This is a genomic window from uncultured Odoribacter sp., assembly GCF_937966165.1.
Lineage (GTDB): Bacteria > Bacteroidota > Bacteroidia > Bacteroidales > Marinifilaceae > Culturomica.
Genome location: NZ_CALCLB010000012.1, coordinates 461373 through 518025, shown reverse-complemented (window position 1 = coordinate 518025; position 56653 = coordinate 461373). Strand labels below are relative to the sequence as shown.

48 protein-coding genes and 1 pseudogene (1 of these 49 running past the window's edge) are annotated in these 56653 nt (G+C 40.3%); 23 read left to right on the top strand and 26 right to left on the bottom strand.

Annotated elements, in window-relative coordinates; all coding sequences use genetic code 11:
* The 7 genes from Q0465_RS05840 to Q0465_RS05810 form a co-directional block, all read left to right on the top strand.
* Positions 1-231, top strand: a 231-nt coding sequence (locus Q0465_RS05840; protein ID WP_298613960.1) for a hypothetical protein, incomplete at its 5' end; no start/stop codon positions are given.
* 221 nt (positions 232-452) lie between these two features.
* Positions 453-1130, top strand: a complete 678-nt coding sequence (locus Q0465_RS05835) for an HD domain-containing protein (protein ID WP_298613958.1) — start codon at positions 453-455, stop codon at positions 1128-1130.
* Between the two features lie 296 nt (positions 1131-1426).
* Positions 1427-1726 carry a helix-turn-helix transcriptional regulator gene (locus Q0465_RS05830; protein WP_298613956.1) on the top strand — a complete coding sequence of 100 codons (300 nt, stop codon included), beginning with the start codon at positions 1427-1429 and terminating at the stop codon, positions 1724-1726.
* 73 nt (positions 1727-1799) lie between these two features.
* On the top strand, positions 1800-2015 hold the full coding sequence (locus Q0465_RS05825) for a hypothetical protein (protein WP_298613954.1): 216 nt from the start codon (positions 1800-1802) through the stop codon (positions 2013-2015).
* Positions 2016-2021: 6 nt separating this feature from the next.
* Positions 2022-2333 carry a thioredoxin gene (gene trxA / locus Q0465_RS05820; RefSeq protein ID WP_298613952.1) on the top strand — a complete coding sequence of 104 codons (312 nt, stop codon included), beginning with the start codon at positions 2022-2024 and terminating at the stop codon, positions 2331-2333.
* 41 nt (positions 2334-2374) lie between these two features.
* The gene (locus Q0465_RS05815; protein ID WP_298613950.1) at positions 2375-4801 is read left to right on the top strand and encodes an FAD-dependent oxidoreductase; all 2427 of its coding nucleotides are present in this window, start codon (positions 2375-2377) and stop codon (positions 4799-4801) included.
* Positions 4802-5107: 306 nt separating this feature from the next.
* Positions 5108-6334, top strand: a complete 1227-nt coding sequence (locus tag Q0465_RS05810; protein ID WP_298613948.1) for a hypothetical protein — start codon at positions 5108-5110, stop codon at positions 6332-6334.
* A 105-nt stretch (positions 6335-6439) separates the two neighbouring features.
* Here the strand turns inward: Q0465_RS05810 and Q0465_RS05805 are convergent, their stop codons facing one another.
* A complete protein-coding gene (locus Q0465_RS05805) occupies positions 6440-7201 on the bottom strand; it encodes a YaaA family protein (protein ID WP_298613946.1) in 762 nt (253 codons plus the stop codon).
* Between the two features lie 538 nt (positions 7202-7739).
* On the opposite strand from Q0465_RS05805, the gene Q0465_RS05800 reads away from it, so the two are divergent.
* The 5 genes from Q0465_RS05800 (at position 7740) to Q0465_RS05780 (ending at position 11969) form a co-directional block, all read left to right on the top strand.
* On the top strand, positions 7740-8732 hold the full coding sequence (locus tag Q0465_RS05800; protein WP_298613944.1) for a FimB/Mfa2 family fimbrial subunit: 993 nt from the start codon (positions 7740-7742) through the stop codon (positions 8730-8732).
* Between the two features lie 29 nt (positions 8733-8761).
* Complete coding sequence (locus Q0465_RS05795) at positions 8762-9610, top strand: hypothetical protein (protein ID WP_298613942.1); 849 nt, start codon at positions 8762-8764, stop codon at positions 9608-9610.
* 73 nt (positions 9611-9683) lie between these two features.
* Complete coding sequence (locus tag Q0465_RS05790) at positions 9684-10613, top strand: FimB/Mfa2 family fimbrial subunit (protein WP_298613940.1); 930 nt, start codon at positions 9684-9686, stop codon at positions 10611-10613.
* Between the two features lie 2 nt (positions 10614-10615).
* Complete coding sequence (locus Q0465_RS05785) at positions 10616-11530, top strand: FimB/Mfa2 family fimbrial subunit (RefSeq protein WP_298613938.1); 915 nt, start codon at positions 10616-10618, stop codon at positions 11528-11530.
* A gap of 127 nt (positions 11531-11657) precedes the next feature.
* Positions 11658-11969 carry a co-chaperone YbbN gene (locus Q0465_RS05780; RefSeq protein ID WP_298613936.1) on the top strand — a complete coding sequence of 104 codons (312 nt, stop codon included), beginning with the start codon at positions 11658-11660 and terminating at the stop codon, positions 11967-11969.
* A gap of 87 nt (positions 11970-12056) precedes the next feature.
* Here Q0465_RS05780 and Q0465_RS05775 read toward each other — a convergent pair whose 3' ends face one another.
* The 3 genes from Q0465_RS05775 to Q0465_RS05765 all read right to left on the bottom strand — a co-directional run bounded on the left by Q0465_RS05775 (position 12057) and on the right by Q0465_RS05765 (position 16145).
* Positions 12057-13325: a cell wall metabolism sensor histidine kinase WalK gene (locus Q0465_RS05775; protein ID WP_298613935.1), complete on the bottom strand. Its 1269-nt coding sequence runs from the start codon at positions 13323-13325 to the stop codon at positions 12057-12059.
* Positions 13326-13405: 80 nt separating this feature from the next.
* On the bottom strand, positions 13406-14101 hold the full coding sequence (locus tag Q0465_RS05770; RefSeq protein ID WP_298613933.1) for a response regulator transcription factor: 696 nt from the start codon (positions 14099-14101) through the stop codon (positions 13406-13408).
* 112 nt (positions 14102-14213) lie between these two features.
* Complete coding sequence (locus Q0465_RS05765; RefSeq protein WP_298613931.1) at positions 14214-16145, bottom strand: AAA domain-containing protein; 1932 nt, start codon at positions 16143-16145, stop codon at positions 14214-14216.
* Between the two features lie 173 nt (positions 16146-16318).
* On the opposite strand from Q0465_RS05765, the gene Q0465_RS05760 reads away from it, so the two are divergent.
* The 4 genes from Q0465_RS05760 to trxA (Q0465_RS05745) all read left to right on the top strand — a co-directional run bounded on the left by Q0465_RS05760 (position 16319) and on the right by trxA (Q0465_RS05745) (position 18904).
* Positions 16319-16969, top strand: a complete 651-nt coding sequence (locus Q0465_RS05760) for an HAD family hydrolase (protein ID WP_298613929.1) — start codon at positions 16319-16321, stop codon at positions 16967-16969.
* A 220-nt stretch (positions 16970-17189) separates the two neighbouring features.
* Entirely contained in the window at positions 17190-17633 is a 444-nt protein-coding gene (locus Q0465_RS05755; RefSeq protein ID WP_298613927.1) for a PepSY-like domain-containing protein, read from the top strand.
* Between the two features lie 59 nt (positions 17634-17692).
* Entirely contained in the window at positions 17693-18529 is an 837-nt protein-coding gene (locus tag Q0465_RS05750) for a PepSY-like domain-containing protein (protein ID WP_298613925.1), read from the top strand.
* A 72-nt stretch (positions 18530-18601) separates the two neighbouring features.
* Positions 18602-18904: a thioredoxin gene (gene trxA, locus Q0465_RS05745; protein ID WP_298613923.1), complete on the top strand. Its 303-nt coding sequence runs from the start codon at positions 18602-18604 to the stop codon at positions 18902-18904.
* Positions 18905-19039: 135 nt separating this feature from the next.
* On the opposite strand, the gene Q0465_RS05740 is transcribed toward trxA (Q0465_RS05745), so the two are convergent.
* From Q0465_RS05740 to Q0465_RS05695, 10 genes are all read right to left on the bottom strand, one after another.
* A complete protein-coding gene (locus Q0465_RS05740) occupies positions 19040-20470 on the bottom strand; it encodes a BACON domain-containing protein (RefSeq protein WP_298613920.1) in 1431 nt (476 codons plus the stop codon).
* 93 nt (positions 20471-20563) lie between these two features.
* Positions 20564-22915 carry a BACON domain-containing carbohydrate-binding protein gene (locus Q0465_RS05735; protein ID WP_298613918.1) on the bottom strand — a complete coding sequence of 784 codons (2352 nt, stop codon included), beginning with the start codon at positions 22913-22915 and terminating at the stop codon, positions 20564-20566.
* A gap of 30 nt (positions 22916-22945) precedes the next feature.
* Positions 22946-24391: a BACON domain-containing protein gene (locus tag Q0465_RS05730; RefSeq protein WP_298613916.1), complete on the bottom strand. Its 1446-nt coding sequence runs from the start codon at positions 24389-24391 to the stop codon at positions 22946-22948.
* 21 nt (positions 24392-24412) lie between these two features.
* Entirely contained in the window at positions 24413-25708 is a 1296-nt protein-coding gene (locus Q0465_RS05725) for a DUF4302 domain-containing protein (RefSeq protein ID WP_298613914.1), read from the bottom strand.
* Positions 25709-25798: 90 nt separating this feature from the next.
* Positions 25799-26674: a putative zinc-binding metallopeptidase gene (locus tag Q0465_RS05720; protein ID WP_298613912.1), complete on the bottom strand. Its 876-nt coding sequence runs from the start codon at positions 26672-26674 to the stop codon at positions 25799-25801.
* Positions 26675-26701: 27 nt separating this feature from the next.
* The gene (locus tag Q0465_RS05715; RefSeq protein ID WP_298613910.1) at positions 26702-28204 is read right to left on the bottom strand and encodes a RagB/SusD family nutrient uptake outer membrane protein; all 1503 of its coding nucleotides are present in this window, start codon (positions 28202-28204) and stop codon (positions 26702-26704) included.
* A gap of 11 nt (positions 28205-28215) precedes the next feature.
* Positions 28216-31797 carry a SusC/RagA family TonB-linked outer membrane protein gene (locus tag Q0465_RS05710; RefSeq protein ID WP_298613990.1) on the bottom strand — a complete coding sequence of 1194 codons (3582 nt, stop codon included), beginning with the start codon at positions 31795-31797 and terminating at the stop codon, positions 28216-28218.
* Between the two features lie 146 nt (positions 31798-31943).
* Positions 31944-33146 carry a FecR family protein gene (locus tag Q0465_RS05705; RefSeq protein WP_298613908.1) on the bottom strand — a complete coding sequence of 401 codons (1203 nt, stop codon included), beginning with the start codon at positions 33144-33146 and terminating at the stop codon, positions 31944-31946.
* A gap of 62 nt (positions 33147-33208) precedes the next feature.
* Positions 33209-33775, bottom strand: a complete 567-nt coding sequence (locus tag Q0465_RS05700) for an RNA polymerase sigma factor (RefSeq protein WP_298613906.1) — start codon at positions 33773-33775, stop codon at positions 33209-33211.
* A 224-nt stretch (positions 33776-33999) separates the two neighbouring features.
* A complete protein-coding gene (locus tag Q0465_RS05695) occupies positions 34000-34518 on the bottom strand; it encodes an NlpC/P60 family protein (RefSeq protein ID WP_298613904.1) in 519 nt (172 codons plus the stop codon).
* A gap of 364 nt (positions 34519-34882) precedes the next feature.
* Here Q0465_RS05695 and Q0465_RS05690 point away from each other — a divergent pair, with 364 nt between their 5' ends.
* Entirely contained in the window at positions 34883-35287 is a 405-nt protein-coding gene (locus Q0465_RS05690) for a hypothetical protein (RefSeq protein WP_298613902.1), read from the top strand.
* On the opposite strand, the gene Q0465_RS05685 is transcribed toward Q0465_RS05690, so the two are convergent.
* On the bottom strand, positions 35279-36199 hold the full coding sequence (locus Q0465_RS05685; RefSeq protein WP_298613900.1) for an RluA family pseudouridine synthase: 921 nt from the start codon (positions 36197-36199) through the stop codon (positions 35279-35281). The two genes, Q0465_RS05690 and Q0465_RS05685, sit on opposite strands and share 9 nt — an antisense overlap.
* Before the next feature lie 198 nt (positions 36200-36397).
* On the bottom strand, positions 36398-38245 hold the full coding sequence (locus Q0465_RS05680; protein ID WP_298613898.1) for a biotin/lipoyl-containing protein: 1848 nt from the start codon (positions 38243-38245) through the stop codon (positions 36398-36400).
* A 351-nt stretch (positions 38246-38596) separates the two neighbouring features.
* Here Q0465_RS05680 and coaD point away from each other — a divergent pair, with 351 nt between their 5' ends.
* Together coaD and Q0465_RS05670 are read left to right on the top strand one after the other, a co-directional pair.
* A complete protein-coding gene (coaD, locus tag Q0465_RS05675) occupies positions 38597-39088 on the top strand; it encodes a pantetheine-phosphate adenylyltransferase (RefSeq protein WP_298613896.1) in 492 nt (163 codons plus the stop codon).
* A gap of 5 nt (positions 39089-39093) precedes the next feature.
* The gene (locus tag Q0465_RS05670; RefSeq protein ID WP_298613894.1) at positions 39094-40251 is read left to right on the top strand and encodes a serine hydrolase; all 1158 of its coding nucleotides are present in this window, start codon (positions 39094-39096) and stop codon (positions 40249-40251) included.
* Between the two features lie 284 nt (positions 40252-40535).
* Here Q0465_RS05670 and glyA read toward each other — a convergent pair whose 3' ends face one another.
* The gene (glyA, locus tag Q0465_RS05665; protein ID WP_298613893.1) at positions 40536-41816 is read right to left on the bottom strand and encodes a serine hydroxymethyltransferase; all 1281 of its coding nucleotides are present in this window, start codon (positions 41814-41816) and stop codon (positions 40536-40538) included.
* A gap of 341 nt (positions 41817-42157) precedes the next feature.
* Here glyA and Q0465_RS05660 point away from each other — a divergent pair, with 341 nt between their 5' ends.
* A complete protein-coding gene (locus tag Q0465_RS05660; protein WP_298613891.1) occupies positions 42158-42661 on the top strand; it encodes a hypothetical protein in 504 nt (167 codons plus the stop codon).
* A 79-nt stretch (positions 42662-42740) separates the two neighbouring features.
* Here the strand turns inward: Q0465_RS05660 and Q0465_RS05655 are convergent, their stop codons facing one another.
* From Q0465_RS05655 to Q0465_RS05615, 9 genes and pseudogenes are all read right to left on the bottom strand, one after another.
* Positions 42741-43865, bottom strand: a complete 1125-nt coding sequence (locus tag Q0465_RS05655; protein ID WP_298613889.1) for a DUF4468 domain-containing protein — start codon at positions 43863-43865, stop codon at positions 42741-42743.
* 173 nt (positions 43866-44038) lie between these two features.
* On the bottom strand, positions 44039-44866 hold the full coding sequence (locus Q0465_RS05650; RefSeq protein ID WP_298613887.1) for a DUF4249 family protein: 828 nt from the start codon (positions 44864-44866) through the stop codon (positions 44039-44041).
* Positions 44867-44879: 13 nt separating this feature from the next.
* The gene (locus Q0465_RS05645) at positions 44880-47114 is read right to left on the bottom strand and encodes a carboxypeptidase-like regulatory domain-containing protein (RefSeq protein WP_298613886.1); all 2235 of its coding nucleotides are present in this window, start codon (positions 47112-47114) and stop codon (positions 44880-44882) included.
* A 107-nt stretch (positions 47115-47221) separates the two neighbouring features.
* Positions 47222-48490, bottom strand: coding sequence for an NADH:ubiquinone reductase (Na(+)-transporting) subunit F (gene nqrF, locus Q0465_RS05640; protein WP_298613884.1), 1269 nt, complete (start codon positions 48488-48490; stop codon positions 47222-47224).
* A 196-nt stretch (positions 48491-48686) separates the two neighbouring features.
* A pseudogene (gene nqrE, locus Q0465_RS05635) lies at positions 48687-49304 on the bottom strand (NADH:ubiquinone reductase (Na(+)-transporting) subunit E); the annotation flags it as partial.
* A 19-nt stretch (positions 49305-49323) separates the two neighbouring features.
* Positions 49324-49965 carry an NADH:ubiquinone reductase (Na(+)-transporting) subunit D gene (locus Q0465_RS05630; RefSeq protein WP_298613882.1) on the bottom strand — a complete coding sequence of 214 codons (642 nt, stop codon included), beginning with the start codon at positions 49963-49965 and terminating at the stop codon, positions 49324-49326.
* A 1-nt stretch (position 49966) separates the two neighbouring features.
* Positions 49967-50653 (bottom strand): NADH:ubiquinone reductase (Na(+)-transporting) subunit C, encoded by a 687-nt coding sequence (gene nqrC / locus Q0465_RS05625; RefSeq protein ID WP_298613880.1) that lies wholly within the window; start codon positions 50651-50653, stop codon positions 49967-49969.
* A 12-nt stretch (positions 50654-50665) separates the two neighbouring features.
* A complete protein-coding gene (locus Q0465_RS05620) occupies positions 50666-51805 on the bottom strand; it encodes an NADH:ubiquinone reductase (Na(+)-transporting) subunit B (RefSeq protein WP_298613878.1) in 1140 nt (379 codons plus the stop codon).
* Between the two features lie 54 nt (positions 51806-51859).
* On the bottom strand, positions 51860-53215 hold the full coding sequence (locus tag Q0465_RS05615) for a Na(+)-translocating NADH-quinone reductase subunit A (protein WP_298613876.1): 1356 nt from the start codon (positions 53213-53215) through the stop codon (positions 51860-51862).
* A gap of 439 nt (positions 53216-53654) precedes the next feature.
* Between Q0465_RS05615 and Q0465_RS05610 the strand changes: the two genes are divergently transcribed.
* The 3 genes from Q0465_RS05610 to Q0465_RS05600 all read left to right on the top strand — a co-directional run.
* Positions 53655-54074: an META domain-containing protein gene (locus Q0465_RS05610; RefSeq protein WP_298613874.1), complete on the top strand. Its 420-nt coding sequence runs from the start codon at positions 53655-53657 to the stop codon at positions 54072-54074.
* A 548-nt stretch (positions 54075-54622) separates the two neighbouring features.
* The gene (locus tag Q0465_RS05605) at positions 54623-56086 is read left to right on the top strand and encodes a Do family serine endopeptidase (RefSeq protein ID WP_298613872.1); all 1464 of its coding nucleotides are present in this window, start codon (positions 54623-54625) and stop codon (positions 56084-56086) included.
* Between the two features lie 96 nt (positions 56087-56182).
* Positions 56183-56653 carry the 5' portion of a sigma-70 family RNA polymerase sigma factor gene (locus tag Q0465_RS05600; protein ID WP_009135349.1) on the top strand. It continues 390 nt past the right edge of the window, so the window shows 471 of its 861 coding nt (coding positions 1-471); the start codon lies at positions 56183-56185; its stop codon lies beyond the right edge, outside the window.

Below are 56653 nucleotides of genomic sequence, written 5' to 3'. Positions count from 1 at the left end.
ATGGCTAATGTGTGGGGAGGAGATCCCGATTTCAAAACAAGATTGGATTGTCCTCAGCCTTTTTCTCAAGAGCCTAGGTGTTATACATTGGATGTGGCTGATTGTCCGGCTACAGCATGGAATACATGTGAGGATTGTCTGATAAAGAATACATTGACATGTGAGGAATCTACAGGTAAATGTATGTTGCAGAGTGAGGAATGTGCAGCTAAGACAATAATTTGCCTGTAAAGGATGGTGTTTGGCTGTGATCTGTTTCAATTCGTAAAAGCAGGGTTTTCTTCAGGAGAAGGAGTAAAGTAAAAGCAGAATATTTATCTTTGCATGAGGATGGGGTTAAAAACTGAAAGAAAAGACGGGAGAGAACGGGAAGTGAAACTTTCAGGGAGGGGAAAAGTATAAGTGAGGGTGTAAAGGCAGGACTTTATACCGGGTTGAATAAAAAGATAAATATGGAAGAAGTGAATAAAAAGGTGACTTTTGAAGAAATACGTGCGAATGAAGAGATAAAATGTTATATATCACAAGCGGACAAAGCCTTGTGTGCAATGGGATATACGGAACATTCCTTTGCTCACGTAGTGAAAGCAGCAGAAGCGGCAGAAAAAATACTGCTGACGCTGGGATATCCGGAACGGGAAGCGGAGTTGGCGAAAATTGCAGGCTATATGCACGATATCGGAAATATTGTCAACCGGATCGATCATGCACAAAGCGGGGCTATTCTGGCTTTCCAGCTATTGGAGAAAAGGGGAATGGAACCCAATGAAATTGCACAGGTGGTCAGTGCCATCGGAAATCACGACGAAAGTACTGCAGCCGCTGTAAATCCTATTGCAGCGGCTCTTATCCTGGCCGATAAGACCGATGTTCGGCGCAGCAGAGTCAGGAACCGGGATTTTGCTAATTTCGATATACACGACCGGGTAAATTATGCCGTGGAAGAATCGAAAATTTATTTTAATGACGATAAAACAGCTATTGTACTGGAACTTAAAATCGATACGACCATTTCAGCCGTTATGGATTATTTTGAAATATTCCTCGGACGAATGATGCTGAGCCGTAAAGCCGCGGAATATTTAAAAATACGTTTTGAACTGATAATTAACGGACAACGGCTCCTCTGATAAGAGTAGTTCCGGGCTCGGCCATCGGAATGCTGGAAGTGTTATTTTTTTAGTTTCAATATAAAGCGTTCGTAACGTTAGAACAATAAGGAGAAAACTAATCTTTAATGATAAAGAAAACATCCGGGAAGTTTGGAAGGAAATAATTCACCTTCAGTATAACAGACAAACTTTTCGGATGTTTTTATTTTAAATACTTGTATGTATAAATATATATTTATATATTTGTATCGTCTTTTGGAGAACATCCATTGAAGGACAAATAGGGAAATAAAAATAGAATTTATTTATATGTTATGGGGACGGAATGTTTTACCAGGGAAGAATTAGAACAGATAGCCTATATGCTGAAGGCTGTAGCCCATCCGAATCGTTTGAGGATTATTTGTCTTCTTTCCAGAAATGAAGAATTGAATGTTTCAGAGATATGCGAAGCAACAGATTGCAGTCAGGCTTTGATTTCCCATCATCTTACAGATATGCTGGCGAAGGGCATACTGAAAATCCGGAGAGACGGACGGAATGCCTATTACCGTCTGACAGACGAAAGAGTGACAAATGTTATGCGGTGTATGATGAATTGCGGTTCTGAATAATAGGGTGGAGTGAAATCAAAAAATCTTTTTTTTGGATACTAAAATATAAATGTATATTTGAATATTTGAATTTATGAAAAAGTTTGTACAATCGAATTGGGGAAGTATTTTGTTGGGAATAACGGGAGCCCTGGGCGGATTTTTCTATTGGCGGTATATCGGGTGTCTTACGGGGACTTGTGTCATTCAGTCGACCTGGTATTTATCCACGCTTTGGGGAGCGGTATTGGGAGTGTGGATCGGTTCTTTTTTCAATTGGGAAAAAATTTGTAAATCAGAAAATAAGTAGAAAATTATGGAAAAATTTGAAGAAATGATTCAGGGAGATGTGCCTGTATTAGTCGATTATTTTGCTACATGGTGCGGGCCTTGTAAGATGATGCATCCGGTATTGGAAGAATTAAAACAGCGTATGGGCGATAAAGTAAAAATTGTAAAAATAGATGTGGATGTACCGGCCAATCGCCAAAGTGTATATTTCTACCAGATACAGTCTGTACCGACCTTATTGTTATTTCGGGAGGGAAAATTATTGTGGAGGCAGAGCGGAGTAGTCAGGACTGCTCAATTACAGGAAATTATCGGAAAATACATTCCGGAAAAGTGAGTCTTTGAGAAAGGCAGAGAAAATGAATAAAGTTTAAAGAAATGAAATATATCATTATCGGGGGAGTTGCCGGAGGAGCATCTGCGGCGGCCCGTTTAAGACGGTTAGATGAAAGGGCGGAAATTCTTTTATTTGAAAAAGGAGAATATATCTCTTATGCGAATTGCGGTTTGCCGTATTATATAGGAGGAGTTATTTCAGACCGGGAGCGGTTATTTGTGCAAACCCCGGAAAGTTTTGCTGGTCGGTTTGGCATAGACGTAAGAGTGCTTTCTGAAGTGAAAAAGATTGATACGGAGCAGAAAAAAGTATGGGTGGAAGATTTGAGGAAGGGAAAAATGTATGAAGAAAGTTTTGATAAATTGGTATTATCTCCCGGAGCAGAACCTGTCCGTCCTCCTTTAGAAGGTATTTCTGCAGAGGGTATTTTTTCTATTAGGAATGTTGCAGATACAGATCGTATACATACTTATATTAATCGGCACGAAGTCCGGCAGGCGGTAGTAATCGGGGGCGGTTTTATCGGTTTGGAAATGGCGGAAAATTTAGCTGTCAAGGGAATAGAGGTTACGATAGTGGAGATGGCGGATCAGGTAATGACTCCTGTCGATTATGAAATAGCGGCTGTAATACACCGGCATTTGAGGGAAAAAGGTATCAGGTTGAGGTTAAAGGAAGCTGTTACGGCATTTCGGAAGTCAGAGAAGGGCTTAGTCGTGGAGTTGAGGGGAGGTGATTTACTGGAGACAGAACTGGTAGTTCTTTCGATCGGGGTACGGCCGGATATCCGTCTGGCCCGGGAAAGCGGTTTAGAAATCGGAAAGGTTGGCGGAATCCGGGTAAATTCATATTTACAGACTTCTTGTCCGGATATATATGCAATAGGGGATGCGATCGAATTCCCTCATCCCGTAAGCGGGAAACCGGCTCTGACTTTTCTTGCCGGTCCTGCTAACAAAGAGGGACGCATTTGTGCCGATAATATGGTGAGGGGAAATCACCGGGTTTATAAAGGATCTGTAGGTACTGCTATTGCCAAAGTTTTCGAATTGACTGTCGGATCGACGGGCTTGTCTGCGCGTTTATTGAAGCAGTTGGAAATACCTTATCAGGAGGCCATCGTACATGCAGTTTCTCATGCCGGTTATTATCCGGGGGCACTTCCATTGACAGTAAAAATTAATTTTTCTCCCCTGGATGGACGTTTATTGGGAGGGCAGGTTGTCGGTTATGAAGGTGCGGATAAGCGTTTAGAGATGTTATCGGCAGTAATGAGGGCCGGGGGAGATATTTATGCTTTGGCAGAAATGGAACAGGCGTATGCTCCGCCCTATTCTGCGGCAAAAGATCCGGTGAATATGGCCGGTTTTATTGCTGATAATATTTTAAATGGGGTGGTACGCCCGATTGGCTGGAGGGAAGTGAAAGAGGATGGAGGACAAAAATATACGTTCGTAAATGTTTGTACCCCTCAGGAATGTGAACTCGGTCAGATCCCTGGTTCTTTCAATATTCCTTTGGATAAAATCCGGGAGCATTTGGACGGGATCCCCAGGGAAAAGCCTGTTGTGGTATATTGTGCAGTGGGTTTAAGGGGATATATAGCTAGCCGGATTCTGATGCAGAATGGTTTTGATGTGTATAATCTGACCGGTGGTTGGAGAACGTATGAGATTGCCACGGAAGATGAATTTTCGTCCGGAGAAAAAGAGAAGATAAACATAGAACAGAAATCAGAAAGGAGATTCGTCCCTTTGGAAGTAGATGCCTGCGGGCTGCAATGTCCGGGTCCGGTTATGAAATTGAAAGAAAACATAGACCGTTTAGTTCCCGGGGATGAAATGCTCATTCGGGCCACAGATCCTGCTTTCCGGAGAGATGTGGTTTCCTGGGCGGAGATAACCGGGAATTTGCTGAAAGACATTCAGGAAGAAAGGGGAGTAATTACGGCGGTTATCGAGAAAGGAAAGCGTGTGGCGGAGGAAGGCAGGGAAAAAGGAAATGCCAAGACACTTATTGTTTTCAGCGATGACTTGGATAAAGCTTTGGCCTCTTTTGTGATTGCTAACGGAGCTATGGCTATGGGGAGAAAAGTGACGATGTTCTTTACTTTCTGGGGACTGAATGTAATTAAGAAAGCCAATTCAGCCCAAATAAAAAAAGATAGGATTGGAAAAATGTTTGGCTGGATGTTGCCCCGGAATAGCCGGCATTTAGCTTTGTCAAAAATGAATATGTGGGGAATCGGTTCCAGAATGATGCGGGGGATAATGAGACGTAAAGGAATAGAGTCGTTGGAAAATTTAATGGTACAAGCTCAGGAGAAAGGGGTTGAATTTATTGCTTGCCAGATGTCTATGGATGTTATGGGAATAGATAAAGCCGAATTGATAGAAGGAGTAAAGATCGGAGGTGTCGCTAATTATTTGGAAAAGGCAGAAGGAGCGGATATGAATTTATTCATTTGATAGTTTTATATCCGTTCAATATGTGGATGTTTAAAAATTCGAATGTTCAAATGTTTAAGTGTGTAAAGGTAGAAATGGCCGGAGGGAGGATTATAGTTTTCAAATAAAAGGAGAGGGAAGGAATGAATGTTCTGATCCCTCTTTTTATCGCAGCGGGCGTTAATAAATAAAGGGTCTTGAGGCGGGAAATGTCTTTCTTCATTGGGGGATTTAAATTTTGGACAAATAGAATCCTTTGTTTAATAGGCTTGTAAATCTTAAATAATCTGTATTTTTGTTATATTTGCCAATATAAAGAAATGCATTATGAAAGTGAATGTTTTAGTGGGCTTGTTGTTTATATTCAATCTCTCTGCTTTTTCTGTACGGGCTTGTACATCGGCTATTATTACCGGAAAGATGACAAAAGACGGGCGTCCTCTGATGTGGAAGCACCGGGATACGGGTACGGATTGGAATCATATAGCGCATTTCAGGGGAGAGCGGTTTTGTTACACCGGTTTGGTAAACAGTGACAATCCTTCGGAAGAGATTTGGACAGGTGTCAATGAAGCGGGATTTGCCATAATGAATACGGCTTCCTATAATCTCAAGGATGACGATGTGAAAGAAATGGATAAAGAGGGACGTTTAATGAAAAGGGCTTTGGAGATTTGTAAGGCTTTGGAAGATTTTGAATATTTTCTGGATACATTGAGCCGGCCTATGGGAGTCGAAGCAAACTTCGGAGTAATAGACGCTTTTGGGGGAGCGGCATATTACGAAACCAATAATCATACCTATATAAAGAGGGATGTGAATGATGCCCGGTTAGCACCCCGGGGGTATTTGATTTATACAAATTTCTCTTTTCATGGGAGGGAAGGCGAAGGAAAGGGATATATCCGTTACAAAACAACGGAAGAACTATTTCAGGATTTTGAAAAAAAGGATTTTACACCGGCTCTCATTATTGCCGGATGTTCGCGTTCTTTCCGTCACTCTTTATTGGCGGTTGATTTGAAGGATAAACGGTTTAGTCCTAACCGGGCAAGCGGTTTTTGTGTTGAGCAGGACTTTATTCCCCGGCGTGAGAGTGCTGCTTCCATTGTAATCCAGGGAGTAAGACCGGGGATGGATCCGGAATTGGTGAGCATGTGGACCGTATTGGGATATCCTCCGGTATCGGTTGCCTTACCGGTTTGGGTAAAGATGGGACAAGAAATTCCGGTTTTGTTGGCGGCTTCTGCGGAGACGGGAAAAGCTCCATTGTGCGAAATAGCTGTTCAGTTAAAAGATTCTGTTTTTTCTGTAAAACCGGGAAACGGACTGAAATATATGAACTGGAGTAAGCTTTATAATGAAGGGGGAACCGGCATCATGCAGGTGCTGCAAGCTGTTGAGGAGGCTGTATCTTCTCTCTTCGTTTCTCATCAGGCGGAATGGGAACAGCAAGGTTTAAATCCGGAAGCAATCCGGGAACTTTATGCCCAGGCAACTGAAATGATTAAAACAGTTTACCAGCAAAAATTAGGTATACCCTTTAAAAATTAAAATCCAATATTTTATCCCCTTTCTCTTTTAAATAGTGGAATAATTATACATTTTCACACCTGAATATCTAAACATTCCCCCTTTCCGAATTTTATCCGGGATTACTTACCGGATCCAGATATAATTATCTTTTTCTGAAAGTTCTGCGCAGTACCGGAAGCCGTCCCATTCAAATGCCTGTATTTTTTCAGGATCTTCAATACGGTTTTGTAAAATATAGCGTGTCATTTCTCCGCGGGCCATTTTGGCGTAGGTACGGATCGTTTCATATTTCCCTTTTCTGAATTCTTTAAATTCCGGCGTGATCATTCTTACTTCTGTCTGTAACTTATTCAATTGCAGAGCACCTAAAATGTCGAGACTTGCCAGGTTTACGATTATTTTGTCGTCCTGAGAAGCTTCTTTTATCAGGGGATCTGTAAGCTTAGGACGCCAGTATTCGTATAGATTGTCCTCCTGCATTCCCCGGATTTTGATTTTAAAAGCAATACGGTAAGCTTTGATAAGATCCAGAGGACGGAGTAAACCGTATAAAGTAGAAATAATGCGGAGATGTTTCTGGGCATATTGAAAATCGTCATTTGAAAAAGTTTCCGGGCGTATATGCTGGAATACATTTCCGGTATAGGCCAGAATTGCTGGTTTGGCTGGTGAACTTTTATTGTCGAATTCCTGATACCTTTCGTAATTTATATCTGTCAATTTGTTACTGATTTGCAATAGTGTTTGCAATTGATCACGAGAATAATCCTGTATTCTGGACACGAGGTATTCGGCATCTTTTTTAAACAGAGGTGTAGTACCTTGCGGAGTAGGAGGGACTATATTCATATCCATGGATTTTGCAGGGGAAAGAATGATAATCATAGGCTTGGGTGTGGATTTAAATGTTCAAGTAGGAAAATGTATAATTGTACAAATGTATAAATGTTTAAGAATTTAAATGTTTGAATATTCAGGAGTTTTGTGTAAAAGAGAATTTATCAGAAATTTCAGTTCCGGCAATTGAAAATATTTTATTTAAAAAAACATAGGTTCTGAATTAAAAATATAATCGTTTAAACAAATTTATTTTAAAGCTGCATTTCACCTTTTCTTCTGGTTTTACGGACGTTTTTTATTTTGCAAATATAAGAGTATTTACGGGTTTGATGCGGAAAAGTTTTTAGATAAATATTTTGTGGAGAAGTAAGGGATTGACTCAGTGAACAGCAGGAAGAGAAAAAGAGTAGATAGGGATATTGTTTTGGAGAAGGTGGGATATTAAAAGATTGGCAGAGAAAACTGTTTGGAGCAGAAAATAGAAAATAAGATTTGCAATCTGTTTTTGTCTTTTTGCTTTTTCTGATGTAACAAAGTGAAGAAAAGGAAAGTATAACCAATCAGTAATTATAAAATGTGGGATATGAAAAAATTTTTTTTCCTTTTATCGATTGTTATTTTGGCTTTTTTCACGGCTTGTAGTGATGATGACAATGACGGGACAACCGGCAAACCTGGGGAAGGTCCCGGAGTAATAAATCTGGCAGTTACAGGCAGGGTTGGAACACATGTAGGGGATGAACTAACGGAATATGTAAAGTCATTGGATCTATTGTTATTCCGTGAGAATACAAATGGGATTTATCTGTTGAGGGAAAGTGTTTCCTTTACAAAGGCTCAATTGGATGAGCTGGATAATGGATCGACGGAGGCTGCTGCCGGTTTTACTGAACCTAAAAATGTAAATTTCGAAAATTTGCCGATTGGGAATTATGTTATAGTGGGTGTCGGAAATATGAGGGATTCCGTGGGAAATGCATTAAGTAATGCGACGCTGTCGGCTATAAGTGTGGGCAGTACGATGCAGGAGGTCATTGCTTCGGTTACGGAGGGAAGTACTTCTCCCCGGATTTTTTTCGGGATGACCGACCGGATTGTGCTGGGATCTGCAATGCCTGTTGCTCCTTCTCTGACACTTTACAGGAAAGTAGCGATGTTTGCTCTGACCTTACAAAACGTTCCGGCTGCAGTAAATCGCATCGACGTTGAAATCCAGAATACTTACGGAGCTTTTAATATGACCGGTAGTTTTTTAAGTAACCGCATCATTTCGGTCACTCAGAGCAATCGCTATCGTTTTACCGAAGATCAGAGTACTTTACCGCTTGCTTTAATTACTTTACCTACGGTTAGCGGGGAACAGTCGGCTTTTACTTTGTTGTTCTATCTGGATAACGGACAGGTAATTACCATACCATTACAGAATTCTTATGTATTAAAAGCAAATACGATTACAAAATTAACTGCTACCATCGAAGCAGAGGAATCCGGTGGGGTCTGGGATGTAAGGTTGACTCTTTCTATTTCTGCAGATGTCGAATGGAATGTCGATCAGGAACCCAATATTGTCATTTAATAGGAAACTGAAACCGGGATGATTATTTGATGAAAAATCTGATTATCTGGGGGTATTTGAGTGGTCTGGGGCTGATCGGCTGTACAGATCATATGGATATACCCTGTGAAGCCGAAGGGAGGGCAACTGTCATTCATTTGCCCGCCTCTTCCGTGCCATGGGTAGAGAGATCCCAGGTATTTTTTTTCAGGCAGCTGGAGAAAGGGGACACCTTAGTTTGCCGGATGGAAATAGAAGGTCCGAAAGAAGATTTTACAACTTATTCCTTTGTGTTGCCGGCCGGATATTACCAGATGATTTTCATCGGAAATGGCGATATGAAGCATATTCGTTTTGAAGGGATTCCTTCCGTGGAAAACGGTATTATTGACTATTCAGACGGTACACAACCTCCGGATTTGTATTTTACCCGGAATTATGTACAAGCGGGTGAAACAAACCGGATCGGAGCCGGAATAGTGATATTGTCTTCCCGGATTGCTTTAACGGTACGGAATATACCTTCCGGTATCGAACGGGTAAAAGTGTACCTACGGAATACTGTAGCGGGAATTTCTATGGTTTTGGAGAATTTACCTCAGGCTGCTCAACCTTCTATTTCTGCAGAGATTACGGTTACTGCCGGTAGTAGTCCGGTTATTCACCTGAAATCACTGGCTTCTTATCCGCAGGGAGGAAAAAGTTTTCTGGAAGTTTATGGGTATGATCTTCAGGGAAACCCCTTATACCGGGGACAATCCCAACCTTTTTCATTGGGGGGCTCGGAAGATATCAACATCAGCTGCGGATTCGGTTCTACGGCCCAGAAAGCAAATGCTTTTCTTCCGGATAGTACAGAACCCGGAGACCTGGATTTTTGGCTGATAAAGGAAGAATAACAGTTTTGTCCGATTATTCGGAATTTCTGGGGCTGTTTATTTTTAGAGCACTTTTAAATTAAAAGTTGTCCTTATGAGACAGTTTATTGGTATTTTGTTATTCTGTATAGGAATAAGCGGTTGTACAGACGAGCTGTCCTCTTCTTCCGGTACTACGAATTATGTCCGTATTAGCATGGCCCTTCAGGGGATAAATGATTTCTCTGATTATATTGGCTATCTGACGATATATGCTTTTAGGGAAAATAGTAAAGGCGAATATGTGTTTTATCGGAAACTGGCGGAATTAAACAGGAATGATATAAATAAACTGGAATCGGCGGTTTCTCCCGGAGAAAATTATACGGAATCAAAATTATTCCATTCGGAATTGCCTTTGGGTAATTACCGTTTATACGTTATAGGAAATGCTCAGGTAGAAAAAAGGGAGGCTTCTCCGGCCGGGGATGCCGTACCTGCTGATTTTTATTTTACTTATCCGGAAGATGGATTATACTGGGCTTATTTTTTAGGGGAGAAAGATATTCAGGCCGGGAGCAATAGCCAAATTGTCCGGATAGAATTACACCGGATTGTCAGCCGGATTTTGTTGAAATTGTATAGTATACCTTATCAGATTGATACCATAAGAATGACTTTAAAAGATATAGCTTATCGTATTCATCTGGATGGGACTTATTCGGGGACAACGCAATCAGAGCAACGTGTGTTTCGAATGAAAAATGAAGATGTTTATCTGCAGGATACGATCTTTTTCGATATGTTTACCTTCCCTTCTGCCCGTGATTCTTCGGAATTAGAATTGATTTTTCAGGCAAAGAACGGGCAAAAAAGGTATAAATCGGTGCCTGTGCAGTTAGACCCGGATCATTACCTGTACCTGACCGGAAGAATAAATTCGGCTTGTGGGGCATTATTGAGTTTTGAATTTTCATGCGTTTATTTTTTTGCCTGGGATTGGCGGAATATTGTATTACCAGAATTTCCTTTAAAACCTTTATAAAGATGAAATATAGAATAGGATTTATTTCCGGTTTGTTATTACTTGCTTTAGGAGGCTGTATAAATGATAAATGCGGTTGCCGGACAAGGGGGGACATTGCATTTATTATGAAAGATGTAGCCTATTTGTTTGAAGGTAATGAAGTTGTCGGATACAGACCGTATTATACCTTTACAGACCGTTTGGATATTTTAGCATTCCGGGGAAAGGAACGGGACACTACCTTTTGTTTTGATTATGCTTACTGTAAAGACCATCCCGTTATTCCGGTAAAACTGGCAGCAGGAAGTTATCAGTTTTTGTTTGTTGCCAATCTTTTGGACGAAAAAGCTATGAGCTGGAACAAGGCTTCGGCGGAAAAATTGTCCGCAACTTTCCGGATATTGGAAAATAAGGAACCGGCTGTATATCTGGCTGCCATTCAGTCTGCTGACGTATGGGCAGATAATCAAATACCGGTAGAACTCAAGATGCTGGTATCGCGCTTGGAAATGAAAGTGATTAATCCACCCCAATGGGTAACAGATATGGAATTCAGTGTAGAACACATTGCCGGTAAAATTATAATTTGGGAGACTTTCCCTCCTGAAATTTCTGAAAATTTTTTGGAAGGAGAAGAACTTCAGGACACCACTTACGTATATAAATCGGTAAAATTAGATCCTACCGGATCGGATGAATATTGGACGGGGATAAATACATTCCCGACTTACGAAGGTTTTCCGGCTCTCGTAGACGTGAGATTAAAAGGTGAAAACCGGGTGAATGAGTTGATTATTGACGATAGGCGGCTGACTTTCCGTTCGGGGAGGGTCACACGTGTAAATGTTGAATTCACGACGGAAAATACAGTGTCTGTCTCCGTGGAAGTAAATGGGAAATGGGAAATTATTGATGAAGGAGAAATAGAAATATAAATTGTATGAACATTATAAGTTCCCCGGCTGCTTTACTATTTCCGTAATCTCTTTTAATAAAGACGATTATAATCCTGAACGTGTAATTAATTTTGATGGGTTACTTATAAAATAAAATCAGAATATTATGGTAAGACTGAATGGAATATTAAAAGGGGATAAACCGGTATTAGTAGAGTTTTTTGCGAGCTGGTGCCCTCATTGTCAAAAAATGCATCCTATTTTAGACCGCGTAGAAAAGAAAGAAAAAGAGAATTTACGGGTAGAAAGATATGATATTGATGCTCCCGAAAACGAAAAATTGTTGAGCTATTACAGAGTACAATCAGTACCCACTTTTTTGCTCTTTTATCACGGGGATCAGGTATGGCGGCAAAGTGGGGAGATGTCCCAGGAACAGTTGGAAGAAATAGTGGGAAAATATATAGAAAAGGGATAATTTCTGCTATTCAGCTATAAGAAATGTAAAAGTCCGGATGTTTATCTAAAAGAAGAGAATATCCGGGCTTTAAATTTATGAAGTTGTTTATATTTTCAGACTGAAATTGTGCTTGTCCGTGTAAAAATAATTTATCTGCAGAGCGTAAGTATCTGCAATCGATTTGACGATGGCCAGGCCTAACCCGGTTGACTCCGTCTTTTTATCGCCTGCATGATAAAAACGTTGAAATATTTTTTCAGGGTTTAAGGGAGTGCCTGTAGAGGTGTTGGAGAAGATTATTTCCTTTTCCTGTAAATAAATTTGAATTTTTCCTCCGATCGGGCTATGAATCATTGCATTTTTTAAAAGATTGGTGATTAAAATATGACTTAACATTTCGTTTATCCGGAAAGAAAACAGGCCTTCTTCTCTGATTTCTATTGTCAGTTCTTTGTATTCATAGATCATTTTACAATCCTCACTTATGCGGTGAACCAGCAGATTGAAATTTACTTCTTTTTCATCTCCGTATTGCCGGTTTTCGATTCTCGATAATAACAGTAGCGATTTATTCAGTTTAATAATCCTTCCGATCGTCTGATGTATTTCCCCAATTTCATTCAAAAACTCTTCTGTACAGCAAGGGTTTTCTGAGAGTAATTCCAGTTTATTGCTACAGATGGCCAGAGGAGTCTGAAGTTCATGGGAGGCATTTTCAATAAATTGTTTTTGTTGGTTGAAAACTTTTTCATTCCGCATTGCCATATCCGAAATTGTCCGGTTTAATTGCTTAAATTCGTTCACTTTCGTCTTATTTTGCAAAGGCATATTTTTCTTTCCCAAGGTATAAAAATTCAGCCAATGGATTAAATTATAAAGAGGACGTAAACATTTCCGGAATACTAATTGTGTAACAATCAGTATACAAATTAGCATGGCAATGTAGAGATAAATAATGGACCATAAAATGGACTCCAGCATATCGTCTTCTTCGAGAGTAGAAGTCAGTATTGTCAGTTCATAATAGCGTCCGTTATCTGTACGGAAAGAAGTATATAATACCCGGACCGGTTCTTCATCCATTTCATATTCATTAAATGCTTCCGTTGTAATAAAACGTTCTTCATAGTGTTTTCCCCTTTCTTCCGGGATTTCATGAATATAATAACGGGTCAGAATATCGATATGCGAATTTAAAAGAGTACTGTCCCTTAAAGCTTGTTTGATAATTGTTTTCTTATAGTTTTTCAGGCTGTCGTCTGTTTCATCCCGGACCTCATTCAGTATCTGAAAATAAAAGAATACAGTCCAGAATGCCATGGTAAGCAATAGTACCCAGGACAATTTTCCAATTGTATAATGAATCAGTTTCATCTAACCGGTAATATTAAAAATCATTTCTTCTCCTCAATTATTTCTCTTCCGGACTCTTTAACCCTATGAGCATTTAAACATTATGTATCCGGAAGTTGATTACTGCGGCACATTTTATATCCGAAACCATATACGGCCCGGATTTCGGGCAAGGCACCGGCAGATTTCATTTTTTTCCGTAAATTTTTTACCTGGGAATAAATAAAATCATAATTATCGGCCTGATCAATGCAATCTCCCCAAACAGCTTCGGCTAGAGTTCCTTTATGTATTAAACGGCCGGGGTTAGTGACAAAATAATAAAGCAGATCGAACTCCTTACGGTTTAATATAAGTTCCTGATCTCCGATAAAGACGGCATGCCGGTCCGGATAAACATTTAAATTTTCCAGTTCGATTTTTAAATCTCCTCCATTTTGTTTCCTTCGAATGACGGATTTTACTCTGGCATGTAATTCAGCCAAATGAAACGGTTTGGACAGATAGTCGTCAGCTCCTAAATCCAAGCCGTACACTTTGTCTTCTATCGAATCTTTTGCAGAAATAATAATGACACTTTCTTTTTTGTGCATTTTTTTTAGCTCCTGCAGTAAAGTCAGCCCATTCCCGTCCGGTAACATGATATCGAGCAATATGCAGTCGTAGTCGTAATCATTTAATTTATAACGGGCTGTCTGAAAATCAGAGGCATATTCTACAACGAAACGTTCTTTTTCCAGAGAGGCTGTCATTGTTTTTCTCAAATTGTCTTCGTCTTCGATAATCAGAATTTTCATTTTTCCGGTTTTGTTTTTACAAAGCTAAAGAAATATTTGGGAAAGATTCTGGAAAAATAAAGGGAGAAAAGGAAAATTTTCGTTTTTTCAAAAGAGAAAAATAATAGGGTTCTCAATTTTTATTTTTTTCTCCTGTGTCAGCAGGCAGGAGGGGGATGATTGCTCCTTTCTCCTGAATGTAGGTATAGAAAGCTTTATAGAAAGGGTGATGAAGGAGGGTTGAGGTATCTCCCAGAATAATGAGTTTCATCCGGGCCCGGGTGATTGCTACATTCATCCGGCGCAGATCCTTTAGGAAACCAATATTCCCGCTTTCATTAGCTCTCACCAGACTGATGAAAATAACATCTCTTTCCTGACCTTGAAAACCGTCGACCGTGTTGACTGAAATCAGCCGGAAAAAAGGTTTGAAAAAAGAATTCTTGCGGATCAATTGACGCATATAACGAATTTGGGCTTTATAGGGTGAAATAAGGCCGAAGTCAATTTGTTCCTCTATAATCCGGCTCCCGCCGATTTTTTGCATATATTCCTGCAATTGCCGGATAAGCAGATAAGCTTCCGTTTTGTTGATATGACTAAAACTTTCTCCTGCTATTTGTTCGTGGGAATCGTATTCCCGGGTATCCAGCCAGACGATAGGGGTATCGAATTCGAGTATATTCCGGAACCGGACTTCTGGAGCTGCTTGCAGGCAATTATGATAAAACCAGCGGGAGGGAAAATGCATAATATCTTCGTGCATCCGGTATTGGATTTGCAAGAGAGAAACTGTTCCGGGCTGGCGCAGGGCTACTTTTTGCATCAGGGTAAGTGCCAGGCCTTTTTTAGCGGCTTCGGTATTTTTGATGGTGGGGGGTAATTGGCAATGGTCGCCGGCCAAAATTACCCGTTCGGCTTTGCGGATAGCAATCCAGCAAGCCGCTTCCAATGCTTGGGCCGCTTCGTCTATAAAGAGGGTTGAAAAGCGTTTCCCCTCAAGGATTTTGTTGGAGGAACCGACCAGGGTGGAAGCGATGACCCGGGCTTCGCTGAATAGGTTTTGCTCTATTTTTATTTCTAATTCTGTTGCTCTGTGGCGTAACTGTTGCAAACGTGAGTAACTGGCTTCTCCTGCTTCTCTTTTCCGTAATTGGGGTAATAATTCCCGGATTGTCTTCCGTATTTTCCACAATTCCGGATAATCGGGATGGGCTTCAAAACGGCGTTCGTATGTAAAAGAAAGCATTTTGTCGTTTACTCGGGTAGGATTACCGATACGCAAAACGGGAATACCCCTGTCCGCCAGCTTTTCAGAAATCCAGTCGACGGCCGTATTACTCTGGGCACAAACCAGTACCTGATTTTCTTTGTGTAGGGTTTCGTATATGGCTTCTACTAAAGTAGTCGTTTTTCCGGTACCGGGAGGTCCGTGTACAATGGCAATATCCCGGGCATAGCATACATTATTTACGGCTGTCTCCTGTTGTGGGTTGAGCCAGGGAAAACGGTGCGGAAAAATTTCCCGTTTCCGAATGGGATGAGTACCTGACAAAATTTCCCTCAGTTCAGCCAGACGGTTTCCCTTGGCCTGGATGACGTCGTGTAAAGCCGTAAACATGCTTTGGTAAGAAGTTTCATCAAAATTAAGTTGTAACCCCAGATTTGTACATTGTTGTAAAGTTGTCGCAAAAGAAGATTGGGGCAAAGTGACTACCATACGGTTGTCCCGTAAATAACTGATTGTGGCGGTAAAGTTAAAATAGTGTTGTTTCCCGTTTAAATCGGGTGTGAAGAAGCAAATGGTCCGTCCATGTTCAAAAGAATGTTCTGTTTCTTCTGCATAATCGCAGACAATTTCAATCACCGGGAGGTTCAGGGAATTGTAATAATTCCGTTCCGCCCGTACCGGGTACCAGCAAAATCCTTGTTGTATTTTTCTTTGAATGCCGGCTGCTTTTGACTTTTCCAGATAACTTTCTTTTTCGTAGTTATATTCTGTTTGTAATAATCGGAAATATTCTTCTAATTCTGTAACAGATGATTTTTTTGTACTATTGGGCATATCCGGACAGCGCTCGTTTTACTCTGCAAAGGTAGGAGTTTACTTTATATATTGACAGGGAAAATTAGGAAACTTTATTTTCGGAATGCTTTGCATGATTTTATTTCCTCAAATAGGCAACCTTCTGTTAATTCTGACGGTATAATTATTATTTTTGTTACAAAATTGAAGTTATGAAAAAATTAGTCATATTTGATCTGGACGGTACTTTACTGGACACTTTGGGGGACTTGGCTGTAAGTGCCAATTATGCATTGAAGAAGTTCGGTTATCCGGAACACGAAAAGGAGGAGTATCGTTATATGGTGGGAAATGGAATAACAAAATTGATTGAACGGGCATTGCCTGAAGAATTCAGAACGGAAGATCAGGTTATGCATGTGAGGGCTGAATTCGTCTCGTATTATTCTATCCATAAGACAGATTTGACGCGGCCTTATCCCGGTATACCGGAGTTGCTGGATATGTTAAAACAGAAAGGACTGGTTTTGGCGGTAGCCTCCAATAAATACCAGGAAGCAACCCGCGAATTGATCTGGCATTATTTTAAAGAAAAAACCTTTGAGGTGATATTAGGACAAAGAGATACTATGCCAACCAAGCCGGATCCCAGTATAGTCAATGAAATTATGACTGTTGTCGGAGTCGGGGAAGAGGCTACTTTATATGTAGGGGATTCCTGTATCGATATGCAAACGGCGCTTAATGCCGGTGTTACTCCTGTAGGGGTATCCTGGGGATTCCGTCCTTGTGAGGAGTTGCAAGAGAACGGAGCTATGCACATTGTATACCAGCCTGCAGAAATTCTCGGTCTACTTGCCTGAGCGGCTATTTCCTGTTGGTCCGGGCTTTCCTGAAAAGAGGGAGAAGGTGTTTTGGTAGTTAGAATTAGGAAAGTTTAGAGGGGGAGGTATTTTTATACAGGAATTAAATTTTTCGATATTTTTTTCCACCGGGGTATTTTTCCCAAATCTTTCCCAAATTCTATACTTTTTTTGTATTGTAAATAAAAGGATTTATAATAACCAATAAAAAGTAATAGATATGAAAAAAGCGTTTTTTATTTTAGTATGTTGTATCCTGTCGGTACAATTCTCTTTTGCAGATAAAAAAATTTATACCACGGATACTTTACAACTGCCTGTGGCAGCCCGTCAGTTTATCAATACTCATTTTTCAGGAGTAGGAGTTTCTCATATTAAAATTGAAAAAGAGTTCTGGGAAGGAAATCAGTATGATGTTATCCTGACCAATGGTTTTGACCTGGATTTTGATAAAGATGGGGAATGGAAAGAAATTGACGGCCATCGGAATGCTTTACCGGCTACGGTTATTCCGGAGAAAATTGCGATCTATTTAAACAAAAATTTTGCAGGTTTTGCGGTTATTTCCATTGAGAAAGACCGGAATGGATTCGACGTAAAACTGTCGGATGGCCGGGAGTTGAAATTCAACCGGGAACAATTATTTATCGGATATGATGATTGAAATAAATAATTAGGAAGAGAGTTTATCGTTAATAGAAAATAAATTAAAAACAGTAAGGTATGAAAAAGAGTTTGTATATTTTAGGAATGTTACTGGTATTCTTGGGAATGGCCTGTAGTGACGATGACGATGCAGCCTGGATGCCGGATGAAGCTGTTGTGCGTACTTTCAATCAAATGTTTCCCGGGGCACAAAGGGTCGAATGGAAAACAGCAGGAAATTATATTGTAGCTGATTTTTATTATGAAAATCAGGATAAAGATGCTTGGTTTAATAAAAGCGGAAAATGGTATATGACAGAAACTGATATTCTTTTTGACGCGTTGCCTGAAAAGATAAAGACTGCTTTTAGCAATAGCGAATACCGTGCGTGGAAAGTAGATGATGTGGATATACTGGAACGGGTAGAAATGGAAAGAGTATATGTAATTGAAGTAGAACAGGGAAATGTTGAAAAAGATTTGTATTATACAGAAGACGGGACTCTGGTAAAAGTTATTGAAGAGGTGGACGGGGACGACGGGCATTGGCCGTTAGAAGGCTTACCTCAGCAAATAAAAGATTATCTGAATACACATTACAGCGGGGCAAAGATTATTGAATACGATACGGAAAGAGGGATTACAGAAGTGGATATTTTTCATGACAACCGCTATAAGGAAGTCAAATTCAGTCAGAATTATGCTTGGATTTCCACAAGTTGGGAGATATTGGAGAAGGATGTACCTGCTGTAGTGATGGCGACCATCCGGAATCAATATGCCGGTTATCAAATAGATGATATCGAGTATGTAGAGCGGGCAGCCGGGGTTGCGGTATATTTGTTTGAGTTGGAAAAAGGAGAAGAAGATATCTATGTGATGGTGGATGAGGCCGGAAATATTGTGCAGAAATGAAAGCAAAGAAATATTTTGTAACTATCTCCAGGCTACCGTAGTATAAGGATAAAAACGATAAACGAAAAAGCTATGGGAAAATTTGAAGAATTGATAAAAGGGGATAAACCTGTATTGGTTGATTTTTTTGCCACCTGGTGCGGTCCCTGCAAAGCCATGCATCCTATTTTAGAAGAACTGAAAAAAGACATGGGGGATAAAATTCATGTCATTACAATCGATGTGGACGGAGAAGCAAACCGGCAATTTGTGATGAGTCATCAGATTCAGTCGGTTCCTACCCTGATGATCTTTAAAAAAGGGGAAATGGTATGGCGACAGAGCGGGGTAATGCAATCCATGCAATTGAAAAATGTCATTGAAAAGTATTTATAACCCTAAAATGAGAAGAAGCCGTTCAATCCCTTGATAACGGCTTCTTCATTTTGACCGTTTCTGTCGACGGTCTCTCACTCTATTTGCCTATGTCCGGTATTTTCACCCAACCTAAAGGTATAACCGACCGGCCGGTTATTTTTTGATTCCCCGTATCGGGCAACCCAGAGATCTTCTGTACGAGGCTCCGTAACTGATATCTGTCCCACTCATCATGAAGGCATTGGCGCCGACCCTGTAAAGGTTAGAGGGTGTTGCCAACCAGTACGTTCCGGTTGCAGGACTGGCTAAGTCCGCATTTTCCCCCCAAAGTAATCCGAATAAAGGGAAGCAGCGTTCTACCGATTTCTGGGCATTTATAAATAATGCTTCAGCTTCTTCTGGAGTTTGGAAATCTGTTTGGGCATTTCCTTTTATTTCGGAAATTTTCATCCAGCCGTTATATCCCGCGGTGCCTTTAAATTCATATTTCATTACATAAGCATCATCTGTACCAAACATTTTAATCAGATAGCCTATTGAGGAACCACTACCGATAAATACATAGGGGTATTCGGTTCCGATAACGTCCAGAATTTCTTTCCCTTCTGTCCGGGTGGTTTGTGTAAGGCTTAAAGTAGTCAGGGTAAATATTCTGGCACATTCGTAGTCTAACGGTATCCGGTAACCTAATTCACAGGGATCCGTACCGGATCTGTCGGTCCAGGTATAGGGATTGGATTCAGACCATACTTTTGTAGTAAAGCTCCCATCTGTTAGCCAATCGTCTATGTTGGTAATAAATGCCGAAATGAGTTGTCCGCTTTCAGCTGTGATATAAGGGGTAGAAGGGAGGAGAGAAATCGGTTCCTCTGTATTGAATCCTACATTCCGTCCCCATTGGTAGAAATTGCCCCAGGTTTGTTTGAATTGACGGCTGGACAAGTTTTCCGGTGTCGATGGAAGTGTAGCTCCGACATTCTTTTCTGACCATTTTTCCAGGTTAAAATCTTTATAATGGATTTGTACGACGGATAGTGTCCTTGCTGTTTCCCCTTCGATATTGATTTTGATTTCCGCATAACGGGCCATTTTTTCATTTTTATACGGATCAGCAGACACAAATAAGGTATCGCCTTGCGGGAGCAAATGACACCAGTTTTCTGAACTTTTTGCTTCCCATTCTATATTTCCTGTAATGGTTACTGCAAAGGGTTTGCCGGAGGCGGAAAGGTATAATTTTTCAGGAAAAGTATTGAATTTAGAGCCTGTCTGGGTGATGTTTACAGATCCGCTGCTTCCGTTTTCTGTAATCGTTACAGTTGCCGTGCGGGTAGCAATTGTAGGATTTAAAGGGGTTGTTATGATCAGAAACTTTCCGAATTTTGTTGCCGTACACCAGTCTTTGTCGGAAGTCGCCTGCCAGTTACCGCCTAATCCGAGGTCCAATTCCTCTGTACCACCTGTTGCTTCAAATGAAATCTCTGAAATTTCGAGTGGCAATTCGGAGGGCTCTAACTTATCGTCTGAATCGCACCCTGCAAAAATCAAGGAGAAAATCAGAATAATATAATTAAGTTGTTTCATACGTCTTGTATTAAAGTATTAACAAAATGGATTCCGGAGGGAGGAGTGTGGCTTAATGCCACACTCCGGGATTTGTTTCCGGAAAGGGTAGTTCTAATCTTTTACGCAGCGGATTGGCTGTGCATAACCGCATTGTGCACCGTTTTCATGTATTTTTGTTGTATTGAGCATATAGATACAGCGCATTTTATTTTCCAGCCAATACCAGGAAGCGGCTCCGGGAGCTTGCAGGGTTACCCCATCCCGGAAACTCAACATTCCGGCAAGCGGCAATATCCGGACTTCTGTAGCGGTGGCTTTATTGAATAAGGCCTCTGCATCTGTGGCATTATCGAAATAAGTCTCTTCATTGCCTAAAAATTCTGTAATTTTCAGGTAGAAGTTTTTCCCTATTTCTCCCAATATTTCAAAGCGTAATACATAAGCATCTGCTGTTTCAAATTTTTTAATCGCATATATTTTGGAAGTTCCGTCTGCTACATACAAGGTCCTGTCGGGCACTCCCGGTCTGTCGACTAATTTTTCATAGGTTACCCTGCTTTGTGTGGTAGCAAAAGTGCCGGTTGCTTCACTGGAGGGGAAGAATAGAATCAGATCTTCTTTTGTCGGAACGTGGTAACCGGCCGGACAGGGAGAGGAGCCGGCACGGGCTTCCCATGTCGTTGAAGCATCCGGATTCAGCAGCCAGTCTCCAGAAGTGGAGGTAATGAATTCTGTCATTGTCTGAGCTTTTTCAGCCGTAATATCCTCACTTGTCGGTATGGTAGCTGTGGCTCCTGTATGAGGAAATCCTACATTCCGTCCCCATTGGTAATACAATCCCCAGGTCTCTTTATAATTGGGACCCAGTATATTTTCCTCCGTTGCAGGCAGACTGGCCCCTAAGTTACTTTCAGCTAGCCTGGATAGGGCGTATTCTCTCTTACCGCCTGACGTTTGAATAATTTCAATTGTAACAGGATCTGTATTATTGGCTGTTACCGTAATAGTCGCTGTACGGGTTTCGGAGCCTGTATAGTTTCCTACCGTTACGGTAAAGGAACCGCTACCCGTTCCGTTTGTCGGTTCAACAGTACACCAGTCTGCATTGGCTGCTACATTGGCTGTCCAGCTTACACCTTTGTTTGTCGTTACATTGACCACGAATTCGCCGCCTTGCGGATCGAAGGTATGAGAAGTTGCGTCCAGTTTAAGTTGAGGTTTGTCATATTTTCTGGCTGAGGTCATATTTTTGACATCGTTCAGATTTCTCAATAAAAGTTTCCATCCCCCATTATTGGAAATATGGCCGGTAATTGTCCCATTCTTGTCGGTTACTTTTTCTTTTGCAAAGGTGGCAGTTTCTAAAGTCAAAAGAGGTAGTTCTTCGCTTCCGTTCCATAAAATGGGTTGGTTACCGTATGTTTGGGTGATATCTTTGAATTCAGTTTCATTCAATTGGATCAGTAACCCATCGGCTACTTCACCCGCTAAAATATTAGCAATCGTTTTAAGGGTTGGATTTACTGTAATTGTCGGAGTCGGTAAAGAGGTGATATGAGCTGTATTTAAACTACCGATAGCTGTCAGACCGTTTACTGTGGTCTTGCTTCCGCCGTTTAATAAAACGTTCACTTGGGTACCCATAGCAATCCCGTGTTTTGCCGTGAATTGTAAAGTAATGGCATTGCCGCTGGCATCCTGGATAATCATATTATTGTCCTCGATGTTTTTACTTTCTTTATCTGAAGTTACCAGGCCTTTTACCCAGATATAATCCGTTTTCGAATTGGCTGGTAATTCTCTTAATTCTGCAATACTGGCCAGTTCCGGTTCGTCTTGTGTAATCGTAAGGGCATCTGTTTTATTTTGATCTCCGTTAAAAGTTAGTGTTACTTCACGGCTTTCCGTATTTGTATTCGGGGCAGCAGTAATTTCCATACTGGTACTGTCAGCAGAAACCTTGAGGGTGAGCCAGTCTGTTTCCTCAGAAAAACTCGTTGTCCATTTTACATTTGAAGTAATGGATAATGTTTGGCTTCCACCGGCTACTTCGAATTCCATGACTTTGGGACTAACCGATAAAACGGGTTCCAGACCCGGCTGAGAAACGGTTATCTTTTCTACCAAAGATGATCCGGCTGTAACGGTTACAGTTGCTTCCCGAAGTTGATAATCAGTATTTCTAACTGCGCTGATTTTTATTTTAGCGTCTCCTTTTCCGTTGCCAGGATCAAAAGTCAGCCAGCCGGCCTCTGTGGTAATAGTCCAGTTTTGATTTGTAGAAATAATGATTTCTTCATTTCCACCAGCTTGTGCAAAACTGATGTTATCTTTATTAATTTCTAACGTAGGCAATGCTTCTTCTTTATCGTCTTTACAGCCGAATAAGCCTAAAGTAAGGATTAATACCAAAGTACTGAATATGTTTAATCCTCTCATTGAGTTTGTAAATGTTTTTTTCATAATCAGGTTTTTTATGTTAGAATTTATATTTTATTCGTCTTTTACACAGCGTATGCTGCAACCTAGAGCCCGGGGACAATTATGGGCATCAATATGGGTTTGCCAATTTCCCATAGAAATGTAAACCGTGTACTCCTTAGCGGGGGATGCCGTCCAATAGCTGCCGCTTACTCCTTCCGAGTTGGGACCTCCGGTGTTGGTATACAGATAACCGCAGGAAGGGAAAATCAATACGGCCGATTCTTTGGCTGTTTCAAATAATTGTTTTGCTTCTGCCGCATTTTGGAAATCGGTATAAGCGTCTCCTTTAATTTCTGTGATTTTCAAATAAGAGTTTATGCCATCGGGTTGGATGAATTCATAGCACAATACATAAGCTTCGTCTGTACCGTATTTTTTTATGGCATAACGGCTATATTTACCGTCTCCGGTGGAGACGCAGGTATATTCCGTACCATCGGCTTCCAGAACTTCCTTATTGGTCAGTCTGTCCACACGTGAATAGCGTCCTTCGAATTCATCAATGGGGAAAATTTGCCGTGCTTCATAGTCCAGCGGAATATGCCAGCCGGCAGGTGACGGATCGCTGCCGGCTCTGTCCTTCCAGGTATAACTGTTTCCGTTAGCTGGTTTCGTTGTCTGGCTACCATCTGTCAGCCAATCCATAGGCGGTAATTCGGTTGATCCGATAAATTCAGACATCGTTTGTGCCATCGCTGCCGTTATTGAAGGATTGGTAGTGACTACCTGATAAGCCATGCCATGCGGGAAGCCCACATTTCTGCCCCATTGGTAAAAGTCGCCCCAGGTATCCCGGTAATTGAAACTTGTAACATTTTCCTCCGTAGCCGGAAGATTGGCTCCAAGGTTTGTGTCTGACCATTGATCCAATACAAAAGATCCTTTAAAACGTTGAGTTACCTGAATCGTTTTGACACAATTCCCTGCTGTTAACGTAATCTGCGTTTCCCTGTTAATGTTGGCTTTATAGGGTTCAGCGGAAATTTTCAGGGTATCCCCTGCTTTTTCTGCATAACACCAACTGGCTTCTACAGAAACCTCCCAGCCTATATTGCTTTTTATAAGTAAATTTTTCGTTTCTCCGCTATACCCTAAAGTCACTTTCGGCTGGGAAAGGACGACAATAATTCCTTCTTGAGTGACCGGAATGGTTTTTGTCTTCTGAGGAGTGCTGATCGTAATCTGGGCAGTCCTTGAAGAAATAGACAGGTTTTCCGGTACACTGACCGTAATCTGTTTACCGGAAACAGAGAGGGTACACCAGTCTTTATTGCTTGCGGCTTGCCAGGTGCCGGAAAAGTCTACTTCTATTGTTCCTGTTCCGCCGGCGGCTTTAATTGTCAGGCCATCGGACACCAGATTCAGTTCTGATAAATTTGTTTTATCGTCTGAATCGCAAGCCACGAGGGAAAAGCAAAATAACAGGACGAGGTATTTTATTATTTCTATTTTCATATGCGTAAGTTTATAGGTCGTTTATTGTTCAATACTTAACTCAAACCATATATCACTTCCATCTGTTTTTTGAAAATGGATAACGGAAGGATTATCGGAGGTGTTGGAAGTAAGTAAATATCTCCCGTTCAGTAATTCTAAAATTTCTTTTCCGCCATTTCCGTGAAATGCAATTCCATTATCATCTGCTAAATCGGAAAAACTGATATCGATTAGATTTTCAGTCCATTTAACCGGTTTTACATACAGTAGTAGTAAACAAGCATATATATTATAACCGTCAGTGAGGTCGACTTCCAAAAACTGACCTTCATATTCAGCATCATAGGAAAGAAATATCTTGTAAAGCGACAGATTTTGTTCATCTTTTAATATTTGATTCGCATTTAACCAGGTATTGAGCAAAGGATAGCTCATTATATTTAAGTTAAAAAACCATTTTTGGGTACTATAGGCATATTTTGCATTCAATGCCATGGGCTTCATTGAAATCCGGGCATTTACATTATTGTTTGTGCAGTGAAGGCTCTGGTCAATTTCCGACCAGTCAAAAAATTGGATTTCCTTTCCGTCGATAGAAAGAGGTTGATAGAATTTTATACCGGTAGGCGTATAGGTAAAAGGTACATTTACCGTCAGTGTATCGCTCCCTTCAACATAGTCCAATTCCAGAGTTCTTCCTCCCGTTTCCGGAAGCAGAGCGCGTCCCTTACGTTCAACCAGAACTGTTTTACCGTCTATCACCATACTGTAGCTAAACCCCTCAGGAGGTGTAGTTATTTGAATAATATTCCGGATAGAAGCGAGGGTTTCTTCCCAGCTTTGATTGGCGGGAAGAGGTTTCATCCGAATGGTATTACCGGTCTTTTTCCCTTCCAGAACCAGTTCGTCTTTTTCCTTTCCCAGAATTACAAATTCATAGTCTCCTTCGTATCCCAGACCTTCCAGTCCCGGAACGGAGGGGTCGGCGAAAAAGTGAAAAACCTGATTATAGGTATTAAAACTGAGAACCGGACCTGTATCCCCTTTGAGGGAATAAAGACTGGATACGGGAGTTGGATGAGATTCCGAGCTTATGATGACTTCTTCTTCGGTAAAAGAGAGCAGGAGAATATAGCCCCCGTAAGCACAGTCTCCTTTGGGGTAATATTCCATAATCCACCCGTTCGGAACCTCCGTCAGTATTTCCTGATATTGCTTTAAAGCGGCTGACAGACGTTCGGTTGAGGGTTTGTCGAAAATGTCTTTTTCATCTTCTACACAAGCATGGATGCATAAAGAGAAGAGAAAAATCAGGATATATATTGTATTCCTCATAATGATTCATTTAATAAATAAAAATTTTCTTTTTTCTAGCGTTTTGAATTTTATTCTGTCCAGTAAAAAACGAAAGAGATCTGTTCTGTTTTAATTGTCCAGACTATAATCCAGATTCTGAATTTCAGTAGAACGGCGTTCCACAACGCTTCGTAATTTATCGATATCAATACTCCAGGACGTTTTCAGCCAATTTCGTACAATCGTAAATTTCTTTTGTATGATAGCTGCTCCGTCTGTCCCGGCTTTTTCCAGTAAGTTTTCCCAGTATTCATTGGAATGGGTCAGGTAAATAGCTATAATTTCCACAAAATCTTCTTGGGGTTCACTACTGGCATAAGGAGAAACAAAACCGATCTGTAGCGCTTCGTCTTCCTTACGGTTCATCCAGCCGGAAGGGGTATAGTCGGAAGTAGATATTTTGTCAAAATCCTTAGGATAGTTTTTGGTTTGATGTAAAATATGGGCGAATTCGTGGTGCATGGTTTTAAAATAGTAATAATTCAGAGAATCTATACTGCTCAGTTTTAGTTCATTTACCTTATATAAGGTTACCATCAAACCTCCTTCTGCCGTTCCCAGAACTTCTGTTTGTTGTTCGGCATTAATCGCCGGAGAGCCGATTAAATGGATGACTTTGGGCACATAAGTTCTCATAAAATCGATGCCTGCCACTTCGTCATAAGATTCCAGCCAGAGGTGCTTAATCAACTTTGCCAGTTTGATTGAATTTTCCAGTGTGGCCGGTACCAGGTTGTAAGTTTGATCTATTTCCATATCGTCTATCCGGTATTTCAGATCGATATTATAATTATTGACGTAATTGTCGAGTAACCACAAATCGAATCTATTGCGTTTTATGTCGGAAGGATCGAAAATAGTTCCTTCCGGCTTGTCTTCCGAGCATCCTGTCAACAGAAAACTGAGGAAGAAAAGAATCAGTGAATAACTTAATAGTGTTTTCATTGTATTTCATTTATAGGTTAGGGGCTTTTATCTGGGATTGGCAGGCAGACCTGCACTGGTTACCTGTACCGGTAATTGAATGGCCCGTCTGAGATCGTCCACGGTTAAGATATCATCGCTGCTTTCGTAATGGTTATGGGTTACTTCTATGCCGTACCGTTTGATATCGAACCAGCGTAATCCGTCGTGTATGGTTTCAATGCGCCGGCAATGAAGGATAAAATGTATGAAACTTTCCTGTATTCCCGGATTTAGGGAGAATTTGGGATGTAAAATCTTTTTACTGGGAACGTTCTGGGAATAATAATTGTGGATCGCATCCGGAGATATATTTGCGCCGCTGTTTGTATGTCCTTTTAACCACAGGTTCATATCAGCTAGGGCTAAAGCATAGTTTTCCTGGTATACGTATGCTTCAGCCCGGCAAAGTAAGGTTTCATCCGTAGTAAAAGCCGGGTAAACAATATTTATAAAGCCGATACCTGCTACTTTATCCGTATATTCCGTAAAGGCTCCTAATTTAGGATAACATAATTTCTGAGCGTCTCCGAATACCGTAGTATAAGCAGAGAGCGTTTTTCCCCAAAGCCCGGGAGACCAGATTGTGCCTTCTTTAGCGATTTCCTGGGAATGTCCGTATCGCTTTCCTCCATTGGTGTAGGGGCCGTGAATGATCGGCCAGTAGGATTTAGCGGGTAAGAGTAATAAATTACAATTCAGCTCGGCACTGACATAATTATTCCATCTCCAGTCTAAATCAGAAATTTTGGCATCGCCCAAATAATCCCGCGTTACTTCGTCCGGAGCATCTCCCAAAGCCAGGGTCGCATATTTAATTGTGTTATCCATTTTCCTGTAATAGAGGTAAAAACGGGCGGCAAACGCACAGGCTGCCTTATAGTTGAAATGGTATTTGGGAACTTCATAAAGTTGGTCGTTGATTAAAGGAAGACCTTCTTCAATGTCCCGGGCGATTTTTTCGTATACTTCGGCTACAGTTCCTCTCTCGTAATTTTTAAACACTACGGTTTCCGGTTCTTCCACATAGGGAATACCCATATCCTGTGTGCTGGTTTGTTCATTATAATGCTGACAAAAGACATTGACGAGTACAAAATGAGCATAAGCCCGGCATAGAAGGGCTTCTCCCTTTTGCGCCTTGCAATTTTCCTCTCCGATTTCTTTGATATTTTGTAAGGCATGATTTGCAGAAGCAATGGCCATGTAACAATTATCCCAGAGATACTGGGGAGAATCCTGAGTAATTTCTGAAATATCTTCCCAGTTGTAACATTGGGGAACCATCAGTGAATAATAGGTATATAGAGGACCATTATCTTCCGTATTATCAGACATCAATTCCGTCATCGTATTAAACGATGCTGTCGGATAAGCTGAAACCAACAGGCTGGTAAGCTTTTGCTCCGTATTCAATTCCGCCCGGTTATCAGGCATTTTATCCAGAAAATCATTACAGGCTGTGGCCAGACATGACACTGTAATTAGCAGTGGAATAATGATATTTTTCATATTTTCAGGTATTAGAATCCAAACTTTAAAGTAAACGTGAATTGCTTGGGTACAGGAGCTGAAACACCGCCTGAACGGAAGAATTCGGGATCCTGTCCATTTAGTTTTGAATCAGCATAGATCAGGAACGGATTGGTGGTTTGTACTTTTAATTGAAGATTGCTCAGTTTCATCCGGCTAATCCATTTTTCCGGGAAATTATAACTGAGAGATATTTCTTTCATCCGGATAAATCCACCGTCTGCAATTCGTGCATTAGAGTAGTTGTAAGCATTATAAGCATACGATAAATTCGCAATATCTTTATTTTGACGTTTACTGGCGATGACAGGGATATTGGTAAAAGCTTCATCCCCAGGAAGTATCCATCTGTTTTTAAATTCTTTGGGCATGGCGTCCAGATCTGAATAAGAATTGCTGAAAGCAGGATCCAGACGGATGACATTTCCAAATGAATACGTGATAAAGATATTCAGTCTGAAATTTTTATAAGTAAAGATATTCCCAAAACTTCCTGTAATTGTCGGTTCTGTAGGACCTTCGTATTTCAGGAAACTCAGATTATCCATTTCCTGGAAATTGATGTCTGTGATCGTTATATTCCCTTTGTGATTTAAAAATAAAGGGAGTCCTTCCTTATTCAGTCCCCTGAACGGCATTGAAAACAGAGAACGTACCGGATAATCTTTCAGGGCAAATCCGTTTCCGGTAATGAGGTCAATGACTCTGGACCGGGTATCCAGTTTGGTGACCTCATTTTTATTTTTTGAGAAAATGAAATCGGTACTCCAGCTGAAATCTTTGGTTTGTATATTTTTCGTGGAGAGGGAAAGTTCAATCCCCCTGGATTTCATAGAGGCGACGTTAGCATATTTTTGAGTTTCTCCTCCGGCTCCCTGAGTACTCGTCAGTCCAATCAAATCGTAGTTATTACGGGTATAATAATCCATGGTGAAATTAATCCGGTTGTCCAGAAATCCGAGGTCTATTCCTAAATTTAACTCGTGTTTTTTTTCGTATGTCAATTCACTATTTTCCAGTGAGCTGATTTGAATACCGGATTCTTTTACTGTAGAAGAAGGCCGGAAAGGGCTATAACTGGTGTAAATTGCCCGGGAATTACTGACAAAAGCCGGTCCCCGGTCTGCTGTAAGGCTATAGGAAGCCCGTAGGGTCATGTGGGAAAGAGCCGGTTGCAGGGATTCAAAAAAAGATTCTTCATGCATATTCCAGGCTAAAGCCGTATTCCAGGTAGGTAACCAGCGGGAACTTTTGGATTTTCCCAATTTATTGGATCCCTCGTAACGTAAGGTACCGTTGAGGGTGTATTTTCCCCGGAAAGAATAGGTTGCTGTACCGAAAAATGCAACATTTCTGGCTGTTGTTGTGGAATTATCGTAATATTGACCGTTTTCTTCTGCCAATTGCTTGAACGCGTTATAGTCGAAAAACGGATTTCCTCCCATTTCATACTGATATCCCAATCCGTTGAACCAGGTTGTCTGGCGTTCAATCGAGCTGGTCTCCATACCGCCGAAAAAGTTTACAATATGCGTTTCTCTGAAAATCTTATTGTAGCTCAGCGAAGCCCGGAAATCAACTCCAAACATTTTGTAATTGGTCCGTTTGTAAATACCTCCTTTCGGTAATATGCTGATAGGTAAGCTATACACAATGTCCGGATCTTTGTAAAGAAAAGGATTGGCGTCCCGGATCGTGGCATCGGCCATAGACCGGTAAGCTAAAGCCTGGTTGGATTCATCCCTGATATTGTGCTCTTGGGAAGAATTTTGATATTTTACGGCTCCCAATACCTTTACTTCCAGGCCGCTTATAATTTTCCATTTTATTTCTCCCTGAAATTTTAAATCAACCATATTGAGATCAATATAATTGTTATCCAATTCGTTCAGTATATTGAAAGGAGCATAATTGCGGGTATAATAGACATAGCCTTTTTCATCCTTTGCAGCTAAGGCGCGGGAGGTATTCAGTGCGTAACTATAGGGATTAATATCGAAATCCCGTTTTACTTCTCCGCTTACTACATCTACCTGCTGGCTCAGCGTTCCCGGCGCTTTTTGTTTCCGGTAAGAACCATTCGATATTAAGTTAACGGACAGGTTCGGTAAAATATTAAAAGAAGCATTTACATTGGCTGTATATCTGTTTACAGAACTGGCTTTTGACCATCCCGGATCGTGATAAAGGCTGAGGGAGGTATAATACTGGGCTTTCTCAGTACCGGAACTCAGACTAATGGAGTGATTTTGGGCCAGGGAGTTTTTGAATAATTCTTTAAACCAGTTGGTATTTCTCCTTTCAGCTTCTCCCAGATATTGGTAACGGGCTTCCGGAGTGTTAGGTAATTCCCAGCTGCCCGACACCGGATCGTAGGTATTGATTAGCTGGTACATTTTGCCATATACGCCGCTTTCTGAAGCTCTGTAAGTTTTTGCAAAACCCAGCCATCCTTTTTCTTCCATTTCTTTATATACCCTCATTTGATCCTGGGAATTCATGATATTAAAGGTGGTATAGCTCGGTACAAGTCTGACGGTAAATTCTCCTGAATAATTAATATGGCTTGTGCCGGCCTTTCCTTTTTTGGTGGTAATGACGATAACGCCGGCCATGGCTCTGGCTCCATAAATAGATGTAGCGGAACCATCCTTCAAGATCTGGAAACTTTCGATATCGTCGGAACTTAAACCGGCAATAGCAGAACTGATTAAAGTGACTGCATCTCCGGAGGATAGATCGTCGGCCCCCAGTTCCACCACATCTTCCATGACAACTCCGTCAACCACCCAGAGCGGACGGCTGCTCCCGTAAATGGAGGTCGCTCCTCTGACCCGGATTTTCGGAGCCGTACCGAAAGTCCCGGATACATTTTGTACGGTTACGCCGGCTGAACGGCCTTCCAAAGCCCGGCTCACATCGGGCATACCTTGTACAATAACCTCTCCGGCATTCAATTGGTCCGTTGCTCCTGTGAAAAGCCTTTTGTCCAGCTGGGCCATACCGGTTACAACGACTTCTTCCAGCGTTTCATTATCCGATTTGAGAACAACGTTCACTACATCCTTGTCTCCGATCCGTATAATTTGTTCTTTCATTCCGACAAAGGAGAATTTTAAGGAACTTTCCGGTTTCACTTTTAAACTGTATTTCCCGTCTAAATCAGTAGAAGTTCCGGTGGTCGTCTGCAGAATCATAATCGTTACTCCGGGCAAAGGTTCTCCTTTTTCATCGGTTACCTGGCCGGTAACGGTGCGTTCTTTCGGTTGTGTTTGCTGCGGGGTGGGAGGGGCAGGACGAATAACCACATAATTGTTCACAATTTCTGCCTGCAGCTGTGTGCCTTCTAAAATAATCTGATACAATTCCTTTACGGTGAAGTCTTTTTTCTGTAAACGGACGACACGGTGCATGTCCAGTTCGTTATTACTGAAAAAAGTAAGTAAGCCTACCTGTTTTTCTACTTCATTGAAAATGGTCTGCAAGGTATGTTCCTGTGCCTGAAGGTGTACAACCTGAGCAGAAACATTTGCGGATACCTGAAAAGTCAGGCCTACGGTCATAAGGAACATGAGTTGTGACACATGCAACACTTTTCCGGAAATTTTCCCGGAAAGAGCCTTTAGCTTTCGGATTTTTTCCATACATTTGTTTTTGAAATTAATACTATTATGCCTGTTTACCAGACAGACATGATTTACTAATAAAATGGGGAGTGTTAGCGCACTCCTTGTTTTTTGGTTATAGTTATTTCTTTGTCTTTGATTTCAAATTTGATGTTCTTACTGGTGGATTCAATCAAATAAAGTAAGTCGTTCAGGTTGGCATTTTTTTCGACTGCCCCTGTAAAACGGTATTTTTTACTTTCTTCGTTCTGAAATATAAAATCTACATTATACCAACGTTTGAGTTTTAAAACGATTTCTTCTATCGTCATATTCTGGAAACGGAATAAATTGTCCTTCCAGGAGGTGTACAGGCCGGTATCTACTTGTTTGATTTTTACTGTACTATCCTTAGGGGTTGAAGTCAGTTGTTCTCCGGGACGAAGCGGATAATTTTTCTGACCTATTTTTACTTTTACAGCTCCTTTTACTAAAGTAACCTGTTCAGAAGTTTCATCTTTATAACAACATACATTAAAGGCCGTTCCTAATACACGGATCGCCGAGTTTTTTGTTTTTACAATAAAAGGTTTACCGTCGTGTTTTACTTCAAAATAAGCTTCTCCGCTTAATTCTACGATCCGTTCCGCTCCGTAAAAATGATCGGGAAAGGAGAGACGGCTATCCGAATTTACCCATATTTGGGTCCCGTCGCTAAGTATAACATTATATTCCCCGCCTATAGGAACATATATCCGGTTGGGTTTTTCCGTTATTTTACAGGAATCTTTGGTAGAATGAAAGGCAATCGTATTGGAAGTGTTAACCCCGATAATTTCCCCTTTGGTATTTCGGATTTGTTGATTGGCCGTTTGCTGCAATATAATTTTCTCTCCGCTGGATAATTCCAGAACCGCTTTCGTAGAACCCGGTTTTACCGTTTCTGCTGTTGTCGTCAGAGTTAACGCGGGGATATTTTTTTCTTTTGGATGCAAACGACTTAACAACAATCCGCCTACAAGTAAGGGAACGAGTAAGCTGGCAGCAATACTATAACGGTAGAGGGGGTTTCTTTTCCAACCCGACTGTTTGTTGGTACGTGAATCTATTGTCCGCCAGGCTTTTTCAGTCCGTATACGGGTAAAATAGACAGCCTGAGCGACTTTTTTAAATGTTTCTTCCAGCTGTCTTATTTCCTGATGGTGCTCAGGATGAGCATCCAGCCAGTTTTGTAAGTGTTTCTGTCCGTCAGTATCCAATTGTCCCTTTAGGGAACTTACTAATAAGCAAATGATATGAGGAGGAATTTTCTCCATTTCTGTTTTTTTCTTCTATGACAGGAGAAAAACAAAAATGGGTGACAATTTTTTGCTCTTTTTTATAAAATTTTTGCAATGTAGAGTAAAAAAAGATACGTTTTTTTATTCAAATTGTTTTTTAAGGTGATCATTGCCCGGGCAATCGTCGTTTTTACCGTATTTATGGAGATATTTAATTCTTCCGCTACTTCCTTGTATTTTTTATTTTTAAACAGAACAGCTATAAAAATTTCCTGAGTTCTGGGAGGTAATTTGCGGATTTCCCGGTAAATTTCTTCTAATTTTTGATTCCATTCCGTATCGTCTAACATTTCTTCTTCCGCCAGTTCAGCGTATGCAGGCACACTCTTTATCCGCCAGTTTTCATTTTTTTCTAAAGCGTTCAGACAATGATTGTGGACGGCCTGATATAAATAGGAACGCAAATGCTGATCTACTGCAATAAAGCTTTTCTTTTCCCAAAATTTGATAAAAACTTCCTGAACCATGTCTTCAGCTATATCTTGGCGGCGGACGAATTTTAAAGCATAAAGGACTAAAGGCCTATAATACTTCTTAAAGAGTAATTGCAAGCCTTTTTTCTCTCCTTTTTTTAATAAATTCAATATATAAGCCGCCTCGTTCATGAATTTTTTATACCTTTATTTGCAAAAGTAATATATTTTTAATACTTTTATCTTAAATTGTATTTTTATATTCAAATAAAATTCATAAATATTCAAAATAGAGGGCAGGGTTAAATCGAATTTCTTAGGATAATCAATTGATATCTAAATTATTATTTGTTTTGTCTTTTCTTTTTGTAAATGCATATAAAGTAAAATAGCCTTTTGAAAATAGTAAAAATGATTTATTTTTTTATCCTTCCTCCTTTTATCCATCTTTTTTTGTAATAAATTTCGTCCATTTGGCTTAGTCGGACCCCGCTGGCTGTTGTAGCGTGAATAAACGTATTTTCTTTTAAATAAATACCGACATGACTGACGGATTTGCGTTTGGCAGTTGTATTAAAGAATACCAGATCGCCCGGTTTTAACTTTTTCCGGGAGATTTTCCGGCAATTTTTTTTATACATGCCTGTTACGGTTCTCTCTAATGGAATTTGGTATACGTTCAGGTAAATCTTACAGACCAGACCGGAGCAATCTACTCCTTTCCGGCTGTTCCCTCCATAGCGATAAGGTATTCCTAACCAGGAAGAAGCTTCCTGATATAATTTCAAATTGTCTTTGGGTGAAATTTGAAATCCTAATTTCTCCGATAAACGGAAAGCCGTTTGGTGTTTTTCTACTAATTTTTTTTGAGTGTTGCATGAACTTACCGAAACGGTACAAAACAAGAGTAAAATATAAAAACGTATTTTATGCATGAACCGAAAGGATTAGACTGGGACAAATATAAAAAGTCGGAGCTTGTAAAAAAAATTCTAAATCTTAATAACTGTAAAACATTCGGCAAGACAGAGGTATTCTTCTTCCATTGCCCTTATTTAGGTGGAATCAGACATAAGTCCTCCCAGGACTTTTGCATGCTTGTATCTCCTGTCTTTAGTCAAGAGTGAAAATATAAAAACGTAAAAACGTTAAAAGATTACAAATGCTTTAGTTTTATCAAAAATTTTTTGATTTCTCCTCTCTTTTCTCTTTTCAATACTTGAACATTTAAACATTTAACCGGATTTACATCTAAAATTTTACTAATTTTGATTGCTGAATAATTTTGAAAAAACTGTTATGAATTGGAAAGAAGCTTTAGCGTCCTATCCTGAAAATGAGGATATGGTGTTATTATACGAAGAATGGAGTGAAACGCCTTATTTAAGAGAGTTATTTGCCTTATTGACAGATTATCAGCCGGAATGGAATAAGGAAAAAGAATTAGGGAATTGGGCGGCGGAATTTATCCTGGATTTGTTGGAAGAAGCAGAAAATGAAATAGAGGAAATGGACCCGCAGAGGCGGATAAATCATTTTAGAGAAATGATAGAAGAGCGGTATGAAGACTTCAGGAATAGCCATCAGTTTGTGCGGGTTAATAATGTTGCCATACAAGCGGAGACGGAACAGCATCCTTGTGAGGATATTCGGAAATATATTGAAGAGGAAGGAGAAAAAATAGGTTTTCCTATTTTAATTTAACGACTCATTTTTTTTAACCAGAAAGTTAAAGCGACTGGGAATGTCGGTTTCAAAATTCAGTTTTTCTCCGGTCAGAGGATGAATAAAACAGAGCTTGAACGCATGAAGGGCGAGGCGGTTGAGGGGATTATAACGGGCTCCGTATTTTTTGTCTCCTGTAATGGGGCAACCTTGGGCTTGCATATGAACACGGATCTGATTTTTCCGTCCGGTTTCTAATTCCAGTTGTACCAGTGAATAACGGAGATTCCTTTTTATTACTTTGTAGCGGGTGATAGAGAGTTTACCTTCTTTTTTAGTAGAAGTATGTACAAAAAAAGCACTGTTTTCACGGATGTAAGAACGGATTGTACCTTCATTTTGAGGAAGATTTCCTTCCACTACGGCAATATATTTACGTTCTATTATAGCATTTTCCCAATTGTTTTGTAGTTTTTCCTGTACTTCCTGATTTTTAGCAAACATCATCAATCCGGAGGTGTCTCTATCGAGACGGTGGAGAATAAAAATGCGGCTGTGCGGATCGTTTTGTTTGACGTAATTACTGAGTATATGATAGGCTGTCTTTTCCCGTATGTGTTCTGTAGCCATGGATAATAAACCTGCTGCTTTTTCAACTACGAGTAAAGAAGCGTCTTCGTAAACGATTTTTAATTGGGAATGATAAAAAGGTTTGTGATTTTTGTCAAAACCGATGGTAATTTTATCTCCTTTCTGTAACAAAGTGTCGAATTGAGTGGTTACCCGTCCGTTCACTGCCACCTGCCGGTGGCTCAACAAAGATTTTACACTTGTTTTACTCTGTTGATGGAGGGAGGTAAAAAGAAAATTCAATAAAGTATTTTCTTCTGAAACTTCCAGAATCTTTGTCTTGGGGGCCGGATGGGAGCAAGGAGAAAAATTTGTTTTCATTTTCAAATACTGGACATAATTAAAATGTCCGGACATCTCCTTTTTTTCCTGGATGTATATTTCACCTCTTTCTGAAGCCAGTGTTGTGAATTAAACTTCAGTCAACGGAACGGATGATTCAGGAATCAGCGAAATGCCAGACGGTGATCCGTCTGGCATTAATCGGATAAAGCAGATGTTATGGACATCTTTTATTTATCAAGCTTCTATTTCAACCAACTTAGCACCAGCTTGAACCGGATTACCTTCTTTTACAAAGATGCGTTTTACTTTTCCGGCATAATCGGTCGCAATATTGTTTTCCATTTTCATGGCTTCCAGGATAATGACGGATTGGCCTTTGCTGACCACATCTCCCGGTTTAACTTGTATTTTAAAGATACTGCCTGGCATTGGAGCTTCTACTACCTTTCCGGTAATTGGTTCCTCTTTCTTTTCTTCTGTAACTTCCTTCTTTACTTCTTCCTCTTTATGCTGGGCTTGGTATCTGGCTTCTTTTTGACGGGTTAAGAAATTTTTAGCAACTTGTGGGAATAATTCCAGTAACAATACTTCTTTCTCGTTTTCTGCCAGTTTCACTCCTCCGGCTTCCGGTAAAGTTGGGTTGGGTTGCATTTGGTATTTGGACATATCGTACGGAATTTCCTCACGGGTACCGGCAATTTTCAAACGGAATTCCGGGTCAATGGGTACAGGGGTTTTACCGTATTCTCCTTTAACCAGATTTACAAATTGATTGGATACATTGCTGTACATGGGTTTGCCGGCTTTTAAATCAAGGGCACAGTTTACAGCCTGAGCACCTACAATTTGACTGGTAGGAGTCACCAGGGGCGGTAAACCTGCTGCCAGCCGTACAGTCGGGATTAATTCCATTGCTTTTTCCAGAATGTCCATAGAATTCAGCTGTTTCAGCTGAGCAACCATATTACTGTACATACCGCCCGGTACTTCAGCTTTCTTTACGAGTTCATTCGGCTTCGGGAAATTGAAGTAAGCTTCGATCGCATGGCAGGCATTCAATAAAGCTTCTTCGTTATTGGATTTGGCCGCTTCGATCGCTTTGTCAAATTCTTTATCAACTTCAGCAGGTAGAGTATCAGTCAACGGATTGAACGGATTCGGGAATTGTTTCGTAGCATCTACGGCAGCCAATTCTTTCCGGATGTCGTATAATTCTTTATTGATTTTTGCTACCGCTTCCATATTAATATCGAGTTCCACTCCTAATTTTTTACAGAAAATGTAAATCAGCTCGATAGCCGGGGCACCCGTACCTCCGGCAAAATTCCAGATATTGGTATCTACGATATCTACTCCTTTAATAATAGACATTAATACAGCCCCTAAACCGTAACCTGGTGTACAATGTGTATGGAAATCGATAGGAATAGATAAATTTTTCTTGAATAACGGAACTAATTCTGCAATTCTGGAAGGCTGAATTAACCCGCTCATATCTTTAATGGTGATCATATCTGCTCCCAAAGCAGCCATTTGTTTTGCTTTGTCCAGAAAATATTCATTTGTAAAAACAGGAGCCGGATTCTTTTTCCCTTTCATTTTATCCATAAAGCTGAGTTTAGGATATTTCGGGTCGATGGTGTAACAAACAGCGCAGTCTGCAACACCTCCGTATTTCTTTACATATTTGATGGTTGATTTTACATTGTTGACGTCGTTGAGAGCATCAAATATACGCATGATTCCTAACCCCGATTCGATAGAATTGCGACAAAAACCATCGATGATTTCATCGGTATAAGGTGCATAACCAAATAGATTGCGGCCTCTGGATAAAGCCGTTAATTTAGAGGCATTTCCTACAGCAGCTTTGATTTTTTCCAAGCGGTCCCACGGATTTTCATTTAAATAACGCATAACTGAGTCGGGAACTGCTCCGCCCCATACCTCCATTGCATAAAAATTTGCATCTTTATAAAAAGGTAATACTCGGTCAATTTGTTGTTGCGTCATACGCGTAGCAAAAGAAGATTGCTGCCCATCCCGGAGAGTAAGATCTCTGATTAGTAGTTTTTGTGCCATGTTTTGCTATAATTTAAGTAAGTTAAAGTATAATTGAATTCATTCTATTTCGGATTCGCTTTTAAAGAGAATCTATTTTTATTTTAGGTTGTACAAACTTATTAAATAAAAATCAAATTTCGTATCAATTTCTAAGAAAATTATGGAAAAAAATCGTTATTTATTCCTCACAAAAGGAAGATGCTTATAATTTATAAGTTAATACCGATATTTTTTTACTTTTTTTTCATTTCTAACGTTTGTTTAGTTAAGTTTGTACTGTTTATGGGAAAAATTTAAATTTCTCGAGCGGTTTAGAAGGGTAAAAGAATTTATTTTTGATTTTTAATTTGAATATAGGCTTCTGACATTATGGAAAAAATAGCTGTATTTCCGGGATCTTTTGATCCTTTTACGATAGGACATGAAGAGATTGTGAGAAGGGGATTAAAAATATTTGATAAAATTATTATAGCGGTAGGGATAAATGCTCTTAAAAAAGAATTTCTGGATGTAGATTGCCGGGTACAGTTGATCCGGAAAGTTTTTGCGGATACCGGGCAGGTGATTATAGAACCCTATTCCGGATTAACGGTTGATTTTTGTAAGCAAATGGGAGCAAATATCATTATCCGCGGTTTACGGACAGCTGCAGATTTTGAGTATGAAAGGGCTGTCGGGCAAGCGAACCGCGCGATGGATTCGGAAGTGGAAACGATGTTTATCCTGACTTCCACCGAGCATACGTTTATCAGTTCCACGATTGTCCGGAATGTATATATGAATGGCGGAAATGTAGATCGTTTTTTGCCGGAAACGTTGAAAACCGAAGATCTCCGTAAATGTGAAAAATGGAATAGGTAAAACGTATGAAAAACAGGACAAGAATAAGAGTTACCGGAAGTATTATTGCTTTGGTAGCTCTCTTTTTTTTATGTGTTCCCGTTTATGTACGGGAGGCTTTAATACATTGGTATCCCGATATTTCGGATACTTATCTGTTCGAATCCCATACGGTGGCTAAATCCGATACCTGTTGGGAGTGGCCGTATGCAGCGGATTATAATATTGATACGTTGGATGGTGCGGATCAGGCCTTTTTAGCAGAATGGGGAACAGTGGCTTTTTTAGTTATACAAAAGGACAGTATTGTATACGAAGAGTATCGGGAAGATTGGACTCCACAGACTTTGTCGAATATTTTTTCTGCAACCAAAAGTATCGTCGGTATTTTGGTCGGAATTGCTTTGGATGAAGGGTATATAGGAAGTTTAGAGGATAAGGCCGGAAAATATTTACCGGAATTTCAGGAAGGAGAGAAGAGTAAGATTACAATACGAAATCTTTTGACCATGAGTTCAGGCTTGAATTGGGATGAAGCTTATACAGCGCTTTTTTCCAAGACCACCCAGGCTTATTACGGGGATGAAATCCGTCAGCTGGTGATGAATTTAAAGGCTGTTGAACCTCCGGGCAAAAAATATTCTTATAAAAGCGGGGACACCCAAATTTTATCTTTTATAGTAGAAGCCGCTACAGGACAAACGATCAGCAAATATGCAGAAGACAAGCTTTGGAAGCCGATGCAGGCCTGTAACGATGCCCTGTGGAATTTGGATAAAAAAGGGGGGGACGAAAAGTCGTATTGTTGTTTTAATTCCACTGCCAGAGATATGGCCCGTTTTGCCCGTCTAATGCTGCACAACGGGAATTGGAACGGGAGACAATTAGTATCAGAAGCTTATCTGGAAGAGGCTATGGCTCCGGCTGCATATTTGGAAAATGAATTTGGAGACGGGGCCCTGGATTATTATGGATTTCAGATTTGGATAATGCACTACCGGGGAATGCAATTTCCGGCTTTCCGCGGTTTGGGCGGTCAGTATATATTTGCTATTCCTCAGGAAAATGCCATTGTCGTGCGTTTGGGGCATAAGAGGAGCGATGTATATGACCGGGAGAAAACAATAGATATAGACGGCTATTTGGATATTGCCTTTAAAATTTTGGAGAATAGGCCCCGTTGACAATTGTTTGAAAGTTTTTTGAACGGAAGGTATAAATTTTTCTTCCCGGAAACGATAAAGTATTTTGCCAGTAAATGGAATTGGAATACTTGATTTTTGCACATCCGCATCTGTTTCCCTTGATCAGCGAGCTGTTTAGCAGACCCTGTTCCGGTATATATTATCTTTATTTGAAGGATTTGAACAGTACTTTAGGAGAAACCTTTAAATTGTAAAAAATAAAAAACTGCCGTTCAAAAGTCTCTGAAAAGCTGTTGAACGGCAGTTATGCTGGAGAATTATTTTTACCAGGCAAACATAGGTCTGGGTTTCATCATTGCATTCACTTCTTTCTTCACTTCTGCGATAACATTTTCATCGTCTATATGGGAGAGAATGCGGTCGATCATATCGACAATTACGGGCATATCTGCTTCTTTTAAACCGCGGGTAGTGATAGCCGGAGTCCCGACACGTAAACCGGAAGTAGAGAACGGAGTACGGGTATCAAAAGGTACCATATTCTTATTGATGGTAATATCGGCCCGGACTAAAGTATTTTCTGCTTTTTTACCGGTTAGGTCAGGGAATTTTGTTCGTAAGTCAATCAACATACAGTGATTGTCCGTACCTCCGGATACAACTTTATATCCTTTATCCATAAAGGCTTTTGCCATGGCTTTTGCATTTTTCTGCATCTGGATGGCATAGGCTGTATACGAATCGGATAAGGCTTCTTCGAAAGCCACTGCTTTCGCTGCAATGACATGCTCGAGCGGTCCTCCTTGTTGGCCGGGGAATACAGCAAAATTGATTACCTGGGACATCATTTTTATTTCTCCCTTTGGTGTTTTCAATCCCCAGGGATTCGGAAAATCTTTCGGTAATAAAATCATCCCTCCGCGTGGTCCGCGTAACGTTTTATGTGTGGTAGTGGTTACAATATGGCAATATTCAAACGGGTTGTTTAACAGACCTTTTGCAATTAAACCGGCGGGATGTGACATATCGCACATCAGCAATGCTCCTACCTTGTCAGCGATTTCGCGCATCCGTTTGTAGTCCCAGTCGCGGGAGTAAGCAGAAGCTCCGCATACGATCATTTTAGGATGGTGTTCCAATGCCAGTTGCTCCATTTCGTCATAGTCCACCAAACCCGTATCTTCTTTTACGTGATAGGGAACGGGATTATAATTTATTCCGGACAGATTTACAGGAGAGCCATGAGAAAGGTGTCCTCCATGGGCCAGGTCCAGACCCAGGAAAGTATCTCCCGGTTTCATACAGGCAAAGAAAACGGCAGCATTTGCCTGAGCTCCTGAATGAGGTTGTACATTGGCAAATTCAGCTCCGAATAATTTACAGGCCCGGTCTATAGCTAATTGTTCTGTCTGATCCACAATCTGGCAACCACCGTAGTAACGGGCTCCCGGATAACCTTCTGCGTATTTATTGGTAAGGCAGGAGCCCATGGCCTGCATTACTTCTTCACTCACAAAGTTTTCAGAGGCAATTAATTCTATGCCTTCCTGCTGACGCTGACATTCTTTTTCAATTAAATCGAATATTACTGTATCTCTTTTCATGACTCTATTGGTTTATAGAAAATTTTCTTCAAATTTAGAAGATTCCTTCGGACTTAACAAATTTTTCGACACTATTCTGAAAACGATTGAGGGTTCCTTCACAGACAGAAAACGTAAGGAAAACTCCCTGACACTCCACTTTAAACTGTCTTCTTCTTCCCTTTCTTCTTACGCTTCTTTCTTTTGTCCGTACGGACAGAAGAACATTTCCACGTTTTTCTGTTTTCCCGTTTAAACTTTTACATTCAATTCGTACGGAAAGGGACTATTATAATGAGGAGAGATATTTTCTTGTTTTTATTTTTTATTACTTTTGTAATATCTTAAAAAACGAAATAACTATGGAAAATCCTTTTGAAGAAAAACAAGTAAAGCGGCCTACATTTCTGACCGTATTATGTATCCTGACATTTATAGGAAGCGGATGGGGAATTTTATCTGAACTCTTTTCTTTGATAACTTCCGGTATGGTAAATCAAAATGTTCAGATGGAACAGTATTCGCAGGCCATAGATCAATTGTCTGATTCTGCTGCTTCTTCCTCTTTTCTTTCTAATTTATTGAGTTCTTCCCAGGAAGTAGTACAAGCTTCCATGATGTATAGCAAACAAATTGCTATCTGTGGTTTGATTTTGAGTATTGTCAGTTTAACCGGGGCAATTCTGATGTTCCGTTTAAAACGGATTGGTTTTTGTTTTTATACCGCTGCACAGGTGTTGATGCTGGTCGTTACTCCTATATTTATCGGTTTTTCGTGGGTAGCTATGGCGGGAGTGATATTCTCCGGAATACTTGCTCTTATTTTTATTATTATGTACGCTCTGAATTTGAAGTATATGAGATAAGATAAAAATCTGAACAGTCGGTTTTTAATGGAATAAAAGGTTATCGTTCTTGATTTATAACGATAACCTTTTTCGTTTTTTATTTCATCCAGACATTCAGGATTTCCCCGATATACATTTTGTGCATGGGTTTATTTTTCCATTCAGCTTTCACTTCCGGGTTCTGAATAACCTCCGGAGTGAGAGAGGGGGTGGCTAATTTCCGGCATTCAATAATTAACCAGGCTTCTTTAAAAGCTTGATTACCGGAAGGAAGAGTAAAGGGATGGAGATCAGTAGCCTTTATTTTCTCAAAAGCTGTCCCGGAATTTTTACTACAATAAGTGAGGGCATCTTTGAAATTTTCGCCATAAAAAGAAAGCGTATACGTATTCTTTTCTTCCAGTAACGGAGCGATGTCCCCGTAGGGGTGGATAAAGGAAAAAGATACGGGTAAACTGTACACATAGCCCAGACCGCCCCAACTGCCGGTATTCATATTAAATAAAGTACGGTCCCCAACAGTAATGAGCATCCAGTCTTCAGAAAGCATTTGTATAATATTTCCGGGTATCTGTTCCGGTTTTATTTGCTTATAACCTGCAAGGGTTTTACTTTCAGTAGGAGCTATCGGTTTGCTTTTGCTGGGTTTGGCAACCGGTACATTCAATATTTCTGCTGTTTCAAAAAATATTTTGTCCACCATATCGATCGTACTGATCCGGAATCTGCTCGGAAGACGGCGTAAATTATCCTTGTTTTTTGTCAGGGCATATTCATCAGATATCCAGGTTTCTGCCGTGTGTTTTTCCGGTTTGTCAGAAGAAGAAACCTGATGATAGTAGACAATGTGAGAAATCTGAATTTTGCATTGTCCGGCTGTGCAGGTAATAATGAGATGATAATTGATCAGGGCTCTGTTCAGCAAAACGCTTTCCGGATTTAAAATCAGATATTCTGCACCGAAACAGGCAATTTCTCCCTTTTCTTTATCTGCAGATAAAACTTTACTGTTCGTCTGATCATTCGGTTGGAAATAACGATTTGCCCATTCCAGCATACTATGGTATATCTTTTCCTGGGAAGTATTGGGGATTTCTAAAATCTGGGTAAAAATGACTTTTCCATTTACTTCCGGAACTGCACCGGCCAAATATTTACTGTCTATTTCCTGTGAAAAAAGAGAAAGAGGCAATAATAAGAACAAAAATAAAAATCTTTTCATAATATACACCAATTACAATTTCTACAAAGATAAAAGGAATAGTTGAATGCTTATCTTTTTCAAAAGGTAAATTAAATAATAAAAAAATAAAAATAATTAACTTTTTACAGGCTCTAGTGTATATTGACGGAATATATCTTACTGACGGATTTATTTAGATATCGGGAAAGAAGTTAGTGCATTTCAAAGGTCCGGCTGTCTTCTGTATAACAGGTAAATATACCAAGGGCTCCTGCTAAATTTCCGTTTAAGGGAAAAGGGGTGGAAATACTGCCTTGATTAGCAGCATTTGCCCGGTTTAAAGATACCTGATAATTATAATTCTCTTTTGTAATATGTTTTAGGCTGATTATAATTTTTTCTGTGGAATCGTTTGGGGGAAAGGAAAGGCTTTTTCCGGTTTTTTCGTAAGCATGGTGGGGGAGGTTTTCCAGTAAACAGGTACTTCGGTTAAGTAAGGTTTCACCTTTGTAAGTTTCTATCGTATAAATATAATAATTCTGAGTAGGGTCGGGGGAAGTATAAAACCAGATCGTGGCTTCTTGACCGTTTACTTCGAAAGCTTGAATTTTAATTTCATCCGGAATAGCGGTTTTTGCCGTAATTGATTTGTTTTCAGGGGTAAAAATTGTCAGGTAAAGGGTATCCGCATCTGTTCGGTTCAGCTTCCGGTAATTTCCGTAATTGTATATAAAACCGTTTTGAGGTGAAGTGTAATAAATGGGATAGAGGCGAAATGCATCTCCCGCTTGCAGGTGAATTTCCAGATTGGAAGTAAGGGAGAGTTCCAGTTCCTCGGAAACCGGAAGAACCTGGGAGGCAGTAAGTAGAAACATTTCATTGGGTTTGCAGTAACATTCGATAAAATAATCCGGAGTTTCCCCGACAAAACGGATAGGCAGATTATCTTCCGGCATACAGGAAATTAAAAATAAACTCATTCCCAAAATGAAACGAAGCAACTTTTGTTTTCTTATGCTGTTTTTTTTTATTGCTTGCATTGTTGTTCCGGTTTTACCAGTTTAAATGGAGTGAAATATACGGAATAAAGGGGAGAATTACTTTGGATTTCGGAATAAATTTTGTTTTTCCGTTTTCATTTTCTTCTGGTTTGAAATAGACGAAAGAAGGGTTGGAACGATTGTAAATATTATAGGCCCCGGCGCTGATTTTCATCCGAATACGTTTATAGGGGAAAAGATAATCGAGGTTTGCATCGAGACGGTGATTGTCCGGGAGTTTATAATTATAACGGTCTGTATAAACAGGTATTAATATAGGTTTGTTTTCGCTGTCGGTAATATTGTGGGCGAGTGCCACCCCGACCGGGAAAGTCGTGTATACTCCGGAAGAAAATGTCCATAGCAAATTGAGAGAAAACCGGGAAGAGAAGTTCAGTGAATTATTAATAACTACATTGTGTTTAACATCATAAGGCGGATTAAAGGCACGTCCGTCATTGATTTCAGCAAATTTTCTTTTAGATTCTGAAAGGGTGTAGTTTAAGCGAAGGTTCAGGTTCTTGCGTTGAAAAGACAAATCCAGTTCCAGTCCTTTTGCATAGCCTTCTCCTTCAATCATATTGTCGGTGAGTCCGCTATACTGGGTGGATTCATTGGCAGAGAAATCCTTGAGATGTTGCATGTTTTTGTAAAATAGACCGGCATATAGGGTAAGACCTATTGGGATCTCCTGTTCTGCTCCTATAGAGATTTGCCGGCAAAGGGCGGGTTTCATGCCTTTGTCCAGAGGATACCAGATGTCCACCGGAGTTTTCACCGTAAAATAAGGATATAAACTCAGGTATTGAGTGGTTTGGGCGTAATCCGCCCAGAACGTAAATTTGCCGGTAAAATAACTGATTTTGGCCCGGGGAGAAAGGGTGTTAATCTGTGAATTACCACGGTAATGCTGGTAGTTCAGGCCTGCCATAAACAAAAAGTGAGTATTGGGACGATAATTTATTTCTGCATAAGTTTCATATAAATTGAAATACTTATCGGAACTTTTAATCAGCAGGTTTTCTGCATAATCCGGTTTATCAGCCGTTTCGAAGCGGGCATGTTCGAATTTTCCGCCTGTTAAAAATTGAACCTGATCGCTGAACTGACCGATGTAACTGACCTGGGTGATTAAAGAATAACGGCGGTTTCCTCCTCCCATAGGGATACTTCCCTGGGCGTCTCCTTCGCTGAAAGAGGATTTTCCTCCTATACTCAAACGGAAACGGTTTTTTTCATTGAGAGTATAAACTGCTTTCAGATTACCCGAAAATGTTTTCCAGTTAAAATCATAACGTACATTTTCCTGTAATTTCATCGAAAGATCGTCCATGGAAAAAATTCCGAAAGCACTGAGGTTCCATCGGGAGGAGAGGCGGGAATCCAAACTTAAGGTGGCATCGTTAAAGGCATATTCCGGAAGTAAATTGCCTGTATTATTGCCTTTTACCGAGTGATTATAGAGGCGGGAGATTGCCTGTAGGTAAGAAGTACGGAGTGAGGCTGCAAAAGAAGTATGATTTTTGATCAAAGGTCCTTTGGCTTTCAGAGCGGAGGACACTAATCCCAGGGAAAATTCTCCTTCCGTTTTTTGTTTGTTTCCGGGATCGGGAATCATATTGATATAAGAAGACAAGGCCCCGTTATAGGAAGCCGGAAAGCCGCTTTTATAAAGTATCGAATTATTGAATATATAGGGATCGAAAGTAGCTAAAATACCAGTCAGGTGGTCCGTTCCTGCAATTTCCATATCCTGAATGAGGAAACTGTTTTCCCAGCTGTTTCCTCCTCTTACATAAATTCCGGGATCAAGGGCATTGGTCGTGATGATTCCCGGTACTGTCGCCAGGTATTTCAGTAAATCCTGTTCTCCTAAGATTGCCGGTACTCTTTCAATGCCTTGACGGGAGGGATAGAGGCGTCCCGGTGAAGTGCGCCCGCTCACGATCACTTCCTGAAGATTATTAAATTTATTCCGAAGGATAACGGTAAAAGGAGTATTTTCTTTTACCCAATGACTGATTTTTTTATAATTGATATGTGAAAACTCCAACTGGCAGGGGAGTTCGGCTTTTAAACGAAAATGGCCTGTTGAATCTGTTATGGTACCTTGTTGATTATCCAGGCAAAAGATATTTACTCCGCTCACAGGTTCTCCGTTCCGGGTAATTACTCTTCCGAGGATTACAGATTGTGCCAGTGTCAGCAAAGGGCAAAAAAGAAAAATAGCAAAAATAAATTTCAGCATGCTTTGCGGAATTCATATGCTTACAAAGGTAAAAAAAGTTTTCAGGGTTGGTACATTCTGATATACCAACCCTGAAATTATACAAGAGTAAACTCTTAATTGCGGTATTAGCCTCCGAAATTATCGTACATGACATTTTCATCGGGTACTCCTAAATCGTACAGCATTTTAGTTACGGCTGCAATCATCATAGGAGGTCCGCAAAGATAATATTCAATATCTTCCGGATTCTCGTGATTTTTAAGGTAATTTTCAAAGATAACCTGATGTACAAAACCGGGCTTGTATGCTACACCGGCAGCATCGGCTACCGGATCGGGTTTATCGAGGGCCAGTGTCCAGTGGAAATTCGGATTTTCTTCCTGGATTTTATTGAATTCTTCTACATAAGGTGCTTCCTGGAGTGCACGGGCACCATACCAGAAGGTGACCTTACGTTTGGTATGCATGGTATGGAATAAGTTGAAAATATGCGAACGCATCGGAGCCATACCGGCACCGCCACCGATAAACATCATTTCATTGTTTGTCTCGCGGAGGAAGAATTCTCCGTAAGGACCGGAAATCGTTACTTTATCACCCGGTTTGCGGGAGAAGATAAAAGAAGAACAAATACCCGGATTAACTGGCATAAACGTGCGGGTAGCCCGGTCGACCGGCGGGGTAGCAATACGGATGTTCAGCATAATGATATTGCCTTCTGCCGGAGAGTTCGCCATGGAATAAGCCCGGTAAGTCGGTTCCGGATTATGCATTTTTAAGTCGAACATCTTCATACGCTCCCAGTCAGCCTTGTATTTTTCATCTACATCAATATTCCTGAAATCTACATCCAAAGCCGGCACATCTATCTGGATATAGCCTCCGGATTTGAATTTCAGGTTTTCTCCTTCCGGAAGTTTTACGACGAACTCTTTCAGGAAAGTAGAAATATTACGGTTAGAAACCACTGTGCACTCCCATTTTTTAATACCCAGAACGGCTTCGGGAATACGCATTTCGATATTTTCCTTTACTTTTACCTGACAGGCCAGACGCCAGAAGTCATGTTGTTGTTTGTAGGAAAAAAATCCGGTTTCTGTAGGTAAAATACTACCGGCTCCGGAAAACACCTGACATTTACACATTCCGCAGGAACCTTTCCCTCCGCAAGCTGACGGCAAAAATATTTTTTGGTTAGCTAAAGTGGAAAGCAGGGAATTGCCCGGCTCTGTTGTTATAATCCGCTCTCCGTTATTGATATTGATTTTCACATTTCCTTTAGCCGTCAGTTTAGCTTTGGCAAACAAAAGGATGCCGACCAAGATCAGGGTGACAATCAGGAATACGACAATACCGGCAGTTACGATTGTTGTATTTATTGCTAATAGTATCATTTAATTTTAAATTTTAGATTTTAATTTTAAATTACTCTGCACCGGCATTGGTTTTATTTTCTGCTTGTCCGTTGGAGCCCGGAGTTTGCTGTACGCTTTCTTCCGGGTTGGTTTCATCGGTTGCAGAATTATTTGTTCGCAGTGCCGGCGCTGTCTCTACTGTTTCGGTCGGAACGGGTTGTGCTTTCAGTTTGTTTAAGTCGATTCCCAGGAAACTCATAAATGAGATGGCCATTAAACCCGTCACAATAAACGTAATGCCTATGCCGCGCAAAGGAGCCGGAATATTGGAATATTTCAATTTTTCACGGATAGCAGCAATACAAACAATGGCTAGCATCCAGCCGATTCCGGAACCCAGTCCGAAAGTGGTTGCTTCCCCTACGTTCGCATAATTCCTTTGTTGCATAAATAAAGAAGCTCCCATAATAGCGCAGTTTACAGCAATCAAAGGTAAAAATATACCCAGTTGGTTATACAGGGCAGGAGCAAACTTTTCTACAATCATTTCAACCAATTGTACCATGGCAGCAATGATGGCAATAAACATGATAAAGCTCAGAAAGCTCAGATCGATAGTAGTCGCTTCTTCTCCGAGCAGCCATTGCAGAGCTCCTGGTCTTAATACATAATTGTCCAGCAGATAATTTACCGGAACGGTGATAAGTAATACAAATATAACGGCTATGCCCAGACCGAATGAGGTCTTGACGGTCTTCGATACAGCCAGATAAGAACACATACCGAGAAAGTATGCGAATATCATGTTGTCGATGAAGATCGAACGGACGAATATATTTAATAGATTTTCCATGTTTCTATCTCTTCTTTAGTTATTTTTCAATCAACTCCTTGTTTCTGGACCGATGCACCCAAATAATCAATCCGACAAGAATTAACGCCATCGCCGGCATAATCATCAAACCGTTGTTCAGATAAAAACCTCCGTTTTGAATATAAATAGATGTCGGAATAATACGGAAACCATAAAGGGTACCTGATCCGAACAGCTCGCGGAAAAAAGCTACAATCACGAGAATCATGGCGTAACCCAAACCGTTGCCGATGCCGTCCAGCAAGGAAGGCCAGGGTTTATTGGCCAGAGCGAAAGCTTCAATACGTCCCATGATAATACAGTTGGTAATAATCAAACCAACGTATACGGAAAGTTGTTTACTCACGTCATAAGCATAAGCTTTCAGAAGTTGGTCTACGACGATTACCAATGCTGCTACGACAACTAGCTGTACAATGATACGGATCCGCGTGGGAATTGTATTCCGTAACAGAGAAAGGATCACATTGGAAAAAGCAGTTACTGCTGTTACTGAGAGCCCCATCACGATGGCGGGTTCCAGCTTGGCGGTTACGGCAAGAGCAGAACAGATCCCCAGAATTTGTACAATAACCGGGTTGTTTTTGCTCAAAGGACCGAGGAGGTATTCCCGGGTCTTTGCTGAAAAAAATGCGCTCATTTTATTTTTGTTTTAAAAACGGTTCGTAATAGGTTAAATAATTTCGGAGCATGCTTTCAACTCCTTTGGAAGTAATGGTTCCTCCGGAAATGGCATCTACTTCATTCTTCCCGGTTGCATTTCCGCCTTTTTTTACCAGAATACTTACTAACTGGTCTCCGGAGAAGATCTGTTTGTTTTGAAATTGATTATTGAAAGCAGGGGTGGTAATTTCAGCACCCAGTCCTGGTGTTTCTCCTTGGTGGTCGAAAAATGTTCCGTAAATAGTTGTCTTGTCTGCATCCAAAGAAATATATCCCCAGATCGGACCCCATAGACCGGCTCCGTAAACAGGTAATATATATTTGACAGCTCCGTCCACTTCTGCAACAAATACGGGGAGTTCCCGTCTGTTTACAGGTATACTGTATTGTTTTTCAATGTTTACATTGAAAGCTTTGCCTTCTATTCTTTCGCCTTTATCGTTCACAATAAATTGTTCTTTGATGTATTGGTTGAACAACTCAGCGGAATTTTGGGCTGTAGAACTAATGTGTATAGCACTCAGAATATTCTGTCTCTTTTCATTCTGCCTGTTCTCATTTTGGAGGGGTTGCAGGGAAAGAGATATAACGGATAGCAGTGCTGCGACCACTACTACCAGAATGACTGAATAGATAAATGTATATGTATTTCCTTGTTTATTCATCTCTTTCTGTTATTAAGCATTAACTTTGGCTCTTTTCAGACGGTGTTTGATATTTGACTGTACCACAAACCAGTCGATCAGTGGTGCAAATGTATTCATCAATAATATGGCTAGCATCATGCCTTCCGGATAACCGGGATTTATACAACGGATAATGACAGCCATGGCACCGATTAGTAAACCGTAAATGTATTTTCCGGTACTGGTCTGAGCAGATGTTACCGGATCTGTAGCCATAAATACGGCACCGAAGGCAAAACCGCCCATGAGTAATTGCTGGTAAGCGGCAACATGCGAAACCGGTTCGAAAGCCAGAGACATTAGAAATCCTCCTACGAATACAGATAACATAATCCGCCAGCTGGCGACATTGGTGATCAGAAGGAGGACTGCTCCGAGCAGCACGCAGAAAGTAGAGGTTTCTCCGATAGAACCCGGGATCAGTCCCCAAAACATATCGGCAGAGCTATATGTTAAAGGTTGTCCTAAAGCCATCTGGGCCAACGGTGTCGCCTGAGAAATAGCATCTGTGGTTGTTGGGTCGCCGGCAATCCAGACGGCATCTCCGGATATCATAGAAGGATAAGAAAAGAAAAAGAAAGCACGGGCCAGTAAGGCCGGATTCCAGATATTCATCCCTGTACCTCCGAAAATTTCTTTTCCGATAATAACGGCAAAAGCTGTCGAAAGGGCAATCATCCACAAGGGAGCTTCTACCGGCATGATCATCGGAATCAATAAACCGGAAACCAAAAAGCCTTCATTTATTTCATGACCTCTCATTTGTGCAGCAGCAAATTCAATACCCAGTCCAACGACATACGAAACAATAATCATCGGGAGCACCTTCCATAGACCGAAGAAAAACAGTTGGAAGAATCCTGTATCTGCTAATACGCCTATCGCTTTAAAATGTTGATAACCTACATTGTAAATTCCAAAAAGCAAGGCCGGAATTAAAGCTATTACGACGATGATCATCGTTCTTTTGAGGTCTACTGCATCCCGGATATGGGAGCCGGAAGTTGTCGTGCGGTTGGGCACGAAAAGAAAAGACTCAAAACCAGTGAAAACGGAGCGGAATTTTTCCAGTTTGCCTCCCTTTTCAAATTTGGGTTTTTGCTTATCTAAATAATTTCGTAAAAAATTCATGTTATTCAAATTTCAATGTTACAAAGCTTCTTTGAATGTTCGCTTTTAACTGGATTAATTGGTTTCTTTCATCATCAAAATGATCCCATCTTCGAGAATTTTCTGAACCGGAGTTTTAGAGGTACAGACAAATTCGCACAAAGCCATGTCTTCCGGTAAAACTTCATAAATTCCCAATTGTTCCATTTTATCGATATCTCCTGCTAAAATTGCTTTTAGTAAATAAACCGGGAAGATATCCATAGGAAGCACTTTTTCATATTGTCCGGAAACGACGAATGCCCGGCGTTCCCCGTGATAATTGGCGTCTAAGGTATAATGTTTATTTGGACAAAGGAAAGAGGGGAATAATTTGGAGGCAGAGAACTTATTGAAACCGGGTGTTGCCCAGCCTAAAAATTCATAAGAATCTCCTTCCGGAATGACAGTAATTTGATTGGCATAAAAGCCCAGGAAACCACGATTGCTTACTTTGTCTCCGGTCAAAACATTTCCGGAAATAATCCGCTGATGAACAGCATTTTTTAATTTATTAGCCGTAAGGCAATCGATATGAGCCCCTAAGATTGTTTTGTAATAAGCAGGTTCTTTTACTTCAGAACCGCATAAGACGATCGTTTTACGGGCATCGAACCGGCCTTCTGTAAACAGACGGCCGATAATTGCTAAATCCTGTATATTAACCGTCCAAACATATTCTCCTTTATTGATGGGAGAAACATGATTGATTTGAATGCCCACATTTCCGGCTGGATGAGGACCTTCAAAATAAGTGATGTTGACGTTTTTCAGTTGGTTGAAAACAGAATTCTGAGGAGTACCTTCTTTTATTCCCAGATTCACATTGCCGTTGCAGAGCTTTTGCATACAATCGATACCGGCTTGTAAATTCTTTCCCTCCTCCTTTAAAATCCACTCAAAGTCCGGAGCCAGGGGGGCTGTATCGAATGCAGAAATGAAAACTGCTTTGGGGGTAATTTCCGGATTAGCCAAAATACCATAAGGACGCTGTATGATCAACGGCCAGGTACCGCTCTCCAGTAAACGGGTAATAATTTCCTCCCGGCTGAGCTGGTTTACGTCGGCTTTTCCAAAATCGGCATAAGCGATTTCTGTGTCCGCTTTAATTACGACCTCCAATAATTTTCTTCTTTCTCCGCGATTGATCGCTTCAATACAACCGCTGACAGGTGCCGTAAATTTGATCCCAGGGTTTGCTTTATCGATAAATAAAGCATCTCCCGCTTTCACTACGTCGCCCACCTTGACTGTTAGTTTAGGGGTAAGTGTCCGGAAATCCGTAGGCTTTAAAGCATAGAAATCACATTTTCCACCTGCTTTTACCACCTTTTCCGCTTCTCCATTCAACTTAATATCAAGGCCTTTTTTTAATTTGATTACCTTGGACATGTTATAATTATATTAAATAGTTTAATTATTTAAACAGTGAAGTTTAATTTTTCCAAATTAGCCACAAATATACAAACCTATTACGTAATTCTGTCGTTAATTGAATTTTAATTTGTCTTGAAAGAACATTTTTTTGATTTTTCTGAACGAAAAGAAATAAAAAGTTTTATGATTTCTTTAAAAAAGTGTTTATAGTGTTTTTTTCTGCTTAAAGGATGTAAAAATCTCTTTTCCTACTGAAAACGCTGAAGTGAACTTCTTCTCTATAGGAACGTATATGCAGAGGATAAAGGAAATTTAATAAAAGATATAGATCCGGAATAGTGTTTCCGGTTTTTTCCGGAAGTCGGCTATTTTGTCAGAAAGAATAAAAATAAAGCTTCGTTATTTGTCATTTTGGCATGGGTTTTGATAAAATGGATGATTAAATAAGATAAATATGAAGACAATAGTAGTTGTAATTTTGATAGGTATAGGAATGATTTCATGTAATTCCTCCCGAAATATGGTAAAATTGACAGGTGTAAAATGGGTTTTAGAGAATTTGGAAGGAAAACCGTTACAAATGAAAGAAAATGGAAATAAGGTTTATATTCATTTTAACGATGCTGAAAAAAGAGCAGACGGAATGGCAGGATGTAATCGTTTTTTCGGAGCCTATGAATTGGACGGCAAGACTTTAAAATTTTCCCAGATGGGAGCTACGCGTATGACTTGTCCGGATATGAATATAGAAACTGCTTTTTTTAAAATGCTGGAAAATACGGACCGTTTTGAAATTAAAGAGCGTAAGCTGTTGTTGATGCACGGAAATCAGGTGCTTGCAGAGTTTAAAGAGGAACCTTTGAAAGAAAAATAATAACCAGAATTAGTTAAAAAATTATTCCGGAACCTTGCTTTTGGCTTCAAAAGCGGGTTCCGTTTTTTGTTTAAATGTGTGATTGTTTAAATGTTCAAAAGAGCGAATGTTCAAAGGGGGTATCGGAGAGGAGTTTTAAAGGAATGGACGGTTCAAAGAGGAAAAACAGCAGTAAAACTTAAAAAATAAAATATCAACTATTCTTACCGGTTAGCGTATAATTATCAGCTAGATATGTCAATAGAAGAAGAATATACTGGTAAGGAATAAACTTTAGGTTCTTTGGCTTGTCTTTAGAAAGAAGGAGATCCTGAATTTTAACATTTAACAAATCTCTTCTAACGTTAAGCTTTGCTAATTAAGATTTTATTAGTAAAGTGTTGGCAAACTTATTGCTTAGGAAAGAATGCAACTGGAAATATTTCGGATAGAATAGAAAATGAGGTTGTTCTCTAGTGGAATGGTGCCAGTGATATAAAACCCGAAATCTGTAAAATCATCGAAAAGGGTTGGATATAAATATTTTAAAATTATTAAAAGGAAGAAATATGAATGTTACGAAATCATTAGTTAGTTTGGTTCTGGGTATTGCCGGCGGTTTTATTGCATTCTTTATTGTCAGTGAATGGAAAGGCGGGCCGGTGAAACAGGAAATTCAACATGAAATTATCGGACCGGGAATAAAGCAGGTTGCTTATACTCCGGGAGATAATAGTTTAGGAGGTCCGGGAAGCGTTGATTTAAGAGAAGCTGCCAAAAAGACAGTGCCGGGAGTTGTGCATGTTAAGACCATACAGATGGGACGTGAATATGTAGGAAATCCATTTTTGGATTTTTGGTTTGGAAACCGTTCTCAGGAGAGGGAGGTACCTATGAATATGGGGTTTGGTTCGGGAGTAATTATCTCAGATGACGGATATATCATTACCAATAATCATGTTATCCGGGAGAGCGACCGGGTAGTTGTGGTTTTAAATGATAAGAAAGAGTATGAGGCGAAGATTATCGGGGCAGATCCGAATACCGATATTGCTTTATTGAAAATTGACGGGAAAAATTTGCCCTATGTGGAATACGGCAATTCAGACGATGTTGTATTAGGAGAATGGGTACTGGCTGTGGGAAATCCCTATAATTTAACTTCTACGGTAACGGCAGGTATTATCAGTGCTAAGGGGCGTGAATTGGGGATGAACCGGGGACAGATGAATCTGGAATCGTTTTTACAAACAGATGCTGCCGTGAATCCCGGTAATAGCGGGGGAGCTTTGGTAAATGCAAAAGGGGAACTAATCGGAATCAATACTGCTATCCAGTCCCCTACAGGGGCGTATTCCGGCTATTCTTTTGCTGTACCTGTGAATATTGCCCGTAAAGTTGTAAACGACCTGAAAGATTACGGAAAAGTTCAGCGGGCTGTGTTGGGAATTTATATGCGTGAACTGACTCCGGCTGTAGCGGAAGAAATGAACTTGAAAGAAACTTCCGGTATTTATGTGGAAGAAGTGCTTTCAGGCGGAGCCGCTCAGAAAGGGGGACTGAAAAAAGGAGATGTAATTCAGGGGATGAATGGTATTGAAATAAAGACAGCTCCGGAATTTCACGAACAGTTGGGAAAATATCGTCCGGGGACGGCTGTACAGTTGAATATAAAACGCAAGGGAGAAGAGAAATTACTGGATGTAACGCTGCAGAATAGTTATGGGGATACGGCTTTGGGAGTAAAAGAGGAAGGAGATATATTCGGTATAAAAGTATCCCCTTTGAGTAAAGAAGACCGTTACCGTTACCGCTTGAATAAAGGAGTTAAAATTACGGACATCCGGAATGGTAAATTTAAATCTGCAGGACTGGAGAAAGGTTATATTTTAGTAAAGATTAATAATTCAATTCTTTATGACGGGGAAGATTTGGCCAAAGCCTTGAATAGCGTAACGGATGGAGGCGTGTTTATTACAGCAGTAAGTCCGCGCGGACGGGTTGAATATTTTGCATTTTCGTTGTTAAATTAAAAAATGTTAATAAAAAACTTCCGTAAATTTTTACATGGGTATCTAAATAAAAAACATTACTTTTGCAAAATATTTGCGGTGGTATAATAAGATAGTATGAGACAATTAAAAATTACAAAATCGATAACGAACAGGGAGAGTGCTTCCCTTGACAAGTATTTGCAGGAGATCGGTAAAGAGGATTTGATTACTGTGGAGGAGGAGGTTGAATTAGCACAACGTATACGGAAGGGAGATCAGCGGGCGTTGGAAAAACTGACACGTGCTAATTTACGTTTTGTGGTTTCTGTTGCGAAACAATATCAGAATCAGGGCCTCAGTCTTCCGGACTTGATAAATGAGGGGAATCTGGGATTGATTAAAGCGGCGGAGAAGTTCGATGAGACCCGTGGATTTAAATTTATCTCTTATGCTGTTTGGTGGATCCGGCAATCTATTTTGCAGGCATTGGCAGAACAATCCCGTATTGTTCGTTTGCCTTTGAATCAGGTGGGTTCATTAAACAAAATTAATAAAGCTTTTTCCCGTTTTGAACAGGAAAATGAGCGTCGGCCTTCTCCGGAAGAG

What these genes read in the sequence shown, in the direction of transcription:
- nqrC (WP_298613880.1), bottom strand. Translation starts at nt 50,653, where the DNA reads ATGAATAAACAAGGAAATACATATACATTTATCTATTCAGTCATTCTG.
- Q0465_RS05775 (WP_298613935.1), bottom strand. Translation starts at nt 13,325, where the DNA reads ATGAAACTGATTCATTATACAATTGGAAAATTGTCCTGGGTACTATTG.
- Q0465_RS05815 (WP_298613950.1), top strand. Translation starts at nt 2,375, where the DNA reads ATGAAATATATCATTATCGGGGGAGTTGCCGGAGGAGCATCTGCGGCG.
- Q0465_RS05740 (WP_298613920.1), bottom strand. Translation starts at nt 20,470, where the DNA reads ATGAAACAACTTAATTATATTATTCTGATTTTCTCCTTGATTTTTGCA.
- Q0465_RS05615 (WP_298613876.1), bottom strand. Translation starts at nt 53,215, where the DNA reads ATGTCCAAGGTAATCAAATTAAAAAAAGGCCTTGATATTAAGTTGAAT.
- Q0465_RS05695 (WP_298613904.1), bottom strand. Translation starts at nt 34,518, where the DNA reads ATGCATAAAATACGTTTTTATATTTTACTCTTGTTTTGTACCGTTTCG.
- Q0465_RS05680 (WP_298613898.1), bottom strand. Translation starts at nt 38,245, where the DNA reads ATGGCACAAAAACTACTAATCAGAGATCTTACTCTCCGGGATGGGCAG.
- trxA (WP_298613923.1), top strand. Translation starts at nt 18,602, where the DNA reads ATGGGAAAATTTGAAGAATTGATAAAAGGGGATAAACCTGTATTGGTT.
- Q0465_RS05805 (WP_298613946.1), bottom strand. Translation starts at nt 7,201, where the DNA reads ATGATTATCATTCTTTCCCCTGCAAAATCCATGGATATGAATATAGTC.
- Q0465_RS05630 (WP_298613882.1), bottom strand. Translation starts at nt 49,965, where the DNA reads ATGAGCGCATTTTTTTCAGCAAAGACCCGGGAATACCTCCTCGGTCCT.
- Q0465_RS05785 (WP_298613938.1), top strand. Translation starts at nt 10,616, where the DNA reads ATGAAATATAGAATAGGATTTATTTCCGGTTTGTTATTACTTGCTTTA.
- Q0465_RS05655 (WP_298613889.1), bottom strand. Translation starts at nt 43,865, where the DNA reads ATGAAAAGATTTTTATTTTTGTTCTTATTATTGCCTCTTTCTCTTTTT.
- Q0465_RS05825 (WP_298613954.1), top strand. Translation starts at nt 1,800, where the DNA reads ATGAAAAAGTTTGTACAATCGAATTGGGGAAGTATTTTGTTGGGAATA.
- trxA (WP_298613952.1), top strand. Translation starts at nt 2,022, where the DNA reads ATGGAAAAATTTGAAGAAATGATTCAGGGAGATGTGCCTGTATTAGTC.
- Q0465_RS05685 (WP_298613900.1), bottom strand. Translation starts at nt 36,199, where the DNA reads ATGAAAACAAATTTTTCTCCTTGCTCCCATCCGGCCCCCAAGACAAAG.
- glyA (WP_298613893.1), bottom strand. Translation starts at nt 41,816, where the DNA reads ATGAAAAGAGATACAGTAATATTCGATTTAATTGAAAAAGAATGTCAG.
- Q0465_RS05810 (WP_298613948.1), top strand. Translation starts at nt 5,108, where the DNA reads ATGAAAGTGAATGTTTTAGTGGGCTTGTTGTTTATATTCAATCTCTCT.
- Q0465_RS05730 (WP_298613916.1), bottom strand. Translation starts at nt 24,391, where the DNA reads ATGAAAATAGAAATAATAAAATACCTCGTCCTGTTATTTTGCTTTTCC.
- Q0465_RS05720 (WP_298613912.1), bottom strand. Translation starts at nt 26,674, where the DNA reads ATGAAAACACTATTAAGTTATTCACTGATTCTTTTCTTCCTCAGTTTT.
- Q0465_RS05660 (WP_298613891.1), top strand. Translation starts at nt 42,158, where the DNA reads ATGGAAAATCCTTTTGAAGAAAAACAAGTAAAGCGGCCTACATTTCTG.
- Q0465_RS05800 (WP_298613944.1), top strand. Translation starts at nt 7,740, where the DNA reads ATGAAAAAATTTTTTTTCCTTTTATCGATTGTTATTTTGGCTTTTTTC.
- Q0465_RS05670 (WP_298613894.1), top strand. Translation starts at nt 39,094, where the DNA reads ATGAAAAACAGGACAAGAATAAGAGTTACCGGAAGTATTATTGCTTTG.
- Q0465_RS05735 (WP_298613918.1), bottom strand. Translation starts at nt 22,915, where the DNA reads ATGAAAAAAACATTTACAAACTCAATGAGAGGATTAAACATATTCAGT.
- Q0465_RS05705 (WP_298613908.1), bottom strand. Translation starts at nt 33,146, where the DNA reads ATGGAGAAAATTCCTCCTCATATCATTTGCTTATTAGTAAGTTCCCTA.
- coaD (WP_298613896.1), top strand. Translation starts at nt 38,597, where the DNA reads ATGGAAAAAATAGCTGTATTTCCGGGATCTTTTGATCCTTTTACGATA.
- Q0465_RS05725 (WP_298613914.1), bottom strand. Translation starts at nt 25,708, where the DNA reads ATGAGGAATACAATATATATCCTGATTTTTCTCTTCTCTTTATGCATC.
- Q0465_RS05610 (WP_298613874.1), top strand. Translation starts at nt 53,655, where the DNA reads ATGAAGACAATAGTAGTTGTAATTTTGATAGGTATAGGAATGATTTCA.
- Q0465_RS05765 (WP_298613931.1), bottom strand. Translation starts at nt 16,145, where the DNA reads ATGCCCAATAGTACAAAAAAATCATCTGTTACAGAATTAGAAGAATAT.
- Q0465_RS05645 (WP_298613886.1), bottom strand. Translation starts at nt 47,114, where the DNA reads ATGCTGAAATTTATTTTTGCTATTTTTCTTTTTTGCCCTTTGCTGACA.
- Q0465_RS05780 (WP_298613936.1), top strand. Translation starts at nt 11,658, where the DNA reads ATGGTAAGACTGAATGGAATATTAAAAGGGGATAAACCGGTATTAGTA.
- Q0465_RS05750 (WP_298613925.1), top strand. Translation starts at nt 17,693, where the DNA reads ATGAAAAAGAGTTTGTATATTTTAGGAATGTTACTGGTATTCTTGGGA.
- Q0465_RS05830 (WP_298613956.1), top strand. Translation starts at nt 1,427, where the DNA reads ATGGGGACGGAATGTTTTACCAGGGAAGAATTAGAACAGATAGCCTAT.
- Q0465_RS05620 (WP_298613878.1), bottom strand. Translation starts at nt 51,805, where the DNA reads ATGAATTTTTTACGAAATTATTTAGATAAGCAAAAACCCAAATTTGAA.
- Q0465_RS05760 (WP_298613929.1), top strand. Translation starts at nt 16,319, where the DNA reads ATGAAAAAATTAGTCATATTTGATCTGGACGGTACTTTACTGGACACT.
- Q0465_RS05770 (WP_298613933.1), bottom strand. Translation starts at nt 14,101, where the DNA reads ATGAAAATTCTGATTATCGAAGACGAAGACAATTTGAGAAAAACAATG.
- Q0465_RS05715 (WP_298613910.1), bottom strand. Translation starts at nt 28,204, where the DNA reads ATGAAAAATATCATTATTCCACTGCTAATTACAGTGTCATGTCTGGCC.
- Q0465_RS05605 (WP_298613872.1), top strand. Translation starts at nt 54,623, where the DNA reads ATGAATGTTACGAAATCATTAGTTAGTTTGGTTCTGGGTATTGCCGGC.
- Q0465_RS05690 (WP_298613902.1), top strand. Translation starts at nt 34,883, where the DNA reads ATGAATTGGAAAGAAGCTTTAGCGTCCTATCCTGAAAATGAGGATATG.
- Q0465_RS05650 (WP_298613887.1), bottom strand. Translation starts at nt 44,866, where the DNA reads ATGCAAGCAATAAAAAAAAACAGCATAAGAAAACAAAAGTTGCTTCGT.
- Q0465_RS05755 (WP_298613927.1), top strand. Translation starts at nt 17,190, where the DNA reads ATGAAAAAAGCGTTTTTTATTTTAGTATGTTGTATCCTGTCGGTACAA.
- Q0465_RS05700 (WP_298613906.1), bottom strand. Translation starts at nt 33,775, where the DNA reads ATGAACGAGGCGGCTTATATATTGAATTTATTAAAAAAAGGAGAGAAA.
- nqrF (WP_298613884.1), bottom strand. Translation starts at nt 48,490, where the DNA reads ATGATACTATTAGCAATAAATACAACAATCGTAACTGCCGGTATTGTC.
- Q0465_RS05790 (WP_298613940.1), top strand. Translation starts at nt 9,684, where the DNA reads ATGAGACAGTTTATTGGTATTTTGTTATTCTGTATAGGAATAAGCGGT.
- Q0465_RS05835 (WP_298613958.1), top strand. Translation starts at nt 453, where the DNA reads ATGGAAGAAGTGAATAAAAAGGTGACTTTTGAAGAAATACGTGCGAAT.
- Q0465_RS05710 (WP_298613990.1), bottom strand. Translation starts at nt 31,797, where the DNA reads ATGTTCCTTATGACCGTAGGCCTGACTTTTCAGGTATCCGCAAATGTT.
- Q0465_RS05795 (WP_298613942.1), top strand. Translation starts at nt 8,762, where the DNA reads ATGAAAAATCTGATTATCTGGGGGTATTTGAGTGGTCTGGGGCTGATC.